The 57,671-nt window shown below is 52.8% G+C and carries 46 protein-coding genes; 25 read left to right on the forward strand and 21 right to left on the reverse strand.

From position 1 onward, the window contains the following. Positions 1 to 1,916, reverse strand: a 1,916-nt coding sequence (locus WKK33_RS07690; RefSeq protein ID WP_337933216.1) for a mechanosensitive ion channel family protein, incomplete at its 3' end; no start/stop codon positions are given. Between the two features lie 163 nt (positions 1,917 to 2,079). Beyond that, complete coding sequence (locus tag WKK33_RS07695) at positions 2,080 to 2,991, reverse strand: AEC family transporter (protein WP_337933218.1); 912 nt, start codon at positions 2,989 to 2,991, stop codon at positions 2,080 to 2,082. A gap of 386 nt (positions 2,992 to 3,377) precedes the next feature. Here WKK33_RS07695 and WKK33_RS07700 point away from each other — a divergent pair, with 386 nt between their 5' ends. The 10 genes from WKK33_RS07700 to WKK33_RS07745 are packed head-to-tail and all read left to right on the forward strand — an operon-like array spanning position 3,378 to position 13,691. Beyond that, the gene (locus WKK33_RS07700) at positions 3,378 to 3,743 is read left to right on the forward strand and encodes an NADH-quinone oxidoreductase subunit A (protein WP_215758743.1); all 366 of its coding nucleotides are present in this window, start codon (positions 3,378 to 3,380) and stop codon (positions 3,741 to 3,743) included. After that, positions 3,734 to 4,498 carry an NADH-quinone oxidoreductase subunit B gene (locus WKK33_RS07705; protein WP_215758744.1) on the forward strand — a complete coding sequence of 255 codons (765 nt, stop codon included), beginning with the start codon at positions 3,734 to 3,736 and terminating at the stop codon, positions 4,496 to 4,498. Before WKK33_RS07700 ends, WKK33_RS07705 begins: the two co-directional genes overlap by 10 nt. Positions 4,499 to 4,512: 14 nt before the next feature. Continuing rightward, on the forward strand, positions 4,513 to 6,087 hold the full coding sequence (locus tag WKK33_RS07710) for an NADH-quinone oxidoreductase subunit C (RefSeq protein ID WP_337933219.1): 1,575 nt from the start codon (positions 4,513 to 4,515) through the stop codon (positions 6,085 to 6,087). Positions 6,088 to 6,130: 43 nt separating this feature from the next. After that, positions 6,131 to 7,216, forward strand: a complete 1,086-nt coding sequence (gene nuoH / locus WKK33_RS07715) for an NADH-quinone oxidoreductase subunit NuoH (protein WP_337469325.1) — start codon at positions 6,131 to 6,133, stop codon at positions 7,214 to 7,216. Between the two features lie 41 nt (positions 7,217 to 7,257). Beyond that, positions 7,258 to 7,824, forward strand: a complete 567-nt coding sequence (locus WKK33_RS07720; protein WP_215758747.1) for a 4Fe-4S dicluster domain-containing protein — start codon at positions 7,258 to 7,260, stop codon at positions 7,822 to 7,824. 6 nt (positions 7,825 to 7,830) lie between these two features. Continuing rightward, positions 7,831 to 8,361, forward strand: a complete 531-nt coding sequence (locus WKK33_RS07725; RefSeq protein WP_287768593.1) for an NADH-quinone oxidoreductase subunit J — start codon at positions 7,831 to 7,833, stop codon at positions 8,359 to 8,361. Continuing rightward, positions 8,358 to 8,666: an NADH-quinone oxidoreductase subunit NuoK gene (gene nuoK / locus WKK33_RS07730; protein WP_215758749.1), complete on the forward strand. Its 309-nt coding sequence runs from the start codon at positions 8,358 to 8,360 to the stop codon at positions 8,664 to 8,666. Before WKK33_RS07725 ends, nuoK begins: the two co-directional genes overlap by 4 nt. 9 nt (positions 8,667 to 8,675) lie before the next feature. Then, the gene (gene nuoL, locus WKK33_RS07735) at positions 8,676 to 10,634 is read left to right on the forward strand and encodes an NADH-quinone oxidoreductase subunit L (RefSeq protein WP_337933222.1); all 1,959 of its coding nucleotides are present in this window, start codon (positions 8,676 to 8,678) and stop codon (positions 10,632 to 10,634) included. A 32-nt stretch (positions 10,635 to 10,666) separates the two neighbouring features. Next, positions 10,667 to 12,190: an NADH-quinone oxidoreductase subunit M gene (locus tag WKK33_RS07740; RefSeq protein ID WP_215758751.1), complete on the forward strand. Its 1,524-nt coding sequence runs from the start codon at positions 10,667 to 10,669 to the stop codon at positions 12,188 to 12,190. A 31-nt stretch (positions 12,191 to 12,221) separates the two neighbouring features. Continuing rightward, on the forward strand, positions 12,222 to 13,691 hold the full coding sequence (locus WKK33_RS07745; RefSeq protein WP_287768648.1) for an NADH-quinone oxidoreductase subunit N: 1,470 nt from the start codon (positions 12,222 to 12,224) through the stop codon (positions 13,689 to 13,691). Positions 13,692 to 14,384: 693 nt separating this feature from the next. Here WKK33_RS07745 and WKK33_RS07750 read toward each other — a convergent pair. Beyond that, complete coding sequence (locus tag WKK33_RS07750; RefSeq protein WP_337568908.1) at positions 14,385 to 14,786, reverse strand: hypothetical protein; 402 nt, start codon at positions 14,784 to 14,786, stop codon at positions 14,385 to 14,387. A 401-nt stretch (positions 14,787 to 15,187) separates the two neighbouring features. Here WKK33_RS07750 and WKK33_RS07755 point away from each other — a divergent pair, with 401 nt between their 5' ends. The 3 genes from WKK33_RS07755 to WKK33_RS07765 all read left to right on the forward strand — a co-directional run bounded on the left by WKK33_RS07755 (position 15,188) and on the right by WKK33_RS07765 (position 18,765). Beyond that, the gene (locus WKK33_RS07755) at positions 15,188 to 16,138 is read left to right on the forward strand and encodes an alpha/beta hydrolase (protein ID WP_337933224.1); all 951 of its coding nucleotides are present in this window, start codon (positions 15,188 to 15,190) and stop codon (positions 16,136 to 16,138) included. A gap of 222 nt (positions 16,139 to 16,360) precedes the next feature. Continuing rightward, the gene (gene lepA, locus WKK33_RS07760) at positions 16,361 to 18,142 is read left to right on the forward strand and encodes a translation elongation factor 4 (RefSeq protein WP_287768597.1); all 1,782 of its coding nucleotides are present in this window, start codon (positions 16,361 to 16,363) and stop codon (positions 18,140 to 18,142) included. A 32-nt stretch (positions 18,143 to 18,174) separates the two neighbouring features. Further along, positions 18,175 to 18,765, forward strand: a complete 591-nt coding sequence (locus WKK33_RS07765; protein ID WP_337933225.1) for a Crp/Fnr family transcriptional regulator — start codon at positions 18,175 to 18,177, stop codon at positions 18,763 to 18,765. 731 nt (positions 18,766 to 19,496) lie between these two features. On the opposite strand, the gene WKK33_RS07770 is transcribed toward WKK33_RS07765, so the two are convergent. Genes WKK33_RS07770 through WKK33_RS07795 form a run of 6 tightly spaced genes read right to left on the reverse strand, consistent with a single transcriptional unit; the run spans position 19,497 to position 24,238 of the window. Beyond that, positions 19,497 to 19,982: a hypothetical protein gene (locus WKK33_RS07770; protein ID WP_337468821.1), complete on the reverse strand. Its 486-nt coding sequence runs from the start codon at positions 19,980 to 19,982 to the stop codon at positions 19,497 to 19,499. A 12-nt stretch (positions 19,983 to 19,994) separates the two neighbouring features. Further along, entirely contained in the window at positions 19,995 to 21,476 is a 1,482-nt protein-coding gene (locus WKK33_RS07775) for an ATP-binding cassette domain-containing protein (RefSeq protein WP_337933226.1), read from the reverse strand. A gap of 1 nt (position 21,477) precedes the next feature. After that, a complete protein-coding gene (ruvC, locus tag WKK33_RS07780) occupies positions 21,478 to 22,050 on the reverse strand; it encodes a crossover junction endodeoxyribonuclease RuvC (RefSeq protein ID WP_337568904.1) in 573 nt (190 codons plus the stop codon). An 18-nt stretch (positions 22,051 to 22,068) separates the two neighbouring features. Next, positions 22,069 to 22,716 (reverse strand): MBL fold metallo-hydrolase, encoded by a 648-nt coding sequence (locus tag WKK33_RS07785; RefSeq protein WP_337933228.1) that lies wholly within the window; start codon positions 22,714 to 22,716, stop codon positions 22,069 to 22,071. A 34-nt stretch (positions 22,717 to 22,750) separates the two neighbouring features. Continuing rightward, positions 22,751 to 23,371, reverse strand: a complete 621-nt coding sequence (gene rsmG, locus WKK33_RS07790) for a 16S rRNA (guanine(527)-N(7))-methyltransferase RsmG (protein WP_337933230.1) — start codon at positions 23,369 to 23,371, stop codon at positions 22,751 to 22,753. A gap of 9 nt (positions 23,372 to 23,380) precedes the next feature. Beyond that, positions 23,381 to 24,238: an RsiV family protein gene (locus WKK33_RS07795; RefSeq protein WP_337746053.1), complete on the reverse strand. Its 858-nt coding sequence runs from the start codon at positions 24,236 to 24,238 to the stop codon at positions 23,381 to 23,383. A 79-nt stretch (positions 24,239 to 24,317) separates the two neighbouring features. Between WKK33_RS07795 and WKK33_RS07800 the strand changes: the two genes are divergently transcribed. Next, the gene (locus WKK33_RS07800) at positions 24,318 to 24,953 is read left to right on the forward strand and encodes an HAD family phosphatase (protein ID WP_337933231.1); all 636 of its coding nucleotides are present in this window, start codon (positions 24,318 to 24,320) and stop codon (positions 24,951 to 24,953) included. 151 nt (positions 24,954 to 25,104) lie between these two features. Further along, complete coding sequence (locus tag WKK33_RS07805) at positions 25,105 to 26,637, forward strand: bifunctional GNAT family N-acetyltransferase/carbon-nitrogen hydrolase family protein (RefSeq protein ID WP_337568899.1); 1,533 nt, start codon at positions 25,105 to 25,107, stop codon at positions 26,635 to 26,637. Positions 26,638 to 26,769: 132 nt separating this feature from the next. Here WKK33_RS07805 and WKK33_RS07810 read toward each other — a convergent pair whose 3' ends face one another. The 4 genes from WKK33_RS07810 to WKK33_RS07825 all read right to left on the reverse strand — a co-directional run bounded on the left by WKK33_RS07810 (position 26,770) and on the right by WKK33_RS07825 (position 31,676). Next, positions 26,770 to 27,561 carry a hypothetical protein gene (locus WKK33_RS07810; protein ID WP_337568898.1) on the reverse strand — a complete coding sequence of 264 codons (792 nt, stop codon included), beginning with the start codon at positions 27,559 to 27,561 and terminating at the stop codon, positions 26,770 to 26,772. A 19-nt stretch (positions 27,562 to 27,580) separates the two neighbouring features. After that, a complete protein-coding gene (locus WKK33_RS07815) occupies positions 27,581 to 28,858 on the reverse strand; it encodes a Na+/H+ antiporter NhaC family protein (protein ID WP_337933234.1) in 1,278 nt (425 codons plus the stop codon). 189 nt (positions 28,859 to 29,047) lie between these two features. Further along, on the reverse strand, positions 29,048 to 30,553 hold the full coding sequence (locus WKK33_RS07820; protein WP_337933236.1) for an altronate dehydratase family protein: 1,506 nt from the start codon (positions 30,551 to 30,553) through the stop codon (positions 29,048 to 29,050). Positions 30,554 to 30,611: 58 nt separating this feature from the next. Continuing rightward, positions 30,612 to 31,676, reverse strand: a complete 1,065-nt coding sequence (locus WKK33_RS07825; protein ID WP_215758767.1) for a substrate-binding domain-containing protein — start codon at positions 31,674 to 31,676, stop codon at positions 30,612 to 30,614. Between the two features lie 198 nt (positions 31,677 to 31,874). On the opposite strand from WKK33_RS07825, the gene WKK33_RS07830 reads away from it, so the two are divergent. The 5 genes from WKK33_RS07830 to WKK33_RS07850 all read left to right on the forward strand — a co-directional run bounded on the left by WKK33_RS07830 (position 31,875) and on the right by WKK33_RS07850 (position 38,532). Then, positions 31,875 to 32,900 (forward strand): sugar kinase, encoded by a 1,026-nt coding sequence (locus tag WKK33_RS07830; protein WP_215758768.1) that lies wholly within the window; start codon positions 31,875 to 31,877, stop codon positions 32,898 to 32,900. A 78-nt stretch (positions 32,901 to 32,978) separates the two neighbouring features. Further along, positions 32,979 to 33,650, forward strand: coding sequence for a bifunctional 4-hydroxy-2-oxoglutarate aldolase/2-dehydro-3-deoxy-phosphogluconate aldolase (locus tag WKK33_RS07835; protein ID WP_337468813.1), 672 nt, complete (start codon positions 32,979 to 32,981; stop codon positions 33,648 to 33,650). 178 nt (positions 33,651 to 33,828) lie between these two features. Next, positions 33,829 to 37,173: a DUF5112 domain-containing protein gene (locus WKK33_RS07840; RefSeq protein ID WP_337933239.1), complete on the forward strand. Its 3,345-nt coding sequence runs from the start codon at positions 33,829 to 33,831 to the stop codon at positions 37,171 to 37,173. Positions 37,174 to 37,181: 8 nt separating this feature from the next. Next, positions 37,182 to 37,907, forward strand: coding sequence for a DUF5932 domain-containing protein (locus tag WKK33_RS07845; protein ID WP_215758771.1), 726 nt, complete (start codon positions 37,182 to 37,184; stop codon positions 37,905 to 37,907). Beyond that, positions 37,897 to 38,532 (forward strand): tellurium resistance protein TerC, encoded by a 636-nt coding sequence (locus WKK33_RS07850; protein WP_337933241.1) that lies wholly within the window; start codon positions 37,897 to 37,899, stop codon positions 38,530 to 38,532. The genes WKK33_RS07845 and WKK33_RS07850 overlap by 11 nt, the downstream gene beginning before the upstream one ends. 127 nt (positions 38,533 to 38,659) lie before the next feature. On the opposite strand, the gene WKK33_RS07855 is transcribed toward WKK33_RS07850, so the two are convergent. The 6 genes from WKK33_RS07855 to WKK33_RS07880 all read right to left on the reverse strand — a co-directional run bounded on the left by WKK33_RS07855 (position 38,660) and on the right by WKK33_RS07880 (position 50,470). Further along, the gene (locus WKK33_RS07855) at positions 38,660 to 39,898 is read right to left on the reverse strand and encodes a hypothetical protein (RefSeq protein WP_337933243.1); all 1,239 of its coding nucleotides are present in this window, start codon (positions 39,896 to 39,898) and stop codon (positions 38,660 to 38,662) included. 93 nt (positions 39,899 to 39,991) lie between these two features. Then, positions 39,992 to 42,646 (reverse strand): DNA gyrase subunit A, encoded by a 2,655-nt coding sequence (gene gyrA, locus WKK33_RS07860; RefSeq protein ID WP_287768609.1) that lies wholly within the window; start codon positions 42,644 to 42,646, stop codon positions 39,992 to 39,994. Positions 42,647 to 42,861: 215 nt separating this feature from the next. After that, entirely contained in the window at positions 42,862 to 43,671 is an 810-nt protein-coding gene (locus WKK33_RS07865) for an alpha/beta fold hydrolase (protein ID WP_337933245.1), read from the reverse strand. A gap of 111 nt (positions 43,672 to 43,782) precedes the next feature. After that, the gene (locus WKK33_RS07870; RefSeq protein WP_337933247.1) at positions 43,783 to 45,873 is read right to left on the reverse strand and encodes a family 43 glycosylhydrolase; all 2,091 of its coding nucleotides are present in this window, start codon (positions 45,871 to 45,873) and stop codon (positions 43,783 to 43,785) included. 836 nt (positions 45,874 to 46,709) lie between these two features. Further along, complete coding sequence (locus tag WKK33_RS07875; RefSeq protein ID WP_337933249.1) at positions 46,710 to 48,155, reverse strand: RNA-binding domain-containing protein; 1,446 nt, start codon at positions 48,153 to 48,155, stop codon at positions 46,710 to 46,712. Positions 48,156 to 49,153: 998 nt separating this feature from the next. Continuing rightward, positions 49,154 to 50,470, reverse strand: coding sequence for a hypothetical protein (locus tag WKK33_RS07880; RefSeq protein WP_337636752.1), 1,317 nt, complete (start codon positions 50,468 to 50,470; stop codon positions 49,154 to 49,156). Between the two features lie 414 nt (positions 50,471 to 50,884). Here WKK33_RS07880 and WKK33_RS07885 point away from each other — a divergent pair, with 414 nt between their 5' ends. From WKK33_RS07885 to hisS, 5 genes are read left to right on the forward strand one after another with little or no spacing between them, the layout of a single operon-like run. Further along, positions 50,885 to 52,093 carry a replication initiation protein gene (locus WKK33_RS07885; protein WP_337469158.1) on the forward strand — a complete coding sequence of 403 codons (1,209 nt, stop codon included), beginning with the start codon at positions 50,885 to 50,887 and terminating at the stop codon, positions 52,091 to 52,093. Between the two features lie 34 nt (positions 52,094 to 52,127). Next, complete coding sequence (locus WKK33_RS07890; protein WP_287768618.1) at positions 52,128 to 52,646, forward strand: DUF4494 domain-containing protein; 519 nt, start codon at positions 52,128 to 52,130, stop codon at positions 52,644 to 52,646. Continuing rightward, on the forward strand, positions 52,646 to 53,320 hold the full coding sequence (locus WKK33_RS07895; protein ID WP_337469164.1) for a YggS family pyridoxal phosphate-dependent enzyme: 675 nt from the start codon (positions 52,646 to 52,648) through the stop codon (positions 53,318 to 53,320). The genes WKK33_RS07890 and WKK33_RS07895 overlap by 1 nt, the downstream gene beginning before the upstream one ends. A 48-nt stretch (positions 53,321 to 53,368) precedes the next feature. Further along, positions 53,369 to 54,646 carry an adenylosuccinate synthase gene (locus tag WKK33_RS07900; RefSeq protein WP_215758784.1) on the forward strand — a complete coding sequence of 426 codons (1,278 nt, stop codon included), beginning with the start codon at positions 53,369 to 53,371 and terminating at the stop codon, positions 54,644 to 54,646. Between the two features lie 12 nt (positions 54,647 to 54,658). Further along, the gene (gene hisS, locus WKK33_RS07905) at positions 54,659 to 56,023 is read left to right on the forward strand and encodes a histidine--tRNA ligase (protein ID WP_215758785.1); all 1,365 of its coding nucleotides are present in this window, start codon (positions 54,659 to 54,661) and stop codon (positions 56,021 to 56,023) included. A 348-nt stretch (positions 56,024 to 56,371) separates the two neighbouring features. Here the strand turns inward: hisS and WKK33_RS07910 are convergent, their stop codons facing one another. Continuing rightward, positions 56,372 to 56,635 (reverse strand): GlsB/YeaQ/YmgE family stress response membrane protein, encoded by a 264-nt coding sequence (locus WKK33_RS07910; protein WP_215758786.1) that lies wholly within the window; start codon positions 56,633 to 56,635, stop codon positions 56,372 to 56,374. A 39-nt stretch (positions 56,636 to 56,674) separates the two neighbouring features. After that, positions 56,675 to 57,598, reverse strand: coding sequence for a hypothetical protein (locus WKK33_RS07915; protein ID WP_337933253.1), 924 nt, complete (start codon positions 57,596 to 57,598; stop codon positions 56,675 to 56,677). Between the last annotated feature and the right edge of the window lie 73 nt (positions 57,599 to 57,671).

The raw sequence follows: 57,671 nt of genomic DNA on the forward strand, positions 1-57,671 counted from the left end.
CCCGTTGACAAACCTGCTGAGATGGCCACGATCCATGAATTGTCGATGTTGAAGATAATCATCGTGATGAGCAACCATGTGCCCCAAATGAGCACCTGGATGAGGTTGCGCCAAATGGCGATGCGGCTCGTTACCGCTTGCGTGCTGGCCTTGCGTTTCTCCTCTTTGGCCTTGCGCGTCTCACGGTTCATGAGGTGGTAGTAAAGCACGTGAATCGATACGCGATTGACGTAGGAGGCTATAAAGAAGAGTGTGGTTGCCTGCACTGCCCTCATGATGCTGAAGGTGAACTTGGTGGTGTCGATGAGGCGACGGTTAAACAATTCCCACGATGTGTCGCTAAGATTGAACACGTCGGCAGCCCAATAGATGCTGATGAGGACAGAAAAGGTAGCCATAATGGGCGCCACAGCCGTGTAGACGAAGCGGAAGAACCATGTGCGGCTCACCGGCGTGTTATCGTCGAAGAAGCAGCGGTTGGGATGACTGCCATAGCGCTTGAGAATGTTGGAGAAACAGTTGATGGTCAGTATGCACGTGAGCTGCATGGTCCACCATATCAGCATCTCCACGGCGAGCAGTGTGTAACCGATGAGCGAGGCTACGTCGCTGGCCAGGAACACAAGAAACGACACCCAAGCATAGAACACATCCGACGAGGGGAGAACAGCCTTGTTCCGTTTGAGCGCTATCCATTGCCATACGGTGCTGCCAAGCAACACGAAAGGTAAGATGATGCTCGTCAGGATGTTTGGAATGAGCACCACGCGGAACGTGATGACGAGGAAGCAGATGGCCATGATGGGCACGTAGATGCGAAGGCCATGCTTGATCTGCTTGCCGTCGAGGCGTATGAGCAGCGACAGCAGGATGACACCCATGAGCCATGCGTATTCGACAAGCAGGCCCGATGCCATGATAAGGAAGTTTTGTGAGATGGAGATGCGTACCACGCCCAGTGTGGCGGCAAAGATGATGACCGTGGCGGCCAGGATGATGCACATGCGTTTCGCCTTGAAGTTTTCCTTGGCCTCGTTGCCACTTGTATCACCGAAGAGCCAGCGCAGCACGAAGTCGGCCTTGTTGTGCCTAACAAGGCGGGTCACCACAAAGCCAATGACCAAGTAGCCTATCGACGCGGCAAGGATGCCGTAGAAGGCGATGATGGCCAGTAGCATGAGTATGATGCGACTGTCCCAGTCCGACTTGAATTTCTTGGTGGGTTTGTATTTCTCGATGACCGTTTCGGTGGTCTCCTTCACTGCACCGTTTAGGTTCTCGATGACCGTAAGGACGTTTTCGCCACTGTTGGTGAAGATGCTGCTTTGTATCTCCTGATAGCGCTTGTTGGCGTAGTCGTTGAGATTCTTGAGTCGCTGTTCAGTCAGGTTGTAAATGTTGATATACATCTGGTTTTGTGAGCGGTTCTCGTTGAGCGTGCGACGGATGTAGACAGCCAATGTGAGGCACACGTTGCGGTCGATCTTGGCTCTTTCAGAAAGACTGGCGACATACATGTTGCTGAGGTCGGAGATGAGGCTGTCGAAGCGTGCAATCTCCACATTGGCGTTCTCCACGTACGATCGGAAGGGCCCCACGGTGTTCTTGAACGTCTTGTATTGTTCGGTAGCCTCATGGCATGCGTACGACAGGTCGAACACGTAGCCGTTCTTCTGCGAATAAAGCATGATGGCATTCTGCTGGCTTTTGTTCATTGTGGCCAGCAGTTGGTTCATTACCTGTTGACTCTGCTCCTTTCGCGCACCCGTCTCGCTTTCGAGCTTTTGGCGGTATTCGGTCAGTTCGATGCGTAGCATGGCCAGCGTGCCGGCCAAGTTGCGTTCCTTGAGCACAGCCTTGCTTGGTAGCACGGCCAACAGGAGCAACAGGGTGATGATGAACGATCTTGTCTTCATGTAAATGGTCTATTTTCTTGCAAAGGTATAAAAAGAATTTCACTTACCATTCTGCCCGTACCCACAAAATGATGTGGTTGTTTTCGGTTTCTTGTTATGTCGCAAGAAACAGTGGAAGTTGGCGTTTGGTGGGGCGGCTGAAAGGCTTTTCGTGTTGGCCTTCCTATCTGAATAGCAGTGTGACAAGGGGTATGGTGGCAATAGAGGCCACGGTGGTGACAAACGTGATCTCGGTCATTAGCGATGGCTCGCGACCATACTTCATGCAGAACATTGTGCCAAACGACGCCACTGGCATGGCGATGACCACCGTGTTGATGTTGTTGACAATGTCGCTGACACCGCAAAAGCGGAAGAGGGCGTAGACCGATAACGGCACTACCAGCAGTCTGACGGCTGACGACACGTAGACCTTCGGGCTGCCTACAATCTGGCGCAACGGCAGCCGCGCCATTGATGAACCGATGACCATGAGAGCCGCAGGTACGGTGATGGCGCCCACCATGGTGATGGGGCGTCCCACTACATCTGGGGTTCGCACGCCCAACGCCACGAGTAGCGCGGCAAGAAAGGCGGCAATCATTGCTGGCGAGAAAAGCACCTTGGGGTTGAGTTGCTTGATGCTGTATTCGCCCTTGACAAGCATCACGCCCGCGGTGAAAATGAAAAACGTGTTGGGCATGTTGAGAAGGGCGGCGTAGAACACGGCCTCTGGGCCGAAGATGGATGAGACAATGGGATAACCGATGAACCCCACGTTGGCAAACATGAGTGCGAAGCCGATCATGCCCTGCTCGTCGTGATTCTTGCTGATGAGGCGCGGTACCCAGAAACCGAAGATGAGCAATACAAAATAGGTGAGGAAACCTACGCCCAGCAGGGGGAGAATGAGTGTGCGGTCGGGCATGCGGTCGCCCATGACGGATGAGAGTATCAAGGCGGGGCAGGTGACGTCGATGACAATGGCCGATAGTTTCTGGTCGAACTTGTCGCCCATGTAGCCCAGTTTGCACAGAGTGTAACCTAATAATACGATGATGAAGAGAACCACCATCACTTCTATGTTTTCTATCATATTCTTTTGTTTAGTAGGGGCAGTCTTGTCGGGAAGTGATGCTCGCTGTCGGGATTGCAAAAGTACGTAGATTCGTCGAAAACACCAAATGTTTGAGATTGATTTGTGCTAAGTGTTCATACGTTCGTGATATGGCGTCTTTTGTGTCAGGGAAGTGGACTTTTGCGTGTATTTCGTTCTTAATGCCTGTATTTGCCTTGGTTTGGTAACGATACGTCGGTTATTGATGACGAATCTTTGCTTGCCAAACTTTGCAGTCTTGAAAAAACATCCTCCTTCAATCCGATATTTTTCGTTAAAAGATGATAATGTTACCGAAAGATTTATTACCTTTGCGGTCGCTTAAGCGTATCTAAACAGATTATCTAAAATAACGTTATATTTTTATGAATTTCACTTTGTTGATTACCGTTGTATTGACGGCATTAACCTTGGTGGCCGGCGCATTCGTCGTAGCCAAGCTTATTGGTCCGCGCTCTTACAATCCGGTAAAAGGTGAGCCCTTCGAGTGCGGTATTCCCACCCGAGGTAGCAGTTGGATGCCCATGAACGTGGGTTACTATCTGTTCGCTATCCTTTTCCTGATGTTCGACATCGAGACCGTTCTGCTCTATCCGTGGGCAGTGGCTGTCAAGCAGTATGTTGCAGCAGGAGTGGGACCCTATGCTCTCGTGAGCATCGGATTCTTCCTGCTTGTTTTGGTATTTGGTCTGGCTTATGCCTGGAGGAAAGGAGCACTCGAATGGAAGTAAGAAAACCACACATCAAGAGCATTCCTTACGACGAGTTTAAGGATAATGAGACCCTGGAGGACATCGCCAGAGAACTGAACGATGGTGGTGTCAATGTGGTGCTTGGCAGTTTGGACCAAGTTATCAACTGGGGACGCAGCAACTCCCTTTGGTCACTGACTTTCGGTACGTCGTGCTGCGGTATTGAGTTTATGGCTGTGGGTTGCGCCCGTTACGACTTCTCGCGCTTCGGTTTCGAGGTGACACGTAACTCTGCACGTCAGGCCGACCTGATCATGTGCGCTGGTACTATCACCAATAAGATGGCTCCTGTCTTCAAGCGTCTTTATGACGAAATGGCCGAGCCAAAGTATGTGGTGGCCGTGGGTGGTTGTACCATCTCGGGCGGCCCGTTCAAGAAGAGCTATAGCGTGGTGCGCGGCATCGACGAGATTGTGCCCGTCGATGTCTATGTGCCGGGTTGCCCTCCCCGTCCCGAGGCCATTCTCTATGGTATGATGCAGTTGCAGCGTAAGGTGAAGGTGGAGAAGTTCTTCGGTGGAGCCAACCACAAGATGACCCACGAGGAGAAGGAAACCAGCATGAGCCTCGGCGGATTGCATGGCATCTCTAACGAGAACCTCTCTGGTGCCAAGATCGGTAACAAGGAGCCTATCATCGTGAAGAAATCGCCCAACAAGGAAACCGTTGAGGCGCTCGGCAAGGAGCTCGACGCTCTGGCTGCCGAGGGTGAGCAGTATAAGGTTAACAAATAAATAAGGTGTAAGAAATGAAACTGAGTAATATAGAATTCGGCTTTGACAACTTCCTCGCAGAAATGAAGAAGTTGAAGACAGAGAAGCATTTCGACTACCTTGTGACGATTGTGGGTGAGGACTTTGGACCCGAGGAGGGGCTGGGCTGCATCTACATCCTTGAGAACACACAGACCCATGAGCGCATCAGTGTGAAGCAGTTGGCTAAGCAGCTGGGCGATGAGTATGTGATACCTTCGATCTATCATGTTTGGGCTTCGTCCGACTTGCTGGAACGTGAGGTTTACGACTTCCTCGGCATTAAGTTCCTCGGTCATCCCGATATGCGCCGCCTCTTTATGCGTAACGACTTTGAGGGTTGGCCTCTCCGTAAGGACTTTGACATGAGTCCCGAGAAGAACCAATTCCCTATGACCGATGAGCCCGAGAGCGACTGGACTTCAGAGTGGAACCTCACCAAGGATGGCGAGTTGGTGGAAACCAAGCACCGCCTGTTCGACGATGACGACTTCGTTATCAACTTTGGCCCTAACCACCCGTCTACTCACGGTGTGCTGCGTTTGCAGACTGTGGTCGATGGTGAGACCATCAAGCATATCTATCCCCATCTCGGTTACATCCACCGTGGTATGGAGAAGATGATGGAGAGCATGACTTATCCTCAGACCTTGGCTTTCACCGATCGTCTCAATTACCTCTGCGCCATGCACCATCGCCATGCGTTGGTGTCTGTCATTGAGGAGGCTATGGGCGTGGAACTGTCAGAACGCATCCAGTACATCCGTACCATTATGGATGAGTTGCAGCGTATCGACAACCACTTGCTCTTCCTCGGAACCTGCGCACAGGACCTCTCGGCTCTTACCGCATTCCTTTATTGCATGCGCGACCGTGAGCATCTGCTCAACGTTATGGAGGAGACCACGGGTGGTCGTCTGATTCAGAACTATTACCGCATTGGCGGTTTGCAGGACGATATCGATCCCAACTTCGTGCAAAACACCAAGGCATTCTGTAATTACATGCGCCCCATGGTGCAGGAGTACCTCGATGTCTTTGGTGATAACGTCATCGCCCACAAGCGTTTGGAGGGTGTGGGCTACATGAATCTTGAGGATTGCGTCAACTACGGCGTTACAGGTCCAGCAGGTCGTGCCGCTGGATGGCATAACGATGTTCGTAAGAATCATCCGTATGCCGTCTACGATAAGGTCGATTGGAAGGAAATCACTGGCACTGGAGCCGACTCTATGGAGCGTTATATGATCCATATCAAGGAGATTTACCAGAGCCTCGATATCATCATGCAATTGATCGACAACATCCCCGAGGGCGAGTTCTACATCAAGCAGAAGCCTATCATTAAGGTTCCTGAGGGACAGTGGTACACCAGCGTTGAGGGTGGAGCCGGTGAGTTTGGAGTCTATCTCGACAGCCGTGGCGACAAGAGCCCGTACCGTTTGAAGATGCGTCCTATGGGTCTCACCTTCGCAGGTGCGTTCGATAAGATGTTGCGCGGACAGAAAGTGGCTGACCTCATCGCTACAGGTGCCTCGATCGACTTCGTGATCCCCGATCTCGACCGCTAATAATATAATAAGGTAATATAGTAAAAACAAAACATTCGCATCAATGTTTGACTTCCAAATAGTTACAACATGGTTTGACAACCTTCTCCGACAGACCCTTGGCCTCGGTGATTTTTGGTCAATCCTTATCGAATGTGTCATGGTGGGCCTGATCATTCTGACCATCTACGCCCTCATTGCCATGTTCATGATATTCTTTGAGCGTAAGGTCTGCGCCTGGTTCCAGTGTCGCCTTGGCCCTATGCGTGTGGGTCCCTGGGGTGTCTTCCAGGTGTTGGCCGACGTGCTGAAGATGCTCATCAAGGAGATCTTCGGTGTCGACCGTTCCGACAAGTTCCTCTATGCGCTCGCTCCCTGCTTGACCATCGTGGCCAGTGTGGGTACGTTCTCGTTCCTTCCTTGGAACAAGGGTGCGCAGGTTCTCGACTTCAACGTAGGTGTGTTCATGATTACCGCCATCAGTTCTATTGGTGTGCTGGGTGTCATTCTCTCTGGTTGGGGCTCAAATAACAAGTACTCTGTGGTGAGTGCCATGCGTGGTGCCGTACAGATGATCTCTTATGAGATGTCGCTCGGTCTTTGCATGGTGATTGCAGTTGTGCTTTGTGGCACAATGCAGCTTAGTGGTATCGTTGAGGCGCAGACTGGCCCTTGGAAGTGGCTCATCATTCAGGGTCATATTCCTGCCATCGTGGCTTTCTGCATCTTCCTTATCGCTGGTAACGCTGAGGCCAACCGTGGCCCGTTCGACTTGGCTGAGGCCGAGAGTGAGCTGACTGCTGGTTACCATACTGAGTATAGCGGTATGGGCTTTGGTTACTTCTATCTGGCTGAGTATCTGAACCTTGTGGTTATCTCCGGTTTGGCAGCAGCCATCTTCCTCGGTGGTTGGGCTCCGCTCAACATCGGTGTTGACGGCTTCGACACGGTGATGAACTACATCCCTGGCTTTGTCTGGTTCATTGGTAAGACGCTTGCAGTGATCTGGGTTTTGATGTGGGTTCGTTGGACCTTCCCCCGTCTTCGCATCGACCACATCCTGATACTCGAGTGGAAATACCTCATGCCGCTCACGCTCATCACGCTCGTTGTTATGACGGCTTGTGTGGCCCTCGGCCTGACGTTTTAATTCATGGATCATTAACGTAAACAAAAATTAAATCATCAAATATGTCTGAATCATATTTTGGCGGTATTAAGGATGCTGTCAAGACTTTGGCTACCGGCCTGAAGGTGACCATGAAGGAATACTTCACGCCTAAGTCAACAGAGCAGTATCCTGAGAACCGAAAGACCACGTTGCACGTGAGTCCTCGCCACCGCGGACGTCTTGTTTTCAGCCGCGTTGAGAGCCTCGATGACCCGCAGGCCGTAAAACGCGGTCTGAAGGTTGGCGACTACAAGTGCACAGCTTGCACGCTGTGTGAGAAAGCATGTCCCAACGGCACCATTAAGATTGTGTCGCACATGGAGACGGACGAAGAGACAGGGCGCAAGGCAAAGGTGCTCGACGATTACATCTATGATCTTGGCGACTGCATGTTCTGCGAGCTCTGCGTCAATGCATGTAACTTCGGTGCCATTCATTTCACCAACGATTTTGAGAATGCGGTCTTCGACCGTTCCAAACTGGTGTTGCACCTCGACAAGGAGGTCTATGAGGGTGGTTCGTTGCCCAATCTCATTGATGGCGGCGCTCCTCTGACAATTGGAGAGTTTAACACTAAAACCAAATAACCGACTATGGCAAGTTTAGCGCATATCATTATTTTCACCATCTTAGCCGTAGTCATCCTTGGCTCAGCTATCCTGTCGGTGATGAGCAAGAGCATCATGCGATCAGTTACATTCTTGCTGTTCGTGCTCTTCGCTATCGCAGGCATCTATTTCATGTTGGGGTACACCTACCTTGGCGCAGCTCAGATTTCTGTGTACGCCGGTGGTATCACCGTACTTTATATGTTTGCCATTCAGCTCGTCAGCAAGCGTTCTCTGCAAGGTCTTACCGAGCGCATCAAGCTGTCGCGTGTACTTCAGGGCGCCCTTCTCTCATTGGCCGGACTGGTCACTGTGGGTGTTGTGTTGCTGAAGAACCAGTTCATCGTGAAAGCTGTGGCAGGTTCCATCGAGGAGTATGACATGAGCCAGGTGGCGCAGGCCATTGTTGGTTCTGATAAGTATCAGTATGTTCTGCCGTTCGAGTTCATCTCAGTATTCCTGCTGGCTTGTATCATCGGTGGTGTCTTAATTGCAAGAAAGGAGGACAAGAAATGATTCCTGTAGAGTTTTATTTGGTGCTTAGCACCCTGTTGTTCTTTATCGGTGTCTTTGGCTTTGTCACCCGTCGCAACCTTGTGGCTATGCTGATCTCCGTCGAGTTGATTCTCAACTCTGTGGACTTGAACTTTGCGGTGTTCAACCGCCTGCTCTTCCCTGGTCAGCTTGAAGGCATGTTCTTCACGTTGTTCTCCATCGGAGTGGCAGCTGCCGAGACAGCCGTGGCTTTGGCCATCATCATTAACGTTTACCGTAACTATCGCAGTGACCAGGTGAACAGTATTGAAAACATGAAATTCTAATATCGCACAATGGAATACAGTTATTCATTTTTAATACTTCTTCTCCCCTTCTTGAGCTTCCTGGTCTTGGGATTGCTCGGTATGAAGATGAAGAAGCCCGTCGCTGGACTCATCGGCATGGCAGTACTGGGTGTGCTGTGGTGCATGAGCCTTTATACGGCTTATAACTATTTCTTCGCTGAGGGACGTGGCGCCGACGGTTTGTTCCCCACGGTGACGGTGTTCAACTTCACTTGGATGAAGTTCACTGAGCTGTTGACCTTCAACATCGGCTTCCGTCTGACACCTATCAGCGTGATGATGCTCATCGTCATTACGACTGTTTCCTTCATGGTTCACATCTATTCGTTTGGCTACATGGCCGAGCGTGACGAGAACTATAAGAAGGAGGAGTATGAGCCTGGTTTCCAGCGTTTCTATGCTTACTTGAGCTTGTTCACCATGTCTATGTTGGGCTTGGTGGTGGCCACCAACATCTTCCAGATGTATCTGTTCTGGGAGCTCGTGGGTGTTTGCTCATACCTGCTCATTGGTTTTTACTATCCCAAGCATGCTGCTGTGCACGCATCCAAGAAGGCATTTATCGTTACGCGTTTCGCCGACTTGTTCTTCCTCATTGGTATCCTGTTCTACAGCTACTATGTTGGAACGTTCAACTATGACCTGACGGCCGATCCTTCTTTGGTGATGAAGTTGCCTGGAGCCGCTTACTTCCTGCCGATGTCGCTCTTCCTGATGTTCATCGGTGGTGCAGGTAAGTCAGCTATGTTCCCTTTGCACATTTGGTTGCCCGATGCCATGGAGGGTCCGACCCCTGTGTCAGCTCTTATCCACGCCGCTACGATGGTTGTGGCAGGTGTCTATCAGGTAGCTGCTTTGATGCCTATTTGGGTGGCTTACGCTCCCAACACCTTGCATTACATCGCTTACATCGCAGCCTTCACCGCTTTCTACGCAGCCGCAGTTGCTTGCTGCCAGAGCGATATTAAGCGTGGCTTGGCTTTCTCAACCATCTCTCAGATTGCTTACATGCTCACCGCCCTGGGTGTGGTGACAGCCATGGAAGGTGAGGGTAGCGTTGGTTACATGGCTTCCCTGTTCCACCTGTTCACCCACGCCATGTTCAAGGCTTTGTTGTTCCTCTGCTCAGGTGCCATCATTGTCATCATCGGCTCCAACTTCAAGGAGTACATGGGAGGATTGCATAAGTACATGCCTATCACCAACATCTGCTTCCTCATTGGTACGATTGCCATCAGTGGATTCTGGCCTTTGGCAGGTTTCTTCTCAAAGGATGAGATTGTAGACGCTTGCTTCCACTTCTCACCGTATCTTGGTTACTTCATGACATTGGTTAGTGGTATGACCGCTTTCTATATGTTCCGTCTTTACTATGTCATCTTCTGGGGTGACAGTTACTACGAGCAGGATCCCGACCACCGTCGCAAGCCCGCCGAGGTTCCCTTCATCATGTGGGGTCCGTTGGTGTTCTTGTCAGTGATCAGCATCTTTGCTGGTTGGATACCTTTCGGCCACTTTGTGTCATTGGATGGTCACGTTGAGGAGATTGCTTTGCAGCACTTCCATTTCGGAGCCACAGCTTGGATGTCTTTGGCTGTTGCAACGATTGGCTTCGCTCTCGCTACTTACATGTACGCACCGAAGCATAATCCGCTGCCCAACAAGTTGGCTACCGCCATGCCTAAGTTGCACAAGGCCGCTCTCAATCGTTTCTACATTGACGACGCTTGGCAGTTCTTCACACACAAGATTGTCTTTGGTTGCTTCTCTATCCCCATTGCATGGTTCGACCGCCACGTTATCGATGGCATGTTCAACTTCTCAGCTTGGGCAACACAAGAGGGTGGTCAGGCCATCCGTCCGTGGCAGAGTGGAGATGTGCGCCAGTATGCCGTTTGGTTCCTCACGGGTTCAGTGGCTCTGACACTTATCCTGCTGTGCATTTAACTAACATCCCAACACCAAACAACTAAAAGAAAATGACATTTTTAACATTATTCGTCGTAATACCCGTCGTGATGTTGCTGGCCTTGTGGCTTGCTCGCAACGACAGTCAGGTTCGTGGCGTGATGGTGGTTGGCTCCACGGCATTGCTTGCTCTTGCCATCTACCTTGTCTTAGCGTTTGTCAATGCGCGCGAGACAATGCCTGCCGAACAATATCCCTTCCTTTTCGGCACGGCAATCCCTTGGTTTGAACCGCTCAACATCTATTATAGAACCGGTGTTGATGGCATCTCTGTGGTTATGTTGCTGCTGAGTTCCATCATCGTCTTCACAGGTACGTTCGCCAGTTGGCAGCAGCACCCCATGCAGAAGGAGTATTTCCTTTGGTTCACCTTGCTGTCTGTCGGTGTGTATGGTTTCTTCATCTCTGTCGACTTGTTCACCATGTTCATGTTCTACGAGGTGGCACTGATTCCTATGTATCTGCTGATTGGCGTCTGGGGTACAGGTCCTAAGGAGTATTCAGCCATGAAGCTGACCCTGATGTTGATGGGTGGTTCAGCCCTTCTGATCATCGGTATCCTTGGTATCTATTTCTTCAATGGCCAGTTTAGCGGTCAGTACACCATGAGTGTTGTTGAGATTGCTCAGCTCCACGCCATTCCCGCCTTCATCCAGAAGATTTTCTTCCCGTTCATCTTCATTGGTTTTGGTATCCTCGGAGCTCTGTTCCCCTTCCACACATGGTCTCCCGATGGTCACGCTTCAGCGCCTACGGCTGTGTCAATGCTGCACGCTGGTGTGCTGATGAAGCTTGGAGGTTATGGTTGCTTCCGTGTGGCTATGTACCTTCTTCCAGAGGCTGCCCAGCAGTTGTCTTGGGTCTTCTTGATCCTCACCACTATCTCTGTGGTCTATGGTGCCCTGTCGGCTTGTGTTCAGACCGACCTGAAATACATCAACGCCTACTCATCTGTGTCACACTGTGGTATGGTGCTCTTCGCCCTGGTCATGATGACTCAGACCGCTTGCACCGGTGCCATTCTTCAGATGCTCTCTCACGGTTTGATGACCGCCCTCTTCTTCGCCGTCATTGGTATGATTTATCACCGTGCTGGTACGCGTGATGTTCGCAAGTTGGGTGGTTTGATGAAGGTTATGCCTTTCCTCGCAGTGGGTTATGTGATTGCCGGTTTGGCCAACCTCGGCCTTCCTGGCTTCTCAGGATTCGTAGCTGAGATGAACATCTTCGTTGGAGCTTTTGAGGTGAACGACACGTTCCACCGCGCTTGCACCATCATTGCTTGTACATCTATCGTCATCACGGCTGTTTACATCCTTCGTGTTGTAGGTAAGATCTGCTACCAGAAGGTTGCCGATGAGTCGTTCTTCAAGTTGACCGATGCCACTTGGGATGAGCGCGTTGCCGTTGGTGGACTGATTCTCTGCGTCGCCGGACTTGGTTTGGCTCCTCTGTGGGCTCAGAACATCATCAACGATGCTGTGGCCCCGATGATTCATCACATCATGGGAACTGGTGCTGTTGCAGGTATGTAATGTATCAATTTTAAATTTGGATATAACAATGATGAATATAGATTATAGTCAGTTTTTAAACATGATCCCTGAGGTGACCTTGATGGCCGCTTTGATGATTGTGTTCATTACAGACCTGTTTACCGCAAAGAAACCCGGCGAAGCACGCAACCGCAACTGGTTCAATCCTCTTGTGTGCGTACTGATGCTAGCCCATATCTTCATTAACATCTGGCCCACCGAGGCTTCCACAGCTTTTGGTGGCATGTATATGACCAATGGCAGCGTGGGTGTCATTAAGACTATCCTCGCCTTCAGTGTGCTCATTGTCTTTGTGCAGTCGCGCGAGTGGTTACAGCGTGAGGACACCAACTTCAAGGAGGGTGAGTTCTATGAGTTGGTTCTCGCTACCCTGTTGGGTATGAACATGATGGTTTCTGCCAATCATTTCCTGCTCTTCTTCCTGGGTCTTGAAATGGCTTCTGTTCCTATGGCTTGCTTGGTTGCGTTCGATAAGTATCGTCACAACTCAGCCGAGGCTGGTGCTAAGTTTATTCTTACCGCCACCTTCTCAAGCGGCGTTATGCTCTATGGCATCAGCTTCTTGTATGCAGCCACTGGCACACTCTACTTCGATGACGTGATGGCTAACATCTCAGCCACTCCTCTTTGCATCCTTGGCATGGTGTTCTTCTTCAGCGGCTTGGGCTTCAAGATTTCCTTGGTTCCCTTCCATTTCTGGACAGCCGACACTTACCAGGGTGCTCCTACCACAGTGACAGGTTATCTCAGCGTTACCTCTAAGGGTGCTGCGGCCTTTGCTCTTTGCGCCATCCTGATGAAGGTTTTCGCCCCCATTGTGGAGTATTGGCAGATCATGTTGATGGTTGTCATCGTGTTGTCAATCACCATCGGTAACCTGTTCGCCATCCACCAGAAGGATCTGAAGCGCTTCATGGCCTTCAGTTCTATCTCTCAGGCCGGCTATATCATGCTTGCTGTGGTTGGCAATTCAGCCATGAGTGTCACAGCCCTGTCCTACTACGTGCTCATCTACGTGGTGGCCAACCTCGCTGTGTTCTCTATCATCGCAGCTGTTGAGGAGAATAACGGTGGTGTTGTCAACATGAACGCTTACAATGGCTTCTATAAGACCAATCCCCGTTTGGCCTTCCTTCTGACGTTGGCTCTGTTCTCATTGGGTGGAATTCCTCCGTTCGCAGGTATGTTCTCGAAGTTCTTCGTGTTCATGGCTGCGGCCAATGGCGCACAGGTCACCACGGCTATTGGAGCCACCATCTATGCAGTGGTGTTCATCGCCTTGGTGAATACGGTGATCTCACTGTATTACTACCTACTCATCGTGAAGGCCATGTTCATCAGCGATAATGAGAATCCATTGCCCACCTTCAAGAGTTCTTGCAGCACGAAGATGGCTTTAGCTATCTGCACACTGGGCGTTGTGGCCTTCGGTGTGTGCAGCATCGTTTACAACTGGATTCACGCTGCTTCTGTGATGTAATTCAGGCGTTGGCACTCTTGGTCAGCCTTGACGGTTTCATTCCGTATATAGGTTGACACTATAAATAGAACAAGCCACTTTGGAGAATTCTTCAAAGTGGCTTGTTGCATGTTAGCTCTTTGGCCATTCGCAACGGTGGAACCATAGGTTGCATAATGGCTTTTCGATGATGAGTGGGTGATGGTAAGCGGTAAGGAGGGTTGCTATATGCACCAAGCCGCTCCGGGCTTTGAGGCGGTAGCGGCTTGGTGCGCTTTTTGGAGGGAGGGGGGTGGCGACAAATATGTCGCCAAAAATGGCTTTCGCGAGACTACTTTTCTTTGCGGTTCGATTATTGCGGTTCTTTATAACCCTTTTCTATGCGGTTCGCTTTATGTAAGGGCTTTTATGAGCCCTCTTTTTGGGTTCTTCCGTTAAATGCGTAGATGAGATATGGAATGGTTGAAAGGGTGAAAGAATCGTAGCGATAGAGCAACGCGCCATGCTGTAAGGGCAAAAGCATAGAATAGAAGGCTGTTGCCTTTACTGGGCGTATGTAAAACCCAATGGCCTCCCTGGGCGATGCGCTAGGCTATGGGCTTTTGTCCCTTCGGGGCGCATATCCACGCTTTTAACGGAAGAACCTCTTTTTGTGGTTTGCTTTTCCTGTGGGTGGGGTAGAGGGTTTGCCGTGCACCTGCTTTGGGGGAGCGTTTAGTGCTTTCCTTTCAGCGTTTGCTCAAAGAGGACCTTTGCGGTTTTGCCTGACCTGAACACATAGTGGAACCTGAAACCTGCATCTTTATACGCCTTGCTTTGCGTGTTCTTGTCAAGGTCGTCTTGCAGCGCCTGCTTCAGACTGGCTTTGTGCTGATTGATGATTTCTGCGTTGTCGGCTTCGTCGCGAAGCGTGTAAAAATAGTGGAACGTCTTGTCGGCTCGTGTAAACGTAATGCTGTCTGTGCGCTGGTTGTCGGTGAAGGGAGTGGGGCAGTAGCGCTCTGTGTAGTCCCTGGCGTCGCGCTCGGCGCGATCCTCCAATGAGTCGTGATGACAAGCGGTGAACAGCGTCATGCTAATGGCTGCCGTGAGAATGGGTATGATGGCCTTTTTCATAATTGGTATTTGCATTTTTATTAGTTTATACGCAGCTTGTGAATGGAAAGACTTAGTGTGTAGTCTATGCTGCTTGGCGGTTTGTTGAGCGCCATGAGCGCTTGTTCTCAAATGGTCGAGCACCGCCTATCTTTTGCAAAGGTAACAAAACGTTTAGATAAAGCGATATGGAAGGACGGAAAAAGTTGGGATGTTTGAGGAACTTGTTGGTTGTTGCCAATATGTAGAGCATTGACCAATAGTTAAAAACAAAGAAAATAGCCATTTTTTGTTAACGGATGTCGTTTCAATGTCCTTTTTGCCCTATCTTTGTAAATCCTTGGTCCAAAAGGCTGTTTGAGGATATCGATGCCTCCATGGCCCTATTGCATTCATAAAAGAATCAATCATTAGCCTATCCGATGAAAAAGATTATAATACCCCTCTTGGCATTTGTTGTTCTCGTAGCCGTGGTAACGGTTGGCGCGAGTTTCTATATGCTCAATTTCTCCCTCTCGCCCGACCCTAACCGCACCGACCTTGACAGCGCCTATACCCGTTTGTACCAGCGCATGCCCGACATGAAGCCCTGGGTCGACAGCATGCAGTCGCATGGCCTTCTCCGCGACACCTTCCTTAACATGCCATCGGGTGAGCGCCATCATGCCCTGTATTTCCGTTCCGACTCCGCTCATGGCCGCACCGCCGTGTTGGTACATGGCTATAAGGATTGCGCCGTGAAGTTTCTCTACCTCGGGCGCATGTACCATCGCGACTTGGGGTATAACGTGGTGATGCCCGACCTTCATGCCCACGGTCTCAGCGAGGGCGACGCCATTGGCATGGGTTGGAACGACCGCCTCGATGTGAAACGCTGGACAGAGATGGCTGCCCAGACTTTCGCCGACTCCACCCATGCGCCCAACATCGTGGTTCACGGCGTTTCGATGGGAGCCGCCACCACCATGTGTCTGTCGGGCGAAGAGCTACCCGCATACGTCACCCATTTTGTGGAAGACTGCGGCTACACCAGCGCGTGGGACGAGTTTGCCGTTCAACTCAAAGAGCAGTTCTCGCTTCCCGCTTTCCCCTTGATGTATAGTACCAGCTTGCTGTGCCGGGTGGTCAATGGCTGGAGCTTTGGCGAGGCCTCACCCATGAAGCAGGTGAGTCGTTGCCGTCGCCCCATGTTGTTCATCCATGGCGATGCCGACACGTTTGTGCCCTTCTGCATGATGAAGCAGCTCTACGAAGCCAAGACCCATGGCTACAAGGAACAATGGGTCACACGAGGCACCCAGCATGCCTGTTCTTATTCCGATTATCCTAAGGAGTACACCGAGCGCGTGCGTCAGTTTCTTGCGAAAGAGTAACCCTATGCGCTCGACGTCGTGCGGTGGTCCATTAGCCACAATGCCCTGTCGTTTTAACCCCAATAACCATAAGACATAACACAAATGTAACCTCGCGCAAAGAAAATCAGCCATCACGTTTCGGCGTGCAACCTTATTTGTGCAGTTGGTTACAAAAATAGTCGAATCGAACGGCTTATGTGAATTCTTTTTATTAACTTTGCACGAAAGAGAATTGATTTCATGGAGAACATCAGAAACTTCTGCATTATTGCCCATATAGACCACGGAAAGTCGACCTTGGCTGACCGTATGTTGGAATATACCAAGACCATCAAGATCACTGAGAACCAGATGCTCGACAACATGGACTTGGAACGCGAGCGTGGTATCACCATCAAGAGCCACGCCATCCAAATGGAATACGAGTATGACCGTAAGAAGTACATGCTCAACTTGATTGATACCCCGGGTCATGTGGACTTCAGTTATGAGGTGTCGCGCTCCATCGCCGCTTGCGAGGGAGCCCTGCTCGTTGTTGACGCCACACAGGGCGTCCAGGCACAAACCATATCCAATCTTTACATGGCTATCGAGCAAGACCTCGAGATCATCCCTGTCATCAATAAGATCGACATGCCCAACGCCATGCCCGATGAGGTGGAGGACGAGATTGTAGACCTCATCGGCTGCGATCCCGAAGACATCATCCGTGCCAGTGGTAAGACCGGCGAGGGCGTTCCCGAGATATTGGAGGCCGTGGTGAAGCGCATCCCTGCGCCGAAATGCGACCCCGCCAAGCCGTTGCAGGCCCTTATCTTCGACTCCATCTTCAATAGCTTCCGCGGAATCATCGTGCTGTGTAAGGTCGAGAATGGTTCCATCAAGCGTGGCGACAAGGTGAAGTTTGTGCAGACCGACATGGAATACACCGCCGATGAGGTGGGTGTGCTGAAACTCGACCTTGAGCCGCGCAATGAGCTCGGCTGTGGCGAGGTGGGCTATGTTATCTCGGGTATCAAGGTGGCCACCGAGGTGAAGGTGGGCGACACCATCACCCATGTCGACGCACCTTGCGAAAAGGCCATCTCCGGCTTCGAGGAGGTCAAGCCCATGGTGTTTGCCGGTGTTTATCCCATCGACCCCAACGACTACGAGAACCTGAGAGCCTCGCTTGAGAAGCTCCAGCTCAACGACGCCTCGCTCACGTTCCAACCCGAGAGCTCACAGGCCCTGGGCTTTGGTTTCCGTTGTGGCTTCCTTGGATTGCTCCACATGGAGATTGTGCAGGAACGCCTCGACCGCGAGTTTAATATGGATGTCATCACCACCGTGCCCAACGTGTCGTATATGGTTTACGACAAGCAGGGAGGCTGCAAGGAAGTGCACAACCCCAGTGGTCTTCCCGAGTCTACGCTCATCGACCATATTGAGGAGCCCTATATTCGTGCCACCATCATCACCGGCACCAATTTCATCGGTCCCATCATGCGCCTGTGCTTGGACAAACGCGGCGAGCTGCTCAGTCAGCAGTATGTGTCGGGCAACCGTGTGGAGCTCCATTTCATGATACCATTGGGCGAGATCGTCATCGATTTCTACGACAAGCTGAAGAGCATCTCCAAGGGCTACGCCTCGTTCGACTATCATATCGACAGCTATCGCCCGTCGAAACTGGCCAAGCTCGACATTCTGCTCAACAGCGAGCCCGTCGACGCCCTCTCCACGCTGACCCATGAGAGCAACGCCGTGACGATGGGTCGCCGCATGTGTGAGAAGCTGAAGGAGCTCATCCCGCGCCAACAATTCGACATCGCCATCCAGGCAGCCATTGGCGCTAAGATCATTGCCCGTGAGACGGTGAAGCAGGTGCGCAAAGACGTGTTGGCCAAGTGTTATGGTGGTGACGTTAGCCGTAAGCGTAAGTTGCTTGAGAAACAGAAGAAGGGTAAGAAGCGCATGAAGCAAATTGGTAACGTGCAAGTGCCGCAGAAAGCCTTCTTGGCTGTGCTAAAACTTGATTAAACCTAAAATGTTTCAATAATCTGGAGAGAAAAATGAAAGAACTACAAAACTCAACGAGAGATATAGCCCGTGAGTTGGCGCGCAAATACAGCACCATGACTCATGAGGAGCTCGATATTTTGGAGAGCATACTCGTACCGCGCAAATGCGCAAAGGGTGAGTTGATTCTGACGGAAGGCGAGGTTTGTAAGGATTTTCTCTATATCGACAAAGGACTGATCCGTCAGTTCTACATCAAGAAAGACAAGGAGGTAACTGAGCACATGGGTACCGAAGGCAATATCATCATGTGTATTGAAAGCCTCTTCAAGGAGGAGCCCACCAAGTTGCAAGTGGAGGCGCTTGAGCCTTCCTTGCTCTACGCCATTCCCAAGCATCGCTTGGAGCAGGTGGCCTTGCACAATGTGAACATCCAAATCCTCTATCGTAAGATATTGGAGGAGAGCTTGATATTCAGTCAGATACACGCCGACCTGGTGCGTTTTGAGACCGCTCAGAATCGTTATCTGCGCTTGTGCAAATTGTTGCCGCAGGTGGTTCTGCGCGCTCCGCTGAACTATATTGCCAGTTACCTTCAGATGACTCCTGAGACCCTGAGTCGCGTGAGAGCCGCAACGTTGTAGCCTTCCTAACAGAAGAACATTACAAGTCCGTACCACATAGAACTTACTATCCTGCAAGGGTAGTAAGTTCTTTTTGCTTTACCTTGAAACAGACAGCCGAATTTATTCAACAATCTATATATAAAACTACACGTTTTTTCTGAACGAACGTGCTTGTGGCTGCAAATAAGCGATTCTCGCTGAGTTTATACAACAGGTTGATAATCAATGTTTTGCGTTTTTATCATACCTTCGACGATCCGTCAAAACAACATGAGCCTTGCGAAAAGGCATGTTTCGAGTTTCGATACATGCCCGATCGTCATGCGTAACCTGCCTAACGGTGCCTCGATACATTACCTTTCGCAACTCGATACATGGCCTTTCGCATCTTAACACCTGATCTTTTGTAACGCCACGACGCTTGTTCGTCTCACTCGAAGCAGAAAGTCGGGCTTTTCGCGTTCTATTTCACAAGGCATTGACGACCATCTTTTTAACCAAATATTCAGACAAAATGATACATTAGCCCCAATCGTTAATTAAGACGAAAGTGGAGGATTGTTAGGATCTCATGATCGATTGGGGTTAAAATATAACCCCTGATAGGGGTTGATTAGTGGTGACCATAAAAAAGCTTACCATCCCTACAGATGGTAAGCTGATGTGGTTGCGTCCGTTTGCACTATAATGTTGCGAATGGGCCTGTTTTCTTTCATGCTGTCGCCCCAGCCGTTGGGGCTTTGTGGCGATTAGTCCCAGCTCTTGCTGCGAATCTCTGCCAAGGCTTTCACCCAGTTGGTGTCGAGCGAGAAGGGCGTCAGGAAGTTGGTGTTGTCCACGTAGGCGCGGCAGAGCTCGTAGTCGGTGTCGCCAAACAAGACGTTGTTCAGACTGGCGGCCTTGAAGCGTGCCACGGCAATCTCCTTCTTGCTGGTGCTGTTCTTGGCCTCTGAGAGGCGCTTGAAGTACAGGTTCACAAACTCCGTCATGGCGTAAGTCTGTATGCCCAGTTGCTTCTCGGTGAACGTGTTGTCGTCCTTCGACTTGTATAACATATACTCGATGACATCCCACTTGAATGAAGCCGTCTTGCGCTCCGTCATGGGTTTGTTCTTGTCATACTTAATCGTCTTGAACTCCTCTTGCATTCTCATCACCTCGTTGTAGATTTGCTGGGCTTGCGTTCCCAGTGCAAAGGTGCATAACATGGCAAATGTTAGAAGTGCTTTTTTCATTCTTATTCTTGTTTATTCGTTTCTGATAAGCTTCAGGTGGTGATCTATGCACGCCGGATATTCATCCTTGTAGTGGCTCACCATCATCAGCGTTTTGTTGTTTCTCTTGCAGAAGGTCTCTATCACATCCTTTGCCAGTTGGCGGTTTTGGTTGTCGAGCCCGTGCAGTGGCTCGTCGAGGATGAGCAGTTCTGGGTCCTTGACAAATGCCCTCGCTAATAATATGAGACGTTGCTGACCACTGGAAAGTTTCAGGAAAGTGTGGTTTTCTAATCCTTTTAGTCCAAAAATGTCCATCCAGAACCTGCAAACGTCGTATTCCTCTGGGTTCGGCTTAGCGTAGAGTCCGATGGAGTCCTTCAGTCCGCTGGCCACGATCTGTATGGCGGGCAGGTCGCGTTGGTAGGCTCGGTGCATCTCAGGCGACACATATCCAATGTGGCGCTTGATGTCCCAGATGCTCTCGCCCGTTCCGCGCGCCATGCCGAAGAGCGCTATGTTGCAGGCGTAGCTCTGTGGGTTATCGGCACACACCAGGCTCAGCAATGTCGACTTTCCCGCTCCGTTCTGTCCGCTAAGCACCCAGTGCTCACCATTCATGACCGTCCATGAGAGGTCTTTGAGGATGGTGCGCTGCCCGTAGCGTATGCACACCTTGTTCATCTTCACCACCTCGTGGCTGTGAAACTCGTGCTCCTTGTAGGGCAGGCGCAGTATGGCCTCGGCCTTCTCGTTGTCCAACACGTGGGCAGGGGTGGGCTCGCGATGCGCCAAGTAGTTGGCCAGGCTCACCTTCGGAAGCACCACCATGTTGTTGACCTCCACCACATGGGTGATGAACGTTGGTATGTCGTCGCTCTTCGAGAGCACCAGGATGAGTTGGATGCCCATCTCGGGGAGCGTCGACAGTAGCGTTTGCAACTGTTCGCGCGTCTCCGCGTCGAGACCGATGAACGGGTTGTCCATGATGAGCACCCGTGGGCTCGCCAGCAACACCTCGGTCAGTTTGAGCTTGCGCAGCTCACCGCTCGACAGCGATATGATGTATTTTCCGAGCGACGCCCTCATGCGAAACAGGTCGTACAATCGGCGTTGCAGAGCCCGGCGTTCCGCCGTGTCGTCGCCAGTGAGGGCGAAAGCCTTCTCCAACCGATCGGCTACGGTAGGGGTCGACGCATCGATCTCCTGTTGGTTCCATCGCTGTTGCAGGTAATAGCTGCGGTCGTTGTCGCCACCATAGGCGTCGCGGAAGGTCACATACTTGATGTTGTCGGCCACCAGCGGCTTGGCGCTTGGCGCAAAGTTGTACTCCGGGTCGCGTCCCAAGAGTGGGTGCCGACCGATGAGAATGTCCACCAACATCGATTTTCCGCCCCCGTTGGGGCCTACGATGGCCATGTTCTCGCCTTCGTCGAGCGTAAAGTTCACAGGCTGAGCCATGCGCCACGCTGGCATTCGTGTTATCCCGTCCGCTATGTTTATGATGTGTTTCATGTTATCCTTGGTTTGCGATGCGCTCCTTGTGGCTACGCACATAGTCTTTCCAACTGTTGTAATGGCGCTCACCCGTGTCGGGTTTCGAGAGTTGCAGGAAGTGGCAGTAAGCCGCGCCCAGCGCGTCGGTGGCGTCCATAAACTTGGGGAGGTCGTCTTTCGAGAACCGCAAGATGCGTTGCAGCATGGCCGCCACTTGCTCCTTCGACGCCTGTCCCTGTCCCGTGATGGCCATTTTTATCTTCATGGGCGCATACTCGTGGATGGGAACGTCGTGGCGTATGGCGGCGGCGATGGCCACCCCTTGCGCCCGTCCCAGTTTCAGCATCGACTGCACGTTCTTTCCGAAGAAAGGCGCCTCAATGGCCATCTCGTCGGGCAGATACTCGTCGATGATGCCCGTCACGCGCTCGAAGATCTTTCCGAGGCGCAGATAGGGGTCGCTCATCTTGTGCAGGTCGATGACACCCATGGTCATCATCTCAGCCTTGCTGCCCCTTACCCGCAGCAAGCCGTAGCCCATGAAGTTGGTTCCGGGGTCGATGCCGAGAATGATGCGCTCCGTTTTCTCCATTGCCTATGGGGTTGACGGTTAACGGTCGAGATATGGGTTCGACGCCAACTCACGGCCCACGGTGGTCTCCTCGCCGTGTCCTGGCAAGATGCGCGTGTCGTCGTTGAGCTGGCAAACCATTCGCAGGCTCTGGATAAGCAGGAACATGGATCCGCCAGGCAGATCGGCGCGCCCCACGCTGTTGCGGAACAACGTGTCGCCCGAGAATGCCACCTTCTCGTCCTTGCACCAGAAGAACACGCTGCCCTGTGAGTGGCCAGGGGTCTCGATCACTTGGAGCGTGTGGGTGCCGAAGGTAATGGTGTCGTTCTCCTCCAGGTAACGGCCCACGGGCGGTTGCTCGTCCTTGGCAAGTTCCTGGCGCATAAACTGCTCGGCCTGCTCAGAGAGGGTGCTGATGAGTGGCTCGTCGTCCTTGTGAAGCTCCACCTTCAGGCCCCAGGTGTCGAACACAAACTTGTTGCCAATGTTGTGGTCCACGTGTCCGTGGGTGGCCAACAGGTGTACGGGGCGCAGGTGGTTGCTCTCTATATGGTTTTTGATGGCTTGGCGCTCAGCCTCAAACTGTGCGCCACAGTCGATGATGACAGCCTCTTGTGTCTCATCGTTCACCACGTAACAGTTCTCTTGTATGACGTTGCATACGAAGCGTTTTATTTGTAGCATAACGTTCTTGTTATTCGTTGGTTATCTCTTTTAATCAAAGCGGAAGGTACAGCACATACTTTTCCTTGAACCACTCGTCGTCGAAGAGGTCGGTGATGGGTGTTTGCTGCAAGAGCTTGGCGAAGGGGCGCGTCTCCTCGGCGATGTTTCCGCCTTTGAGAACAAACAGGCCGTTGGGGTAGGCGTTGTGCTGGGTTTTGCTGATGTTCTTGCGAATGATCTTCACCAGGTCGGGCAGCGGCATGACGGCGCGCGACACCACGAAGTCGAACTTGTCTTTCTCCTCCTCGCCACGGCGATGCACAGGCTCCACGTTTTTCAGGCCGATGGCGTCGGCCACCTCCTGCGCCACACGCACCTTCTTGCCCGTTCCGTCGATGAGTCGGAAGTGGCAGTCGGGAAACATGATGGCCAACGGAATGCCCGGGAAGCCGCCTCCCGTTCCGAAATCGAGGATGCGCGTGCCCGGTTTGAAATGGCATGCCTTGGCGATGGCCAATGAGTGGAGCACGTGGTGCACGTAGAGGTTGTCGATGTCCTTGCGCGAGATGACGTTGATCTTGCTGTTCCAGTCGCGATACAAGCCGTCGAGCGCGGCAAACTGGCGCTGCTGCTCGTCGGTGAGATGGGGAAAATTGGATAGGATATGTTGCATGCTTATTGCTTATTTCTTACGGAGCAACTTAGACAGTTGCTTGTTGCTGAAGGTGACACGTATCTCGCCCATGACGTGAGCGGCAATCTCGTCGGGGTTGTAGATGAAGGTGATGCCCTTCTCGTTGATGATGTAATTGTCGGGGATGTAAGGGCCGGTCCAGGCAAAGACGGTTAGGCTGTCTTGCAGTTGCTTGAGGTTTCTCACCTTAAACTGGCGAGCCAACTTGGCCACGATCATGGAGGTCAGTGGACGCTCATAGCCTGGGCGCAACACGTCGGTCAGATGGACGATGGCTCCTGTGCGCGCATTGAAGTTGCGGGCCCACGTTGCAGCCTGCCCATGTGCGCCACCGCCATAAAAATAGGTGTCGGCCAGGTAGTTGACAATGCTGTCGGCGCCTTGCTCCACGTGGGTGAACACGGTGTAGGAGCGGTTGTAGCTCGGTGCGCTCTCTTGGTCGTCGCGGTAAAGGTCCTTGTAGTCGGCCAAGTACATCTTGAAGAACCCCTCAGCAAACTGATGTGCGCCCTTCATCATATAAACGGAGGGAGCTTCCGTTTGGGTTTGTGGCGGTGTCACGCCCTCGGCAAAGTCGGGCAGCAGAAGGCCCGACCGCAGCAAACTGTCGTTGAGCAGATTGGCGGCCTTGGCAGCCGCGTCGCTGTTGGATTGCGGCTTGGCGTAGATGAGGTGAAGCGCCAAATGGCCGTTGGGTTGCTCGCTATTGGGATTCAGGCGGACGGTGGAGTCGATGACCAGAGAGTCGAACGACAGCACGGCGCTGCCGGAACCCGCGCCCCCCTTGTATTGGCAACTTGCCAACACCATGAGCAACAGCGTCAGGGAGAAAATGATTTTCTTCATGGTCGTAACCTTCTTGTTTGTCTGATTTATGCAAAGTTACGACAATTATTCGTATCTTTGCGGCAAAAATAATTAAATAATGAAAAAGGCAGCATTATTTGACCTCGACGGTGTGGTATTCGATACCGAGCCGCTTTACTCCCAGTTCTGGGGTTCCGTGTTTAAGCGGTATTATCCCGATCAGCTCGGATTGGAGCAGAAAATCAAGGGTTCCACATTGGTGCAAATTTACGATCGCTACTTTGCGGGTCGCCAATCAGACCAAGACAGCATCACCAAGGACCTCAATGAGTTTGAGCATAACATGCCGTTTCGGTATATCCCTGGCTTCGAGTCCTTCATTGTGGCGTTGCGTGAGCGGGGTGTGAAGACCGCCGTTGTTACCAGCAGCAATGCAGAGAAGATGGGCAACGTGTATCGTGCCCATCCCGAATTGTCGAGCTTTTTCGACGCCGTGCTCACCAGCGAAGACTTCACCCGTAGCAAACCCGATCCTGAGGGCTACCTGAAAGGTGCCGAGAGATTGGGCTTCGATCCCAGCGAGTGTGTGGGATTTGAGGACAGCGTAAACGGCTTGAAGTCGCTCAATGCCGCCAAGGTGTTCACCGTGGGCCTCGACACCACCAACCCCTGTGAGGTGGTGGCGGAGTATGCCGACATCGTGGTTAGCGATTTCGCAACACCAGAGGCCATTCTCGCACTCTTCGAAGAGTAGGAATGGTGCAGAAACGCCAATGGTAGGAAAGAATAACAAATAAGCTTATTAACACCCCGTTTCGGTTTAACGGCCGATCGGGGGTATAACATTCAATCATGCAACCCGTTTCGACCTCATGGCCGATGGGGGTTAATTATTCAGAATAACGATGGAAACTCACAACATCAACAAAGTGGAGCTGCGCAACCTTCAGATGGAGGACTACGATCAGCTTGCCCGTTCGTTCAAGCGCATCTACGGAGATGAGGATGTGTTTTGGACCAAGGCTCAAATCAAGAAACTCATAACCATCTTCCCTGAGGGACAGGTTGTTATTATTGTCGACGATAGAATTGTGGGCTGCGCCCTCTCGATCATCGTCGATTACAACCTGGTGAAGTCGGACCATACCTATGCGCAGGTAACGGGCAACGAGACATTCAACACCCACAACCCCAAGGGCAACATTCTCTATGGCATTGAGGTGTTTATCCATCCCGACTATCGTGGTCTGCGATTGGCGCGCCGTATGTACGAATACCGCAAGGAACTCTGCGAGAAGCTCAACCTCAAGGCCATCATGTTTGGAGGACGCATTCCCAATTACCACAAGTATGCCGACAAGATGCGGCCGAAGGAATACATCGAACGTGTGCGCTCGCGTGAGATCTACGACCCGGTGCTCACATTCCAGCTGTCAAACGATTTCCATGTGCGTCGTGTCATGCGCAACTATCTGCCCAACGACGAGGAGTCGAAGCATTGCGCTACGCTGCTCCAATGGGACAATATCTATTACCAACCGCCAACAGACTCGTATGTCGACAAGCGTCCTACGGTGCGTATCGGACTGGTACAGTGGCAGATGCGCCCCTACCACTCGCTTGATGATTTGTTTGAGCAAGTGGAGTTTTTTGTCGATGCGGTGAGCGATTACAAGAGCGATTTCATTCTCTTCCCCGAATATTTCAACGCCCCATTGATGGCGAAGTTCAACGATATGGGCGAGGCCCAGTCGATTCGCGCCATGGCCCAGTATACCGAGAGCATCCGCGACCGTTTCCGTGAGTTGGCTATCAGTTACAACATCAACATCATCACGGGATCCATGCCTTATCTGAAGGAGGACAACGGCCTCTATAACGTGGGATTCCTCTGCCGTCGCGATGGAACGGTCGATATGTACGAGAAGATCCACGTTACGCCCGACGAGCAGAAATGTTGGGGATTGTCGGGTGGCTCGAACATCCAAACGTTCGATACCGACTGTGGTAAGATTGGCGTTGTGATATGCTATGATGTGGAGTTCCCGGAGCTATCGCGCCTCATGGCCGACGATGGCATGAAGATTTTGTTTGTGCCTTTCATGACCGACACGCAGAACGCCTACTCGCGTGTGCGAATCTGCGCTCAGGCTCGCGCCATTGAGAACGAGTGTTTTGTGGCCATCGCCGGTAGCGTGGGCAACCTGCCGCGTGTGCACAACATGGATATCCAGTATGCGCAGTCGGCTGTGTTTACGCCGTGCGACTTTGCATTCCCCACCAACGGAAAGCGCTCGGAAGCCACGCCTAACACCGAGATGATTCTCGTGAGCGATGTGGACCTCACGCTTCTCAATGAGATCCATACGTATGGATCGGTTCGCAACCTGCGCGATCGACGTAGCGACCTCTATAAGTTGGAAATGAAGAAGAAGTAATAAAGGTAAAAAGCCACCTGCTTGTCCGGTTTGAAAAGCAGGTGGCTTTGCTTTTATGGGGGTTGGTGTGACGGCCATCGTTTGTGATAGGGCGCCATGAGCCATGCCCGTTGACTATTGTTTGATTGATGTTTACTCCTCAATCTCTTGCAGCGAACGTGCAAAATTGTTGAAGAAATTGCTGACGGTCTCCAACGGGGCGTAGGTGATGTATCGGAGGCTACGCCTGAGGTTGCGCCTGAGAAGGGCTGAGTTGTTTTGTACAAAGCCCGAACTGAGTTGGCGGAAGTGCCACTCTTCGGCCGTGTCGCTGGCGCTGTGGGTCACCGATCGCAGCACGAGCTTGTTGGCGGCCGACTCCACGTGGCGCACGAAAGGCAACTCGTCTTGCTCAAAATTGAACACGCTCATGAGCATGGAACCCTGCAGCTGGGCCATGCGGCGCAACTGAAGCTTGCCCAACCAGGTGTCGAGCTTCACGAAATCCACCTTGTCGCCCTTGTTGCGAAGGTAACTTCCAAGTTCGATGATGCCGCTGAGCATGGTGCCGTGGTTGAGCATCGACGACACGTTTCCCACGATAATCTTTAGCACGTTGAGCGCATCCACATTGGTGTCGATGGCGTGTCGCTCGGCGTTTTCTATGCGGCTCAGTCGAAAGTTGAGGTAATGGTTGCTCAGTCTCGGCTCCTCTTGGTGAGCTGAGTTGTCGGGCGTTTGGTTCGCCAAGTCCTCGGGGATGTTCATCATTTCGTCAAACTGATGGTTCTTGATGCCCTTGAGGGCCGCACGCTCCACATGTTGGGCATGCACCATCTGGTCGAGCCTTCGCCATTTGAAGGCCGACATGGGCTCCATGGGCTCATACTCGTTGAGAGCGCCCGAGCGCAATAGTCGGAAGAAGTTGCGTGTTATGATGTTCATGATCGACCGTTTGCTTTTATCAACTGTATCGTTTGGGGTATCTGAATAGGATCGACGCCAGTGCAGCTACGCCGATGGCCATGGGGTAATACAGATAGGGCAGTATCTGCACGGGGTTGAGATGAGCCAGTCCGGCAGCGAGCAACATCTGCACGCCGTAAGGGATGAGGCCCTGCACGGTGCACGAGAATGTGTCGAGGATGCTGGCACACTTGCGGTTGTCGACACCATAGCGGTCGCCAATGCGCTTGGCAATGGATCCCACGGTGAGGATGGCCACGGTGTTGTTGGCCGTGCACATATTGACGAGGCTCACCAACGCACCAATCGAGAGCTCCGCGCCACGCTTGCCGTGAACGTGCTTGGTGAGCGCTTCGATGATGTAGTCGATGCCGCCATTCTCACGTATGATCTCCAACATGCCGCCCGCCATCATGGCAATGATGATGAGCTCGCCCATGCTGGTGATGCCTTGGCCCATGGCTCCCAGCCAGTCGAAGAAGTCATAGCTGCCCTTGGCCATGCCGATGACGGCACAAAGGACGATGCCGATGACCAGTACCGCCATGACGTTCATGCCGCAGATGGCGGCGACGAGTACGGCCAGGTAGGGCAAAACCTTCACGTAGTCGGTGTGGCCCACGCTGGCGGGCGCTTGCATGTCGCTGCCCATGATGGCGTAGACGGCCAGGATGAGCACAGCGGCGGGCACCACGATGAGTGAGTTTACCCGAAACTTGTCGCTCATTCGGCAACCTTGCGTCTGTGTGGCAACGACCGTTGTGTCGGAGATGAACGACAGGTTGTCGCCGAAGTAGGCGCCGCCCACGATGACAGCGGTCATCAGCGGTACGCTTTGTCCTGTGCCATGGGCTATGCCTGCGGCAATGGGCACGAGGGCAACCACTGTACCCACGCTTGTGCCGATAGACAATGAGATGAAGCACGAGGCCACGAAGAGGCCCGGCAACAACATGCTTGCTGGCAACACGGAGATGGCCAGGTTGACTGTGGAGTCGATGGCGCCCATGCCTTTGGCCGACGCCGCGAAGGCTCCTGCGAGCACATAGATCCACAGCATGAGCATGAGACTGCTCGAACTGGCACCCTTGCTAAATATGTCGATTCGCTTCTTTAGCGGAAAACCGCCTGAGATGGCGATGGCATAGATGCTCGATATGAGAAACACCACCGTCATGGGAACCTTGTAGAAGTCGCCTGCGGCAATGCTCAGCGCCAAATAGAGGGTGATGAAAAGAATGAGTGGCGATAAGGCCAACAGTCCTTTTTTATTCATTTCGCTTGTGTTTGTATTCCCCACTTTTATGTTATTATAGTGTCATTTCTGTTTTCTGTATGTTTCCCTCCAATTCTTATGGCAGTTGCGTTTGCCTGCTCTGAGAGCGCCGCGTCTTTTTTGTGGCTTCTTGTATTGCCTGCTCTGAGAGAGCCACATCTTATATGTGGCTTCTTGGCTTGCTTTCGCTTACAGCGTCACGCCATTCTTGAAGATGGCGATCTCGCTATATCCGTTCTGCTCGTTGCGTGTGGGCTGTCCACTGGCAATGTCGATGATTTGACGTGTCAGCTGGTCTACGAGCTCGGGCATGGGCGTTCCTTGAATGAGCGCACCAGCGTTGAAATCGATCCAGTTGGCCTTCCGGGTGGCGAGATGGCTGTTGGTGGCAATCTTCATTGTGGGCACAAATGTGCCGAAGGGCGTGCCTCGGCCTGTGGTGAAGAGCACCAATTGGCATCCCGAAGCGGCCAGGGCTGTGGCGGCCACAAGGTCGTTGCCAGGAGCGGAGAGGAGGTTCAGGCCGTGTTCCGACAGGCGCTCGCCGTATGCCAGCACCCCGCTCACGGCGGCGCGACCGCTCTTCTGGGTGCATCCCAACGCCTTGTCCTCGAGCGTGGAGATGCCTCCCGCCTTGTTTCCGGGCGATGGATTCTCGCCCACGGGTTCGCCATGGGAGAGGAAATATTGCTTAAAGTCGTTGATGAGACTCACGGTTTTCTCAAACAGTTGTGGCGTCTTGCATCGGTTCATGAGAATGGTCTCGGCGCCAAACATCTCGGGCACCTCGGTGAGAATGGTGGTGCCGCCTTGCGATACGAGATGGTCGGAGAACTCGCCGACGAGCGGATTGGCCGTTATGCCACTGAAGCCATCGCTGCCTCCGCACTTCAATCCCACACGCAACTCGCTGATGGGCACGTCCACTCGGTGGTCTTGGCGCGCCGTTTGGTACAGTTCGCGCAGCAGGTTCATGCCCTCTTCCATTTCGTCGCCGTCGACTTTCTGTGTCACCAACAGCTTGATGCGGTCGTGATCGTAGTCGCCCAGCATCTCCATGAAAGCGTCGGGCTGGTTGTTTTCGCATCCCAATGACAACACCAATACGCCTCCTGCGTTGGGGTGCAAGCAGATGTCGCGCAGTACCTTGCGCGTATTCTCATGGTCGCCACCCAGTTGGGAGCATCCGTAGTTGTGGTGCCAAGCGTGTACGGCGTCGATTCCCACCAGTTGAGTTTCCTTGGAAAGCATCGCGGCGAGCCGCTCGGCCGTTCCGTTCACACAGCCCACGGTAGGCACAATCCACAGCTCGTTTCTTACGCCCACCTCGCCATTGGCGCGTCGATAGCCCTTGAAGGTGAGTGGCGTGGCGTTGCCGGTAGGCTTGCTAAGCGTGGTGTCGATGGGGTTGTAGGAGTAGGAGAGCGTGCCTGCAAGGTTGGTCTTCAGGTTGTTCTCGTTGACCCACTGCCCCGCCTTGAGGTCCATGGCCGCATGGCCGATGGGGTATCCGTATTTTATGATGTCGTCGCCCTGCCGCGTGTCGCTGATAAGGACCTTGTGGCCGGCTGGTGTTTCTTGCGCGACGGTTATCTTCTTGCCGTCGACCTCAATGGTCTCGCCAGCCTGATGGGGGCGTAGGCACACCACGACTGTGTCTTTGGCGTTGATCTTGATGAACGATGCTTCATTCATGTTGCTATGGGGTTGTGTGTGTTGGGAGCACAGTTCCGGGATGTGTTGTGTGTCGCCGTTAAAGTTGTTCGCGGCGGTAGAAGTCCACATTCTCCTTGGTAAGGAGCTCGATGGGCATGTAATTGACGGGTTCCACCTTCTTCTTCAGTACGATGGCGCGGAAGAGTGCGTTGACGCAGAAGTAGCCTTGCTGGTAAGCGTGCTGGGCGATGAGGAACGACACGCTGCCCAATCGCAGGCATTCGGCGTTCTTTCCCACCATGTCGTAACCCATGATCTGCACATCGCGACGGTTGGTCCTCAGCAGGAAATCGCCCATGATGTGGGCTCTTGAGCCCAATGTGATGCATTGGTGGATGTGTGGGTGTTGTGCGAAAAAGTTTTCTAACAATTCGTCGTATTCAGCGCGAGTGGCTTCGAAGGGCATCTCCAGTGTGATGATCTCAATGCTGGGGTAATGGTCGCGCATGTAATGGCGGAAGCCAACCTCACGGTTGTCTTGCTGCTTACTCATCATTTGGCCATTCTTCGTGATCTTCATCAGCACAATTTCTTTCTCCTGATTGGCGATGAGCATCAACATGCGAGCGGCGAAATAGCCACTCGAGAACGAATTCTGGCCGAAGAATGCCAACGGGCGAAGGTCGGGCATGTAGGAGTCGAGAAGCACAAAGGGTGTGCCTATCCCGTGGAGCTTGTCGGTGAACTTGCGTGTCACCTCAATATCTGTAGGCACAATGACAAAACCGTCAGGATTGTTTTGCAGGCATTTGTCGGTTACCTCCTCAAACGATCCCTCGTCAAATCGCTTGTAGTATTCGATGTGGGCAGCGATGTGAAAGTCGCGCAGCGCGTTTACGGCCGTCTGAACGCCCTCCTCAATCTCCTCCCAATACGCCAACTGGTCGTGCTTGGGGATAAGCACGTAGAACGTATAAGAGCGGTTGTAAGCCAATGCGGAGGCATACATGTTGGGTTGATAGTTCATCTCCTTGAGCGCCTCTTCCACTTTCTTGCGTGCCGATTCCGACACGTTGGGGCGCTCATGGAGTACTCTGTCGACCGTTCCCACCGACACGCCAGCCCTCATGGCGATGTCCTTGATTCTGATTTTCTCTGTCATTATGTAGTTGTTTTTTCTTTTGCAAATGTAGTAATAAAACTTCGATTGTGCGAAAGCACAGAGCGATATTTTCTATTAAAACGGCGATTTTTGGTGAAATGATTCATGAATTTGGAAAATAATGGTTATTTTTGCGAATGAAATAAGTGACACATTATTAAGATATCACAAAATAACAAGACATAAAACTAATCAAGAATGGCTAAAATCGTAACATTAGGCGAGATTATGTTGCGCCTTTCTCCTGAGGGCAACGATCGTTTTATACAGACCGATCACTTCCGCATCATTCCCGGTGGTGGTGAGGCTAACGTAGCGGTGAGCCTGGCCAATTATGGTCATGAGGCTTACTTCGTGTCTAAACTGCCCACCCATGAGATTGGACAGATCGCCGTTAACGCCCTGCGTCGTTATGGCGTTGACACCCGATTTATTGCTCGTGGCGGCGACCGCGTGGGTCTTTATTATGCAGAGACAGGTGCTTCCATGCGTCCGTCGAAGGTGATCTACGACCGTGCGCACAGTTCGATCGCCGAGGCTGACGCCTCAGATTTCGATTTCGACGCCATTATGGAAGGCGCCCAATGGTTCCATTGGAGTGGCATTACTCCCGCCATTTCCGACAAGGCCGCTGAGCTGACACGCCTGGCTTGCGAGGCTGCCAAGCGCCATGGTGTGACCGTTTCGGTCGATCTGAACTTCCGCAAGAAGCTTTGGACCTCAGAAAAGGCCATCTCCGTGATGCGCCCGTTGATGAAATATGTGGACGTGTGCATTGGTAACGAGGAAGATGCTCAGCTCTGCCTGGGCTTCAAACCCGACGCAGACGTGGAAGGCGGCAAGACCGACGCAAGCGGTTATCACAAGATTTTTGAGCAGATGATGAAGGAGTTTGGCTTCAAGTATGTGGTTTCCACCTTGCGTGAGAGCTTCTCTGCCACCCACAATGGCTGGAAAGCCTTGATCTACGACGGCAAGAACTTCTATGAGAGCAAGCACTACGACATCAACCCGATTATCGACCGCGTGGGCGGTGGCGACAGCTTCTCTGGCGGATTGATCCATGGCATGCTGAAGTATGAGGGCGATCAGGCACAGGCGCTCGAGTTTGCCGTGGCAGCATCGGCATTGAAGCACACCATCCCTGGCGACTTCAACTTGGTGAGCGAGGCTGAGGTGCTGAGCTTGGCTGGCGGCAACGCCAATGGTCGCGTGCAGCGATAACATGTCGTGGGGATAGCCATGAACGCTTGTCCCCTCGCTTCACTTCATACAATTACAGACGAATTATCCAATAATATAATGGCAAAATTTAATAAGATTCAGGTTATAACAGCTATGAAAGAGACAGGTATGGTGCCTGTTTTCTACAATAAGGACATCGAACTCTGCAAGAACGTGATCAAGGCTTGCTACGAGGGTGGTGTGCGTGTGTTTGAATTCACCAACCGTGGCGACTTCGCCCATGAGATCTTTGGTGAGCTTGTGAAGTGGGCCGACACCGAGTGCCCCGAGCTCATCTTGGGCGCTGGCACGGTCATCGACGCTCCCACGGCCGCTCTCTATATCCAGTTGGGTGCCAATTTCATTGTGGGTCCCAACTTCGTTCCCGAGATTGCCACCGTTTGCAACCGTCGTTTGGTGCCCTATTCGCCGGGTTGCGGCAGCGTGACGGAGGTGAGCAACGCCCAGGCCATGGGCTGCGACGTCACCAAGGTGTTCCCCGCAGGCAATGTGGGTGGCCCTTCGTTTGTGAAGAATGTATTGGCTCCGCTTCGTTGGTCGAACCTTATGGTGACTGGCGCTGTGAGCCCCGACAAGGAGAATCTCACAGAGTGGGTCAAGGCTGGTGTGCTCTGCGTGGGCATGGGCTCTAAGCTCTTCCCGAAGGATGTGGTGGCAGCTGGCAACTGGAAGGCCATCACCGACAAGTGTGTTGAGGCTCTGGGCTACATCAAGGAAGCTCGCGCTTAACTGAGAATTGTGCGTTGTGTCGCTGGCGATTGTGTCGCACAGTTGACCGAAACAACGTTGATAACATATTGAATAGGCGACGGACAACCCATTGAGAGGTTGTAAGCCTGCCCTGTAACCAATGAGACCGGGGGATGGATAGACGATAGCCTTCCTCCGGTTTATGCTTTTCAAGACCATGCGTTTTAAGTTACTGCCGACCCTTTTGGCCTTTCTGCTGACCATGCTTCTTTCAGCTTGTGGTAGCGGCGACACCGCTCTTGTCGACGAGTTGAACGAGGAGTCGTATGCATGGCACTATCGCAATCTCGACTCCACAAAGGTTTATGCGCAACGAGCCATGCAGTTGGCCGACAGTTACGACGACGGCTACGCTGAGGCCTTGAACAACCTTGCCTTCGTGAGTTTGGCTAAGATGCAATATCGGCAGGCCCAGCGTCAGTTGGAGGATGTGCTGGCGAAGACCGATAACCAAATAGAACAGTTTGTTGCCGACGTCCAACTGATGCGCCTTTGTCAGCGCGAAAGTCGCAACAAGGATTTTTACGACTATCGTGAACGCGCCGAAAGCAGGTTGAAACGCCTTCGCGAGGATGTCAGTATGTTGTCGGCCCATGAGAAACGCCGCTTGATTTACGCTGAGATAGAGTTTCGCATTGTGGCCTCCACCTACTTTTTTTATGTGGGATTGTCCGACCAAGCCATTGGCGCGATTGTCGGAATCGACCCCAACGGTTTCATTCGGCAAGACACGGCGCAGGTGTTGAGCTATCTGTATAACATCGGATCGGGCGGCATTGTGAAGGAACCCACACCCGAGGAGACCGTTCAGACAGAGTTCGAATACCTCATGCGCTGCTACGTAACGGCACGCGAGTTTGAGAGTCCCTACTGGGAGGCGCAGGCGTTGCAGGCCATCAGTGAACGTTTGCAACAACCTGAGCAGTGCGCGCGGCTCATTGCCGACAATGCGGCCATCATGCAATACATCAATGTCGACGATATGCCCGACTCGTTGTTGGCCGGAAACCTCGCCCAACGGGCCTTGGACCTTTTCACCCGTTATGGCGATGTTTACCAGGTGGCGGGTGCCAACCGTACCTTGGCCGAATGTTATTGGCAGATCCACGACTATTCTTCGTCGCTCTTTTGCCTCACTCGCGCCTTGCAACAAGACAGCGCCATCAATCAGGCGCCCGACTTGGTGGCTTCTATTCGCGAACAGTTGTGCCTTGTGTATTCGGCTGTTGACGACAAGGTGAACAGCGACCGCAACCGCAATATTTACCTCGACTTGCAAGAGCAGACCCGACAGGACCGCCTGTTGGAGGCCCGTGCCGATAAGTTGCTCAACTCCTCGCGCCAGCTCAACCTCATGTTGTTGGCCGTCATTGCGATGGTGGTGTTGGTCGTGGTGTTGCTTGTTATGTTCGATAGGATGCGCCGCCGTAGCGACGAAAGCTTCTCGCTCGATGCGCTTCTTTCGCCCCTTCGCCAATGGCAAAAGCGCAATGAGCAGCACAATGAGGAGGTGGAAGAGAGTTATGAGGAATTGCAAGAACAAATGGAGGTGGAACGCCTGCATTTGCAACAGAATAAACGCCGCAACCTGGAGCAACGTGCCAAGATATTGTTGGTGAACAGCGTTATGCCGTTTATTGATCGCATGGCCAACGAGGTGAAACGTTTGCTCAATCGAACCGATCCCCCCGAGGTTCGCCACCAGCGTTACGAGTATATCACCGAGCTCACCGACACCATCAACGATTACAACAACGTGCTGACCCAATGGATTCAGATGCAGCGCGGCGACATACGCTTGAACATCGAGAGTTTCCCGCTCCAGTCGTTGTTCGACATGGTGGGGCGCAGCAAGATGGGTTTCCAGTTGAAAGGCATCACGCTGAGCGTGGAACCCACCACGGCCGTGGTGAAGGCCGACAAGACGCTTACGCTCTTCATGATCAATACCATTGCCGACAATGCCCGCAAGTTTACGCCCGCCGAAGGACGCGTGACCATTGCGGCGCAAGAGACCGACGCCTATGTGGAGGTGAGCGTTAGCGACACCGGATGCGGCATGACCGACGAGCAATGTGCCCACATCTTCGACCACACCTATACCGGCGGCCATGGCTTCGGACTGAAGAATTGCTATGGCATCATCGAGAAATACCGCAAGATGAGTCGCATCTTCCAGGTGTGCGCCATCAATGTGGAGAGCACGCCGGGGCGTGGCTCACGCTTCTTCTTCCGTTTGCCCAAGGGCATTGTGCGCCTTCTCGTTATGGCCATGCTGCTTGTGGGTGGCCTGTCTGACGCCGTGGCACATCGCGGTCGCTCACACGACATGGCCGTGCGCTACGCCGATAGTGCCTATTTTGCCAACATCAACGGACGGTATGAGCAAACGTTGCGCTTTGCAGACAGTTGCCATCGCTATGTGTCGGAGACCGATACGGCGGTCATTCTCGACATCAGCAACGAGTGTGCCGTGGCTGCGCTCGCCCTCCATCAGTGGGATTTATACCGCAAGTACAACGAAGTTTATACACGCTTGTTCCGTGAGGCGTCGTCGGATAGCAGTCTGCCGGAGTATGTGCGCACCATGCAACGAAGCGAGAACAACAAGGTCGTCGCCCTCGTGTTGCTGGTGTTGTTGCTCATCGTCATCTTCCCAGCTTATTATTTCCTCTACTATCGTCACTTGTTGAACTACCAATTCTGCATCGACCGCATCAATGGCATCAACCGATTGCTGCTCGAAGACCACCCCGATGAGCAGAAGCTACGCGGCATTGAGACGTTGGCCGACTTCCGGCAGTTTGACCTGACCGACCAACAGAAGAAGAATCTCACCGACATTGTGGAGAAGATACGCGAGGCGTTGCGCGTGTCGATTGAGCGCACCACGTCGCAACAGGCCACCATCGAACTTGCGGGTGATGAGCTTCGGCGCCTGAAGATGGAGACCGATAGGCTCCATGTGTCGAACAGTGTGCTCGACAACTGCCTCTCCACCTTGAAGCACGAGACCATGTATTACCCCTCTCGCATCCGACAACTGGTGGATGGAAGCGATGACAACCTGTCTGCCATCGCCGAGGTGGTGGACTATTACCATGCGCTTTACGCCATCCTCTCGCAACAGGCCATGAGGCAGATCGGCGCTATTCGCATTGACTCAGACATGACGAGCTACCTCTTCGAACTTCTGCGCAAGCTCAACAAGAACGAGAAGCCGCCCGTTCGCGTTACGCCACGCGACGCCCGGTATGTGGATGTGGTGGTGGAGATGACCCAGCTGAGGCTCAACGAGCGGCAAAGTCACGACCTGTTCACGCCCTACACCCTCAATCTCGACTTCTTGCTCTGCCGCCAGATTACGCGCGAGATGGGCGAGGCCACCAACCTTAGGGCCTGTGGCATCACGTCGACGATCAATGCCGATGTGGTGAATATCCACATCGTTATGCCCGCCATCTGCGCCCAACAACTAAAGAAAACGACCCCAAAAACATAAATGAGAATATGAAAGACTTTAATATCATCATCGTAGAAGATGTGCCCTTGGAGCTTAAAGGCACCGAAGGCATCATTCGCAACGACATTCCCGAGGCCCACATCATCGGCACCGCCGATAGCGAGGCTTCTTTCCGGAAACTTATGAAGCAGCAGTTGCCCGACTTGGTGCTGCTCGATCTTGGCTTGGGCGGTTCCACCACCGTGGGTGTGGAGATATGCCGACAGACCAAGGAGGAACATCCTGAGGTGAAGGTACTTATCTTTACGGGCGAGATATTGAATGAGAAGCTATGGGTTGATGTGCTCGATGCGGGCTGCGACGGCATCATTCTCAAGACGGGCGAACTCCTTACGCGTAGCGATGTGGCCAGCGTGATGGACGGCAAGCAGCTGGTGTTCAACCAACCCATCCTGGAGAAGATCGTGGAGCGCTTCAAGCATAGCGTCGACAACGAACTGTTGCGGCAAGAGGCGTTGGTCAATTATGAGATCGACGAATATGACGAGCGTTTCCTCCGCCATTTGGCGCTGGGCTACACCAAGGAGCAGATAACCAACCTGCGTGGCATGCCTTTCGGTGTGAAGAGCCTTGAAAAGCGACAGAACGAACTGGTTCAGAAGTTGTTCCCCGAAGGCAATGGCGGCATGGGCGTCAACGCCACCCGTTTGGTGGTGAGAGCCTTGGAGCTGCGCATTATCGACATCGACAACCTACAGCCTGATGAGGATTGATGTAGAGAAAACCATTCACCACCTCTCGGTGGTTTGCGCCTTGGCCCAGATCGTTCTCGTCCTGGTGTCGTGGCTCTGGTCGGCCGCCGTTCCCGACAGTTCCGTCAACTCGTTGCTGTCGGCCCGTGGTGTGCGTTGGTTTTTCGGTTCGTATGTCGACAACGAGGCCTCGCCCATCCTGGTGTGGCTTGTGCTGTTGGGATTGGCCATAGGTAGCTTGCGGTCGAGCGGCTCGTGCCGCGCAATGCGCCAAGCCTTCCTGCGCCAAGGTCCTCCGCTCACCTCATTGCAGAAGTTTGCATTTCGGTCGAGCCTCGTCCTTTTCTTGTTGGAGTTGGCCGCCGTGGCCGGTCTGACGATGCTGCCCCACGCCGTGTTGCTCAGCGTGTCGGGCGACTTGTTCCCGAGTAGTTTCTCTGTGGCCATCCTTCCCATTGTGGCGTTTGTGTGTGTCACTGTATCCATTTTCTACGGCTTGTTGGCCAACCATTACCATTCGTTTGCCGACATTGGCCGTGGCGTTTGTTCCGAACACAGGCTCTTGGTGGCCTTGCTCTTGCTTTACGTGGTGGCCAGCCAACTTATCAACAGCCTGATCTACGTGTTCGAAATGGCCGAAGCCTAAGGCCCTTGTCGTTCCTAGCAAGATGCCATTCCCCAACAGAGGGAACCTCATAAACCAAAATCGGGTGGTCCGCTCCTTGATGAGCAGACCACCCGATTTATGGTTTTGTAGAATTATATGCTATTGATTATTTGCTCTTCAGCAACTTCTCCATCTCCAAAGTGCGTGGATCAGAGGCAGCGTACACCAGGTAATAGCACTGGTAGAGCGGATAAGCCCAGTTGGCGCGTTCGCGGTTGGGATCGATCTCCTTGGCACGCTCCAGGTAACCCATAGCCTCCTTGTAGAGAGCCTTCTGAGCGGCGCGGTCGCCATTGACCTGTGCGGCCTTCGAGTTGATGCTATAGCCGAGGTAGGTGAGGATCACAGGGTTGGTGCCGTCGATCTCGATAGCCTTCTTGAAAGCCTCGATACACTCGTCCCAGTTGGGATTATCAGCCGTTGTGTTCTGGTTCATCAGGCTCTGGCCCTTCAGCGCCCAAGCGGTGTGGTTGTTGGGATCCTTGGCCAGCTTGTCGTCGATGAGCGCCTTCAGCTCAGCGTTCATGTTCAACTCGTTGTACATGTTGCAGAGTGTACCGAAAGCCATCTCGTTGTCCGGCTCACGCTGATAGAGCTCCTTGATGGTGTTCACATACTTCACCGAGTCCTCGTGTGTCTTGAGGTTACGCTGAGCCATGGCATACTTAAAGGTCTGAGCCTTCTCGCGCATAGCCTCGTCCTTCATGGCGATGTCGGCATACTTCTCGGCGCGCTCATACTGCTTGGCCTGGTTGGCAAACTGAGCAGAGTAGTAAGCCACCTGTCCGATGAACTGAGCCTCCTGAGCCTTTGAAGCGGCGAAGATGGGGTTGTCGTCCGAGTCGAGGAATGTACCCCAGTACTTCAACACGCCATCCTGGTCGCCCAAGCCGGCGTAGTGGTTACCAGCGGTAATGAGCTGCATGCGCGTGTTGGCGATGAGCATCTTCAGGTTCTCGGTGTACTTAGGTTTCACGGCGCCCTTTGCATTGGGCTCAGCGTCATACTTCATGCACTCCAAACCGTTCATGGTAGCGTTGTAGGCTGCCTCGTAGAAGCCCAGTGTGTCGTAAGGAGTTTCGGGCTGCTTGGCCACCACGGCAGCCATGTTGGCAGCCTGGATGGCGTTCTCCTTGTCAAACTTCTCCAAGGCGAGCTTGGTGAGGTGGTTGTAAGCCTTAGCCTTCTCCTCAGAGTTGGCCAACTGTCCGAGGTTGGTCTTCAACAGTTGTTCTGCCTCAGGGTAGGTCTTTGCCTTCAGGATGGCCTTCAATGGCTCACTGTCTCCTGCGAATGCAGCCGATGTGCCGAGCATCATCAGTGCTGCGATCATTAACTTCTTCATAAGTTTATCGTTTTAAAAATTATGTTTTCCTTATTGGCTTCCTCTATCGTCAGACGATTCAAGGAAGCCATTTGTTACTTGTTACTTGTGAATTTATTCGTCGGTGTTGCCGTTCTGGTCGTCGCCTTCCACCTCGGGCTCCTGGCTTTCGCCCACCTCGGTGGGTGCGTCCTGAGCGTCGGCAGCGGTTGTCGACTGTGCGAAATGCTCGTTGTTCTCCGAGAACTTCTGGCGGCTCTCAGCTTCAACCATGGCCTCGAGCTCCGAGCTCATCACCTTGCACACACTGGCGATGACGTCGTTCTTCTTGGTGAGGTTGATGAGGCGCACGCCCTGTGTGGCGCGACCCATGATACGCACGTCGGCCACGGCCAGACGAATGACAATGCCACTCTTGTTGATGATCATCAGGTCGTTCTCGTCGGTGACGTTCTTGATGGCCACCAGGCGTCCGGTCTTATCCGTCACGGCCAAGGTCTTCACACCCTTTCCGCCACGGCTTGTCTTGCGGTAGTCCTCCACCTCAGAGCGCTTACCGTAGCCCTCCTCGCTGACCACCATCACCGACTCCTTGCTGGCGTCGTTCACCACTATCATGCCCACCACGGCGTCGTCGCCTCCGTCGAGTCGCATGCCACGCACACCGGTAGCCGTGCGGCCCATGGTGCGAATGTCGGCCTCGTCGAATCTCACGGCACGTCCGTTGCGGTCGGCCAGGATCAGTTCGTTGCGACCGTTGGTCAGGCGTACGTCAACCACCTCGTCGCCCTCGGCGATGTTGATGGCGATCACACCGTTGGTTCTCGGACGTGAGTATTCCTTCAGCGACGTCTTCTTCACCGTACCGTTCTTGGTGGCGAACACCACGTAGTGGCTGTTGACGAACTCCTCGTTCTCCAGGCCACGTCCGCGCAAGCGCAGGAAAGCGTTCACCGAGTCGCCCGGGTCGATGTTGAGCAGGTTCTGTATGGCGCGTCCCTTCGAGGTCTTCTCGCCCTCGGGAATGTCGTAGCAGTGGAGCCAATAGCAGCGGCCCTTCTTCGTGAAGAAGAGCATGGTCTGGTGCATGGTGGCGGGATAGATATACTCGGTGAAGTCCTTGTCGCGCGTGTGTGCCCCCTTGCTTCCCACGCCGCCACGAGCCTGCTCGCGGAAGTCGCTCAGCGGTGTGCGCTTGATGTAACCCAGGTGGCTCACGGTGATCACCACGGGGTCGTTGGGGTAGAAGTCCTCGGCGTTGAACTCGTGCTCGTCGGGGATGATCTGTGTACGGCGCACGTCGCCATACTGCTGCTTCACGTTCTGCAACTCGTCCTTCATCACCTTCTTGCACAACTCGGGGTCGTCGAGAATCTGCTGCAAGTACTCGATGCGCTTCATCAGTTCCTCATACTCGGCGTGCAACTGCTCCATGCGGAGACCCGTGAGCTGCGACAAGCGCATGTCGACGATGGCCTTCGACTGGATGTTGTCAAGGTTGAAACGCTTCTCCAGGTTGGCCTGAGCCTCTGCCGGTGTCTTGCTGGCTCGGATGATGTGCACCACCTCGTCGATGTTGTCGCACGCGATGATGAGACCTTTGAGGATGTGTGCGCGCTCATGGGCCTTCTTAAGGTCAAACTGTGTGCGGCGGATGGTTACCTCATGACGGTGGTCTATGAAGTAGCCTATGCACTCCTTGAGGTTCAGGAGCTTCGGGCGCAAGAGCGAGTGGTCGTTCTTGTTGGGCACAAGTGCGATGCAGTTGACCGAGAACGAGCTCTGCAAAGCCGTCATCTTAAACAGCTTGTTGAGCACCACCTTGGCGTTGGCGTCGCGCTTCACGTCCACCACGATGCGCATGCCCTGTCGGCCCGTCTCGTCGTTGACGTTCGACACGCCCTCGAGCTTGCCCTCCTTCACCAGTTCGGCGATATACTCGATGAGCTGCTGCTTGTTCACGCCATAGGGAATCTCGTCCACCACGATGCGGTCGCCATGGTCGTCGCTCTCAATCTCGGCCTTGGCGCGCATGATGATGCGTCCGCGTCCGGTCTCGTAGGCCGAGCGCACGCCGTCCAAGCCATAGATGTAAGCGCCTGTGGGGAAGTCGGGCGCGGGGATGTAGCTCATCAGTCCCTCGATGTCGATGTCGGGGTTGTCGATGTAAGCGCAGCATCCGTCGATCACCTCGCCCAGGTTGTGGGTTGGTATGTTGGTGGCCATACCCACAGCAATGCCGTTGCCACCGTTGACCAAGAGGTTCGGAATCATGGTAGGCATCACGGCCGGCTCCTTCAACGTGTCGTCGAAGTTGTTCACCATGTCAACCGTGTCCTTGTCGATATCGTCCATGATGTGTTCACCCATCTTCGAGAGGCGGCACTCGGTGTAACGCATGGCGGCAGGAGAGTCGCCGTCCACGCTACCAAAGTTACCCTGTCCGTCGACCAGCTTGTAGCGCATGTTCCATTCCTGGCCCATTCTTACCAGTGCGCCATACACCGAGCTGTCGCCGTGGGGGTGGTACTTACCCAGCACGTCACCCACCACGCGGGCGCACTTCTTGTAGGGCTTGTCGCTGGTGTTGCCCAAGCCAAGCATTCCATAGAGGATGCGTCGGTGAACGGGTTTGAAACCGTCGCGCACATCGGGAAGGGCACGAGCCACAATGACCGACATCGAATAGTCGATGTAGGACGACTTCATTTCCTCCTCAATGTTGACTTTCATAATCCGATCCTGATCGATCGTTTGATTTTCGTCCATTTCCTATTGAATAATTTATGAGAAATTCGATTTAAGGGCGTTTATTTGCGCTCTACGGCGTTTTGCCCCTTTTTTCAAGGCGTAAAATTACTACATTTTTTCCACATACGCAAATAATAAGACGCCTAAAACGCGATGTGTGGCGCCAAGGGCGCATGTGGGCCGAAAACAAAAGGGCGGCACCCGCTCCGTTGTGAGTGGTTGCCGCCATATGCTTATTGGTTTGATAAGAACTGGCGAACATATTGGTTTGCCATGATGCGTTGCTGTGGGTTGAAGCCGTGCCCCGCCTTGTTGATGATTCTCAGTTGCGCGTTCCTGTAGGTAAGGGCTGCGCGCTTCGAATAGTCGATCGGTACCACGGGGTCGTCGGTGCCGTGGATGATGAGCACCGGTCCACGATACTTCCCGATGGTGTGGTAAACGTCCATGTGGCGCAAATCGAGCATGAACGCCTTGCCCAGTTTCACTCCCCATATCTCCGATACGTCGGGAATGTCGTTGGGTGTGGGGTAGCGTTGGTTCCAGTTGTCGGGTATGCACAAGGCGGGATATATCAGTATGAGACTACTGATTTGCCGCTTTCGCTCGGCGGCTGCCAAGGCCGATACCAGTCCGCCCTGACTCTCACCAATGAGAACGATGCGCTTCTTGTCGACGTCCTTGCATGAGCGGAAATGCCGTATGATGGCTTTCAGCGCCTCTTTCTCGTTGCTGACCGACATCTCCAGGGTGTTGTTGCCCGAGAGGCTGTTGACGGAGCCATTGGGGAAGTCGAAAGTGTAGACGGCGTAGCCCAGCTCGTTGAGCGTCTTGAAGTAGTCGCGCCCGAAATGGTGTGAGCCGTTGAACCCGTGGCTAACGATGGCTATGCCGTGCTTCTTGCCCGTAGTGGGCTTGCTGATGATGCCGTAGATGCTCTTGCCCTCGCCCTTGCCGTAGGGAATCTTCAATACGCTTTCTTGGGCATTGGCCTTCAGCGCCATGAGCAGCGCTGTTAGTGCGATGCAAATAATCCTTTTCATGCTTACTATATTTTTGATGAAGTGGAATCCTTGTCGGTGTTCTCCTTATTATATTATGGATGCTGCGACGGTTCTGAAAGGCCAACGCTCGCTGTTGCTTAGCGCCGAGGGCTATTTCTCCTCTTCCCACACGAAGACCGCACCGTTCTTGCGAGCGGGGTCGGCTCCCTTGTAGTCCATCGAGTAGGAACTGCCCGTGGTGGGACTCTTACCCACGTAGGTGTGCGTGTGGGTCGACATCAGCATAAACTCGTGGTTCAGATAGTCTTGCCACATAAACTCCTCGGCCTTGGCGGCGTCGTGGGTGAGGCGCACGTCGCCCGGCAGTCCCATGCCGCTCACCCATACGTATCGGCCGTCCTCGCATTGCAGGGCCACCTTTCCGGCGCCTCGGTCGATGATGCGGAAGCGCGTCTGTGCCGAGTGGTCGTTGGCGTGGGTGTCGTGCATCAGGCCGTGGCCCAGGGCTTTCATGGGCAGGCGAGTGGCGAGGTTCACGATGCGGAAGGTCTTGTTGTAGGGAATGTTTGTGCTGCGATCGGCCATCGGCTCATCCACGGTAAACTGGTCAAACTCGGCGTAGCCGCCCGTCTTTCCCTTGTGGTTGAAGGCGAAGAGCGCGGCGCGCGAGCCTTGGAAGGTGATGAGCTGGTAGGAGAGCTTCATCTCGGGGCCTACCTGTCGAAACTCCTTGCCGTCGGTGGAGTAGGCGTAGTGGGCCGTGTTGTTGTCGTAGTCGCCAACCAGTTGGAGCCATATCTTCCCGTCCTTGAGGGTGATGGGCGTGTCGATGGTGTCGTTGGTGAGTTGCTCGAAGCACCTCAGCGTGAGCTTGCTGCCGTCCTTCACGATGCCCGTCCACGAACAGGGCACGTTGATGTTGCCCAGTCCGGCCACGTCGCCGTCCTTCATGCCCTTGGTGAAGAGCTGCACCGTGGCCGTGCTCTTCGGTCCTATGACGCGCTGGGTGAGCGTGTTGCGCGCCCACATGAGCTGCTCGGCGGGTAGGGTGTTGAGGCGCAGGCGCCCCTTGCGCAGGCTCCACATGCGGTCGTCGGGGTTGTGGTTCCATTGCCACACCCGTCCGAGCTGCTTGCCGTCGAAGGTCTCGTTGCGGTTGTAGGGCGCGTGGGGAGCAATGTTCTCAGCTCCGGGTATGTGGGGCTTGGTCCATGTGCGCGGCGCACGGCCCAGGTTTCCCTCCAGTCCGAGCATGGGCCATCCGTCCTTCCAGGTGATGGGTGCGAGCGTTACCGTTCGGCCGATGGAGTGGAAATCCATCATGAGCAGGGCATACCAGTCGCCGTTCTGCGTCTGCACGATGCCTCCTTGGTGAATGTTGGTGCAGGCCGTGGCGTTCTCGTCCTCGTGGCCTATGCCAAAATGGGAGCCGTCGGGCACAATGCGGCCCTTCACCTGGGTGAGTCCCACGGGGTGGTAGCCAAACGTCTCGTCGGCCGTGATGACGCAGGTTTCGTAAGGACCCCAGATGCTCTTCGAGCGCGAGCAGAGCGTGCGTCCGTTGGGCTGGTAGTCGGTCGAGATGAGATAATACATGCCGTTGATCTTATACATGTGGTGGCCCTCGCCCACGGCGCTGCCTTCGGGGATGATCACACGGTCGGTCTCCTCCTTTGGCCCGCTCATGTCGGGCAGGAGCTCCGTGCAATGCACCTCGCCGTAGCCGTGGATGGCGTAAATCTTACCATCGTCGTCGAAGAGCACCGAGAGGTCGTAGATGCGGCCCTTCATGTTGTGGTGCTTCCAGGGTCCGTGTATGTCTTTCGAGGTGTAGCATTGCAGCCCCTTGCCGTTCACGTTCGAGAAGATGTAAAACTGGCCGTTGGCGTAGCGTATGGCGGGCGCCCAGATGCCCTGTCCGTACACCTCCTTGTGGTTCTTCAGCGAGAAGGCGTCGTCGTCGAAGTCGAAGCGGTCGAAGCAATACGACACGTTCTCCCAGTTCACCAAGTCGCGCGAATGCAGAATGACCAGTCCGGGCACCGAGTGCATGGTGGTTCCCGCCAAGTAATAGTCGTCGCCCACGCGCAGGATGTCTGGGTCCGAAAACTCATCGTAAAACAAGGGGTTGGTGTAGGTGCCGTTGCCATTGTCGGCCGTCCACGACGTGGGGTTTTGCAGTTGGGCGAAGCCTGGGAGGCTCATAGCCATCATGGCCAGCAGCCATAGCTTTTTCTTCATATCAGTTTGTTCTTAGGATTGGTTTTGGTTGCAAAGATAGTTAAATTATGCTTTCGGCAACTATGATTATTGTACAAAAAACAACAGTTTTTGCTTTTCCATCCTTCTTTTCCGCCCGACGCGGAAGGAAGGCTCAAAGGGGTTGTCTTGATTTTTGGTGGAAAACAGCTACTTGTTTTTCCGATGAAATAGAAAGCTAAAGCGGCGAGAAGAGCGTTTTTTGTGCCGCAAAAGAGCCTTCGTCCTGCGGTTTTTGGGTTGCCGATTTGCGGTTAGGCATCTTTCGTGTTGCGAAAGCTAAGCTATCGAGTTGCGAAAGGTATGCTATCGAGCCACGGTTAGGCATGTATCGCGTTGCGAAAGGCCATCTTTCGCAATGGCTCGTGTAAGACGAGGGGTGTGGAATGATGAGCTATAAATATAACGTGTTGAATATAAGCAACTTGTGTAAACGTGCTGAGAATCGCGTATTTGCGACCTTATGGGCGAGTGTTGGCGTAGAAATGTTAAATTGGGGGGATGCTTGTAGGTTCTTTTCAACCCCATTGGTCATTAGGTTTGAAAAGAAACTATGACACCCCACGTTTTCCCTATTTCGGTTTAATGACCGATTGGGGTTCAACGCGCAATCGTGGGGCTTCAGCTTCAGCTCAAGCATCTCTTCTTACCCCCATTTGGATAGCATCTCGTCCCATACGGCACGCACTTCGCGGTCGTTGAAGAAACGGATAGAAACCTTCTGCATCTTATTGTAGCTCGAATTCATGTTTTATCTGTTCATTAATGAAATCTGATTCTTTGGGGTAGGTATGCCTTGGTTGCTGTTATTTACATGTTTATTTCTCTTTAGGCTTAACCTCCCAATGACCGCCATTGTCTGCACCTATTCGCTCTATCATTCCTGCTTTCTTGAGGTTGGCCAATTGCTTTTTTATTCCATCTTCGGTAATGCCAATAATTTTTGCCAACTCTTTTCTGCTGGTTTGAGGATATTCTCTCAGAATATTAAGAATCTGCTCCTGGGTACTGCCACTTGTTTTCTGGGTACTCATCTGGGTACTGTTATCAGTTTTCTGGGTACTCATCTGGGTGCTGTTGTCAGTTTTCTGGGTACTTATCTGATTTTCTTTTCTCCAGACTATTACCTTAAACTCTTTTCCATTAACGTCATTGATTATTTCGATTTCAGGATACTCAGCCAATATACGCACGATACCCGAACCTATACCTCTATAATGTAAGGCATTGGTAGCAAAGGTTGCCATATATGGATTACGCTGATAAGTTTTGCCATTACGAATATCCTCTTCGGTCAGTCCGCCAGCCAATGCACCAGGGCTGATAATCTCAACTCTGTTGTCGAAAATAAATATTCTTATGGGTGCAGAACGGAGCAGGTCTCTATGTACCAGTGCGTTCTGCAATACTTCCTCCAATACTTCTTCTGCGATTTCAAGTTTGCCGAGCGAGTTGAACGAAGCTCCCTTTTCTTGTATATTATGCAAATTCGACTTCAGAAACGACATGCTCTTTTCATATATTTGTGGCATGTTGCCTACAATCTCCTTTGTGTCACGATATTGTGTTCCGGCAAGTTTGTTGCCAAAAAATGATACGGCTTTCACCATAAATGTAGGGCAGTAGTATTCTGGATGTTTACCGAAAAAGAGGTAGCCTGCAAGCGTTGGGATTCCATTATGATTGAGCACGTGAATATTCTTTAGCATCTGCTCTGCATTGTCTGATAGCTTTTCAAGATCCAGGGCATAAACTTTCTTCAGATAATCATTCAGAGCATAGCGGTCGAGGTCATTGAAGCTTGTTTCCTGCATCCCTGCTGCATCTGCCTGATAGCTGCCTGAGTCTTGAAATAGAGCCAATATCTCAGAGTTCTCCGTTATACGTCTTTTATCAGCTCCTTGTTTTACCCATATTTCTCCATTCAGATTTTTATAGGGCTTGTTCTTTCCTTGTGCCACAGCGCATACCAGAAAATGCTTGTCATCGGCGCGTACCACATCGGTGGTGATGTAAATGGTAGGGCGTACATGTTCGTTGGCTGCATTTCCCAGTTCACGGCTGATGGTTTGTATTTCATCGTAAGACAAGCCTACCAGTTCGCCTGTATTATCTTTAATGCCAAAGAATATCTGTCCGCCAAGGGTGTTTGCAAATGCTATCATCTCCTTGGCGATTTCTTTCTGCCCTGTAAACTGCTCTTTAAACTGGATTGTGGTGGTTTCACCACAACGGGCAATATCTTTTAATTCTTCTTGTGTCATTTAGTTTCATTTTACTCCTTAACCAACTCCTTCAGTCCCTTGATGGCAAATTCATCGCCCGTGAGCTGTTCCACCAACTCGGCGAGTTGGCCGTTAGCCTCAGCCATGTCGTCTTGATCTGCTTGTAGCTTACGGCGTATTTCTCGCTGAGGGCAAGGGCGGCTGATTCCTCCGGGGCTTCCAACCATTGGTGGTGTACCTACAAAAGTAATGGTTTTCTTGCAAATGATCCTCGGTATTTGCAAATAAAACGCCCAAATGGACGAAAAAACGCAAGGGTAGCCCATCCCAATGGCATTATTGCTGGTGGATGAAGCTTTGCGAGCAACATTAAGAGGGCCGGCACTTGTGCGAGGTCTTAGCCTTAGGGCATTGTGATGCTTTGGGAGGATAAATCGTTCCCTCTCATGGTCCGATTTCTCGCCAAGGCATAACAAATCGTTCATAATGGGGAACAATTGTTTCATGGAACGAAACGTTGTTGGTAATGAACGTTTTGTGCTTGCACGTATGTTAGATTATGCATAATTTTGCACCAGAAAACAACGCAACACACCGCTTGCGAAATATCAATCCAGCGGTAAGCTTTCGGAGCTTGGCTCCGCACCAACGAGATCATAGGTTTATAGGTTAGATAGAATATTAGGTTATTAGGTTATTAGGTAGTTAGATTCAGTTACAGGTAATGTCAATTTCTGTGAGATACGCATTGTTTTCTTGTGAAAGAAGATCGTATGTCAGGCATTGCGACAACTCTCAGTAGGAATTAGTGACTTTTTTAGGTCAACTGATTGTTTTCAGTCCAAGAGGCTGCAAGCTCTTTCTTCCAACATCGGACGATCGGCTTGCAGCTATTTTATGTATTGTATCACCGTCAGGATGATTATCATGAACTTCATCATGAACTTCATGCCATTTCTCACCTTAGTGGTTTTTCAGAGACTCAAGAACCTCCCCACATTCGCAAATAAAAAGCAAAACAGACGAGAAAATCGAGCTCAATAGGAATCGATGGGATCCCAGACCATGAGGTCTTGGCGGACGTATCCGGTGGTGTTGCCTATCCTCAGCTTAAACCATTGCCATGCGTTGCTTCTTCCTTGGCCCTCCACCAGTCCGAGGCACGGGAACACGTCGGGCAACTCGTTGGCGTGGTAGCTTATTTGGCCCACGATGGCACTCTTGGTGGTGGGCCTTTGGCGAACGTTGACGCGGTGGGCCATGGCGTCGTTGATGACGAGGTAGCCTTGGCCTTTTTCGGCGGCATACTCTTCGATATGGCTCTCGCTTTTCTTTACCAATCCATAGTCTTGCACATCAATGAAATAATTGTCGCCACAGTTGGCGATGTATCTGCTCACTTGCCCTTGTCGGTCCACCACCACCTTGGCCGAGGTTTGGCCGATGGTGGCGATGGTGGCGCGTTCCCATGTGGGCGCCTCGATGCACATGTCGGCGGTGGGCCGGAAATGGGTGGCTTGCCACGTAAGGGTGTCGCCTGCACCGATCCTTGCGAAGATCATGCTTGGGTTCAGATCGTTCGAGAGGTGGTAGATGTCGTTGTGGCGATTGGTGGTGAACGGCGCGTCGCGGAATAGCGAGTCGGCCAGGCAGAAGCTGGTGGGCTCGTCGGCGGTGATGCGCAGCGTGAAATGGTCGATCTGGTGGTTGGCCCATCGTGTGGCTGGCGTGAGCCAATAAGGGATGGTGAACCGCTGTGCCACGTTGTAGCTCATGCGGTAGCGGTAGGTGTGGCGCACGATGTTGCGGCCCGGTTGGAACGTAGCCTTGAAGAAATAGGCGTAGGCGAAAGGTACGATGCTATCGAGCTTGGCGTTATATAACAGGTTGTTAGGCAGGTCGACCAATGGGGGCGCCTCCTTGTCGTTCTTCCATTGTGTAAGGTCGAGCGGCGTGAAATCGGCGTTGGCCTTACCGTCGGTGTAGCGCAAGGGCACCAAGGCGTTGTCGTAGCTGAGCGGTTGGCCGTTCATGTTGGCGGTGAAATGGTTGATGTAAGGATGGGGGCCTCGAAGGTTCTTGGGCGCGTCGGCGTTGTAAGGTGCGTTGGCCTCGAAGGCCATGGTCACGGTTTTGGATGCGCCGTGGTTCATAAACTCATAATAGACGTCGACACGCGCGAACCCGTCGTTACCGATGGTGATGGTGAGGATTTCTCGGTCGACCGATATGTCGGTCTCTTGGGTGGGCACCAAGAAGTTGCCGCTGGTGAAATAGACCCCGTCGTTGGCCGATGCCGTGAGGAGGCTGCATGTCATTAGGAGAAATGATAAGATGAGCTGTTTGTGGTTCATAGGGATGGGGTTTTGTTTTGTCGCTGCTATTGTGTTCGCAAAAATAGCGAATCTTTCTTGCAATAACAACGATTGACCGTAAAAAGATTGCATCCTTCGTGCAAACCCTTACATTTTGAGCCTGCCGGCGGACCGAGAGAGCGCTTGGAGTGGGGTTCCCCCTCGGCTGGCTTCTATATTATGGAGGACACGACGGGTGGCGGTTGAGGGGCGCAGGGTCATAGTGCCATCTTTTGGGCTGTTTTGTGTCGAAAGGGCGATAGGGTGTCGAGTGGGCGTTTTCGGTCGGCCTACTGTTTTTTTGTTGCGAATGGGTTGGAATAATGGTTTAATTTATCGTAATTGCTTGGTAGTGTCGCAAAATAGTCTTAAATTTGTGGGCATTTCTTAGGAAAGCCTGCAAAATTATTACGCATGACAGACGAAAAGGCCATCACCACAACAGGAAAAACCAAGAAAACCAAAGCCACGCGGACGCGCAAGGGCTTTGGCAAAGGTAAGAAGAGAGACATTAAGCGCAACATCTCGTCGGATCTCATCCCCCTTGAGGATGAGACATGGCTTGTGCAACCCCTTGCCGTAACGATGATGCGCCACGACTACTCGCTTATCCAGATTCGCATCTTGGTGGCCATTGTGGAGTTTATGCAGACCAAGCTAAGGAAGTTGCTCAACAAGCAGCGCACCGAGCCTATGATTTTCTCCGACGCTGAGCTCGACAACGACGGGCGGTTGGAGATCAAGACCTTGTTTAAGTCGCTGGCCGTAGACCCCAACCATTATCCCCAGTTGCGCCAGAGTTTGAAGATGTTGGCCACCATTCCCGTGGAGATACCCTACAAGACGGCCGATGGCCGCAACTACCTGAAGGTGACCAACTTGTGCGACGTGTATATTCCCGAGGATCCGCGCATCTACGAGAAATACGCGCTCCTGAAGATCGACCGCACGGTGGCCGAGCGCCTGGTGGGCCTCGAGTTTGGCTACCATTACCTTGGCAAGCAGATAGTGTTTGCCTGCCACAACCGCTACTCGCAGCGCATCTACATGTTTATTGAGAGTTGGAAGGACAAGGGTTACCGCAAGATCAACACCTTGGAGTTTCGTAAGATGCTGCGCCTGGAGTCGAACTACAAGAAGTTTAGCGATTTCACGCGCCGCGTGTTGGAGCCCGCCAAGGAAGAGTTGCAAACCATGGCGAAGAACGGCTTTTGCGATTGTTACTTTGACTACGAGAAGGTCTACAACCAAGGCCAGCGCGGTGGCGAGCCCGACGAGCTCGTGTTCCACATCTATCAGCCCAACAACAAGTTTAACGAGAACCTGCAGCACCTCACGCTCCAGCAGCGGCAGGTGTTTGCCGGAACGCTCATGCGCTATTTCGGGTTCGACGCCGCTGTGGCCCAAAAGATGAGCGAGCGCATCACGGCCGACAATTACCAAAGCGCCATGTCGAAGCTTGTTGACCTGCGCACTCGCCTGAAGAGCGACCTCACCATCCACGATCGTGCCGCCTACACCTACCGCACGCTCGACAATCTCATACGAGGTGTGGGCCGCCAGGAGCAGGCAACAGGGGCTGCGATGGGCGCGCAAGCGCTCCCCCCAAGCAACAATTCATAAGAAAGTACACAACGAATAAATATTATCCAGTATCATGAGATCAAGAACATCCGATTGGTTTGAAACCAAGATTCGTTACGACAAGACTGTTGAGGACGGCTCGCAGAAGCCCGTCACCGAGCAATATGTGGTCGACGCGCTGAGTTTCACCGAGGCCGAGAATGAGGTTATCGAGGAGATGAGCGTATATATCAGCGGCGACTATAAGATTACCAATATCAAGCCTGCCCCTTATCACGAGATATTCTTCAGCGACAAGGCCAACGACGACAAGTGGTACAAGGCCAAGCTGCAATTTATCACCCTCGACGAGAAGACCGAGAAGGAGAAGCGCTCTAACGTCAACTACCTCGTGCAGGCCGGCAATTTGCCCATGGCCGTGAAGTATATCGACGAGGTGATGGGCGGCACCATGATCGACTACGACATCGTTTCGATTGCCGAGACACAGATCATGGATGTGTTTGAGCATGGCGCCAAGACCAAGAAGCAGAACGAGGTCGACGACAAACCCGAGTACGAACAGGCGGAAACCGGTAAGGAGGCAGAGTGATGAACGTGGATGTTGCTAAAAACTTACAGCAAGTGGTTGGCAACCTGCCCGAAGGTGTCAGCCTTGTGGCCATCAGCAAGTATCACCCCAAGGAGTATCTTGAGGCGGCCTACGCCGTTGGCCAACGCATTTTTGGCGAGAGCCATGAGCAAGAGCTCAGCAAGAAGGTGGCCGAGCTGCCCAACGACATTGAGTGGCATTTCATCGGTCATCTGCAGACCAATAAGGTGAAATACATTGCGCCCTACATCAGCATGATCGATGCGGTGGATAGCTTCAAGCTCCTGAAGGAGATCAACAAGCAGGCCGCCAAGCACGATCGCGTTATCAACGTGCTGCTCGAATTGCATATCGCCAAGGAGGAGACGAAGTATGGCTTTACGCCCGACGCCTGCCGCGAGATGCTGAAGGAAGGCCAATGGCGCGAGCTTAACCATGTGCACATCAGCGGCCTGATGATGATGGCAAGCAATGTGGACGATGAGAGCCAGATCAGGAAGGAGATGATGGAGGCCGCCAACTTCTTCGACGAGGTGAAGCGCGATTACTTCGCCGACGACGACCGGTTCTGCGAGCGTTCGTGGGGCATGAGCCACGACTATCAGATCGCCGTGGAATGTCGATCCACCATGGTGCGCGTGGGAACGGCCATCTTCGGGCCACGTGTGTATTAAGAGTGTAACCAAAGAAATATACAGACATAAAATAAATTTTTCAGGCTTATGAATACAGGAAAAGTTGACGTTCTGCTGGGTCTTCAGTGGGGCGATGAGGGCAAGGGTAAGGTCGTAGACGTGCTTACCCCGCATTATGATGTTGTGGCGCGCTTCCAAGGCGGACCAAACGCTGGACACACCCTGGAGTTCGAGGGACAGAAGTATGTGCTTCGCAGCATACCCTCTGGCATTTTCCAAGGAGGTAAAGTCAACATCATCGGTAATGGCGTGGTGTTGGCTCCCGACTTGTTTATGGATGAGGCGCGTAGCTTGGAGAAGAGCGGCCACGAGTTGCAGAGCCGTTTGCACATCTCTAAGAAGGCTCACCTCATTATGCCTACCCACCGCCTTCTCGACCGTGCCATCGAGGCCACGAAGGGCAAGAACAAGGTTGGAACGACGGGCAAGGGCATTGGCCCGACCTATACCGACAAGGTAAGCCGCACCGGTCTGCGTGTGGGCGACATTCTCGACAATTTCGAGGAGAAGTATGCCAAGCATAAGGCGCTCCACATGACCCGCCTGAAAGAGCTGGGCTGGACCGACTTCGACGGACTGGAGGAGACGGAGAAGAAATGGATGGAAGGCGTGGAGTATCTGCGCGGATTCCATATCGTTGACAGTGAGATTGAGGTCAACAAGCTGCTTCGCGAAGGCAAGTCGATCCTCTGCGAGGGTGCACAGGGCACCATGCTCGATGTTGACTTCGGTAGCTATCCCTTCGTTACATCAAGCAACACCATCTGCGCCGGAGCTTGCACCGGCCTGGGCGTTGGCCCGGGCAAGATTGGCAACGTGTTTGGCATCATGAAGGCCTACTGCACACGCGTGGGCGCTGGACCGTTCCCCACGGAACTCTTCGATGAGACGGGTACTAAGATTCGTGACCTCGGACATGAATATGGTGCCGTTACCGGTCGTGAGCGTCGTTGCGGATGGGTCGACCTTGTGCAGCTCAAGTATAGCGTTATGCTCAATGGCGTTACCGAGCTCATCATGATGAAGAGCGATGTGCTCGACACCTTCGAGACCGTCAAGGCTTGTGTGGCTTATCGCCTGGCCGATGGAACCGAGACGAGCGACTTCCCCTATGAGATCAATGACGTGACACCTATTTATAAGGAGTTCCCGGGTTGGAAGACCGATATGACCCATTTCACCAGCGAGGACCAGTTCCCACAGCCGTTCAAGGATTATGTGGCTTTCCTTGAGGAGTATCTCGAGACGCCTATCCGCATCATTTCTATCGGTCCGGACCGCGAACAGACGATTGTCAGAAAATAAAGATTGTTTTTTATGGGAAATCAGAAACCGTCCATCCCAAAGGGCACACGCGACTTCGGCCCGGAGGAGATGGCCAAACGCAATTATATCTTCAACACCATCAAGGAGGTTTACGCCTTGTATGGTTTCCAGCAGATTGAGACACCCGCGATGGAGACTCTCAAGACGCTGATGGGAAAATATGGCGAGGAGGGCGACAAGTTGCTCTTCAAGGTGCTCAACTCGGGCGATTACCTGAGCAAGGTGTCGGACGAAGAGCTCGCCGAGCGCAACTGCCTGCGACTGGCTTCGTGTCTCTGCGAGAAGGGTTTGCGTTACGACCTTACGGTGCCGTTCGCTCGCTACGTGGTGATGCACCGCGACGAGTTGCAACTGCCTTTCAAGCGCTATCAGATCCAACCCGTGTGGCGTGCCGACCGTCCGCAGAAGGGCCGCTACCGCGAGTTCTACCAGTGTGACGCTGATGTGGTGGGGTCCGACTCGCTCCTCAACGAGGTGGAGCTGATGCAGATCATCGACACCGTGTTCCAACGCTTGGGCATCCGTGTGCAGATCAAGATCAATAACCGTAAGATCCTCACCGGCATTGCCGAGGTGATTGGCGAGGCCGACAAGATTGTGGACATCACCGTGGCCATCGACAAGCTCGACAAGATTGGACTCGACAACGTGAACGAGGAGCTTCGCAACAACGGATTGAGCGAGGAGGCCATCGAGAAGTTGCAGCCCATCATCTCGCTCTCGGGCACCAACGATGAGAAGCTCAACGTCATTGCCGATGTGTTGCAATCGTCGGAGGTGGGTGTGAAGGGTGTAGAGGAGACCCGTTTCATCCTCGACTGCCTCAAGACCTGCGACCTGAAGAACGAGATGCAGCTCGACCTCACGCTGGCGCGTGGCCTGAACTATTACACGGGAGCCATCTTCGAGGTGAAGGCGCTCGATACGCCGATGGGTTCCATCACGGGTGGTGGTCGTTACGACAACCTCACGGGAATCTTCGGTATGCCGGGTCTCTCGGGTGTGGGAATCTCGTTTGGCGCCGACCGCATCTACGATGTGCTCAACACGCTCGACCTCTATCCGAAGGAGGCGGTAACCACCACGGAGCTCTTGTTCATCAATTTCGGTGAGTGCGAAACGGCTTATTGCTTGCCCTTGGTAACCAAGGCTCGCCAGGCTGGCATCCGCACCGAGATGTATCCCGACAAGGCCAAGATGAAGAAGCAGATGAGTTATGCCAACGCCAAGGGCATTGCTTTCGTTGCCTTGGCTGGAGAGAACGAGATGGCGGAAGGCAAGCTGACGCTGAAGAACATGAAGACCGGTGAGCAAAAGCTGGTCAGCATCGATGAGCTCATTCGTGAAGTGAAATAAGCCATCACCCTCCCCAGGCTTCCGTTCTGGGGAGGCGATGGCCTAATCTCAAATAACCCAAGGCCATTTTGCGTTGCTATGTGGCAGCGCAGCGTGGATCTTGGGTTATTTGCTATTGCGACCTTACGTTTGCAAGGTCAGTCTCTTATGTTTTAGCCGATGTGCCTTAGACAGAATGGCAACTTGCCGTGGCTTCGGTGATGGGCCACGCAGGCGCAACACTTCCCATGGCGTGGACAATCGGACGGGCAAGGGCACGTAATCTCGGGGTTATGCTCGCAAACGGGGCGTGTGTTAGTTGTTTCTTCCATATCGTGAAATGAATGATTGATGCGTTATCGGCTCGGCCTACCCAAATAGTTTCCTCCAAATCCATAATACCACCACGGCACCCAATAGGCAGAATACGAAGTTGGTGAGGAATCCCTTGCCAAAGAGTTCGATGTTGAGCAGGTGACTGATGAACGTTCCGGCGTAGCTTCCCACCACGCCGACGAATAGGTTCATGCAACAGCCCTTGCCCTCGCCACTCATGATGCGGTTGGCAATGTAACCAATGAAGATGCCCGTGAGGATGGGCCATGCGGTAAAGTCGGCTATGTGTTCTAACATGGTGTTGTGTTTTGTGAATGGGTTGGGTTCCGCTGCTTGTTATCGCCCGATGTTCGTGGGGTTGCGGCTTTTGACTTGGTTTTCTATGATGCGCGTGACGGGTGGCACGTCATCGGTGATGCGTTGCCACAGTTGGTAATCGATACAATGGTCTCGTTTGACGGCAACCACAAACTGATTGTCGTCCAACCAATTGGCATTCAGACGTTCCCCCGAAGGTTTCAGCTCTATGTAATTTATTCCGTCGGACGCGATGTCGACGATAACTCCCATCGTAAACACCGCATGATTGGGCTTGACCACAACGATGTCTCGGCCGTTGTAGGCAGGCGTCTCGCCTTTCTTTTTCATCACTTCCAGCGCTTTCTTCACGTCGACCATCTCATCGTATATGCCCACGGTGTGCCAATGGCCGTAAAGCGTTCGGCCCTTACCCACTTTTTCCGCAGGTTTCATGATGGCATCAAAGAGCATTTTTCCCTTGTCTGAATATTTGTTGGCCTCGTAATACTCTGTGCACCAATCGTCTTTGGGGAATAAGAGCGTTGGAAGGGTGCTCCACCATTTCAAGGTGAAATGATTGGCGTCGCTATCGTAGATGCGAGAGGCTGTGGGATTGGCGGGGTCGGGATCTTCGCCTGTGTAGTTGAATACAAAGTGGTCGTTATCGCCAATTTTGAACATTTGGTTACGAATGTTTACCATCAGCGTTATCTCTTCGGTGCAAATCTTGTATTGATCGAAAGGGGCGAGAAGCATGGTTCCCGTATTGTCGATTATCTTGGTCAACTTGTAAACGCCTCGTGGATTGTCGGTTTGGGCCTGAGCGCCCAAGGTGCCGACGGCCAGAAGGATTGCGACAAGCAAGGCCTGACCGATTGCTCGCTGGCTGGATGGCGTGGTGATGTGTTTGGCAAATGAGTTCCAAGATGCGCGGAACGAACGTAAGGTTTTTGTATTCATAGGTGCATGGTAGATGTTAATATGCTTACAAAAATAATAAGTTTTTCCTTCGGTTGCAAGCAAAACGGCGATT

The sequence above is a fragment of the Hallella sp. genome (genome assembly GCF_037460745.1).
In the GTDB taxonomy this organism is placed as follows: domain Bacteria; phylum Bacteroidota; class Bacteroidia; order Bacteroidales; family Bacteroidaceae; genus Prevotella; species Prevotella faecis.

Bases quoted from the DNA above. Each gene is read 5' to 3' on its own strand.
- WKK33_RS07725 (WP_287768593.1), top strand. From the start codon at position 7,831: ATGGCAAGTTTAGCGCATATCATTATTTTCACCATCTTAGCCGTAGTC.
- WKK33_RS07775 (WP_337933226.1), bottom strand. From the start codon at position 21,476: ATGAAACACATCATAAACATAGCGGACGGGATAACACGAATGCCAGCG.
- WKK33_RS07755 (WP_337933224.1), top strand. From the start codon at position 15,188: ATGAAAAAGATTATAATACCCCTCTTGGCATTTGTTGTTCTCGTAGCC.
- ruvC (WP_337568904.1), bottom strand. From the start codon at position 22,050: ATGGAGAAAACGGAGCGCATCATTCTCGGCATCGACCCCGGAACCAAC.
- WKK33_RS07705 (WP_215758744.1), top strand. From the start codon at position 3,734: ATGGAAGTAAGAAAACCACACATCAAGAGCATTCCTTACGACGAGTTT.
- WKK33_RS07850 (WP_337933241.1), top strand. From the start codon at position 37,897: ATGAGGATTGATGTAGAGAAAACCATTCACCACCTCTCGGTGGTTTGC.
- WKK33_RS07765 (WP_337933225.1), top strand. From the start codon at position 18,175: ATGAAAGAACTACAAAACTCAACGAGAGATATAGCCCGTGAGTTGGCG.
- WKK33_RS07720 (WP_215758747.1), top strand. From the start codon at position 7,258: ATGTCTGAATCATATTTTGGCGGTATTAAGGATGCTGTCAAGACTTTG.
- WKK33_RS07890 (WP_287768618.1), top strand. From the start codon at position 52,128: ATGAGATCAAGAACATCCGATTGGTTTGAAACCAAGATTCGTTACGAC.
- WKK33_RS07800 (WP_337933231.1), top strand. From the start codon at position 24,318: ATGAAAAAGGCAGCATTATTTGACCTCGACGGTGTGGTATTCGATACC.
- nuoK (WP_215758749.1), top strand. From the start codon at position 8,358: ATGATTCCTGTAGAGTTTTATTTGGTGCTTAGCACCCTGTTGTTCTTT.
- WKK33_RS07885 (WP_337469158.1), top strand. From the start codon at position 50,885: ATGACAGACGAAAAGGCCATCACCACAACAGGAAAAACCAAGAAAACC.
- WKK33_RS07855 (WP_337933243.1), bottom strand. From the start codon at position 39,898: ATGAAGAAGTTAATGATCGCAGCACTGATGATGCTCGGCACATCGGCT.
- WKK33_RS07745 (WP_287768648.1), top strand. From the start codon at position 12,222: ATGAATATAGATTATAGTCAGTTTTTAAACATGATCCCTGAGGTGACC.
- WKK33_RS07770 (WP_337468821.1), bottom strand. From the start codon at position 19,982: ATGAAAAAAGCACTTCTAACATTTGCCATGTTATGCACCTTTGCACTG.
- WKK33_RS07710 (WP_337933219.1), top strand. From the start codon at position 4,513: ATGAAACTGAGTAATATAGAATTCGGCTTTGACAACTTCCTCGCAGAA.
- WKK33_RS07895 (WP_337469164.1), top strand. From the start codon at position 52,646: ATGAACGTGGATGTTGCTAAAAACTTACAGCAAGTGGTTGGCAACCTG.
- nuoH (WP_337469325.1), top strand. From the start codon at position 6,131: ATGTTTGACTTCCAAATAGTTACAACATGGTTTGACAACCTTCTCCGA.
- WKK33_RS07820 (WP_337933236.1), bottom strand. From the start codon at position 30,553: ATGAATGAAGCATCGTTCATCAAGATCAACGCCAAAGACACAGTCGTG.
- rsmG (WP_337933230.1), bottom strand. From the start codon at position 23,371: ATGCAACATATCCTATCCAATTTTCCCCATCTCACCGACGAGCAGCAG.
- WKK33_RS07835 (WP_337468813.1), top strand. From the start codon at position 32,979: ATGGCAAAATTTAATAAGATTCAGGTTATAACAGCTATGAAAGAGACA.
- WKK33_RS07865 (WP_337933245.1), bottom strand. From the start codon at position 43,671: ATGAAAAGGATTATTTGCATCGCACTAACAGCGCTGCTCATGGCGCTG.
- nuoL (WP_337933222.1), top strand. From the start codon at position 8,676: ATGGAATACAGTTATTCATTTTTAATACTTCTTCTCCCCTTCTTGAGC.
- hisS (WP_215758785.1), top strand. From the start codon at position 54,659: ATGGGAAATCAGAAACCGTCCATCCCAAAGGGCACACGCGACTTCGGC.
- WKK33_RS07805 (WP_337568899.1), top strand. From the start codon at position 25,105: ATGGAAACTCACAACATCAACAAAGTGGAGCTGCGCAACCTTCAGATG.
- WKK33_RS07900 (WP_215758784.1), top strand. From the start codon at position 53,369: ATGAATACAGGAAAAGTTGACGTTCTGCTGGGTCTTCAGTGGGGCGAT.
- WKK33_RS07695 (WP_337933218.1), bottom strand. From the start codon at position 2,991: ATGATAGAAAACATAGAAGTGATGGTGGTTCTCTTCATCATCGTATTA.
- WKK33_RS07830 (WP_215758768.1), top strand. From the start codon at position 31,875: ATGGCTAAAATCGTAACATTAGGCGAGATTATGTTGCGCCTTTCTCCT.
- lepA (WP_287768597.1), top strand. From the start codon at position 16,361: ATGGAGAACATCAGAAACTTCTGCATTATTGCCCATATAGACCACGGA.
- WKK33_RS07700 (WP_215758743.1), top strand. From the start codon at position 3,378: ATGAATTTCACTTTGTTGATTACCGTTGTATTGACGGCATTAACCTTG.
- WKK33_RS07840 (WP_337933239.1), top strand. From the start codon at position 33,829: ATGCGTTTTAAGTTACTGCCGACCCTTTTGGCCTTTCTGCTGACCATG.
- WKK33_RS07815 (WP_337933234.1), bottom strand. From the start codon at position 28,858: ATGAATAAAAAAGGACTGTTGGCCTTATCGCCACTCATTCTTTTCATC.
- WKK33_RS07910 (WP_215758786.1), bottom strand. From the start codon at position 56,635: ATGTTAGAACACATAGCCGACTTTACCGCATGGCCCATCCTCACGGGC.
- WKK33_RS07825 (WP_215758767.1), bottom strand. From the start codon at position 31,676: ATGACAGAGAAAATCAGAATCAAGGACATCGCCATGAGGGCTGGCGTG.
- WKK33_RS07845 (WP_215758771.1), top strand. From the start codon at position 37,182: ATGAAAGACTTTAATATCATCATCGTAGAAGATGTGCCCTTGGAGCTT.
- WKK33_RS07870 (WP_337933247.1), bottom strand. From the start codon at position 45,873: ATGAAGAAAAAGCTATGGCTGCTGGCCATGATGGCTATGAGCCTCCCA.
- WKK33_RS07785 (WP_337933228.1), bottom strand. From the start codon at position 22,716: ATGCTACAAATAAAACGCTTCGTATGCAACGTCATACAAGAGAACTGT.
- WKK33_RS07880 (WP_337636752.1), bottom strand. From the start codon at position 50,470: ATGAACCACAAACAGCTCATCTTATCATTTCTCCTAATGACATGCAGC.
- WKK33_RS07795 (WP_337746053.1), bottom strand. From the start codon at position 24,238: ATGAAGAAAATCATTTTCTCCCTGACGCTGTTGCTCATGGTGTTGGCA.
- WKK33_RS07740 (WP_215758751.1), top strand. From the start codon at position 10,667: ATGACATTTTTAACATTATTCGTCGTAATACCCGTCGTGATGTTGCTG.
- WKK33_RS07810 (WP_337568898.1), bottom strand. From the start codon at position 27,561: ATGAACATCATAACACGCAACTTCTTCCGACTATTGCGCTCGGGCGCT.
- WKK33_RS07875 (WP_337933249.1), bottom strand. From the start codon at position 48,155: ATGACACAAGAAGAATTAAAAGATATTGCCCGTTGTGGTGAAACCACC.
- WKK33_RS07750 (WP_337568908.1), bottom strand. From the start codon at position 14,786: ATGAAAAAGGCCATCATACCCATTCTCACGGCAGCCATTAGCATGACG.
- gyrA (WP_287768609.1), bottom strand. From the start codon at position 42,646: ATGGACGAAAATCAAACGATCGATCAGGATCGGATTATGAAAGTCAAC.
- WKK33_RS07915 (WP_337933253.1), bottom strand. From the start codon at position 57,598: ATGAATACAAAAACCTTACGTTCGTTCCGCGCATCTTGGAACTCATTT.